This window comes from Kitasatospora sp. NPDC057936 (assembly GCF_042887525.1).
Lineage (GTDB): Bacteria > Actinomycetota > Actinomycetes > Streptomycetales > Streptomycetaceae > Kitasatospora.
In genome coordinates this window covers 52,994-106,101 of the sequence record NZ_JBHVPD010000017.1, presented here as the reverse complement: position 1 = coordinate 106,101, position 53,108 = coordinate 52,994, and the positions used below count along the sequence as shown (strand labels likewise).

The 53,108-nt window shown below is 73.4% G+C and carries 59 protein-coding genes (2 of these 59 running past the window's edge); 27 read left to right on the top strand and 32 right to left on the bottom strand.

From position 1 onward, the window contains the following. From ACFVU9_RS12270 to ACFVU9_RS12245, 6 genes are all read left to right on the top strand, one after another. Positions 1-1,054, top strand: the 3' portion of a protein-coding gene (locus ACFVU9_RS12270) for a hypothetical protein (RefSeq protein WP_387592684.1). It extends 56 nt beyond the left edge of the window; only the last 1,054 of its 1,110 coding nucleotides appear in the window; the start codon falls outside the window, past its left edge; the stop codon is at positions 1,052-1,054. 456 nt (positions 1,055-1,510) lie between these two features. Further along, complete coding sequence (locus ACFVU9_RS12265; protein ID WP_387592715.1) at positions 1,511-3,205, top strand: ATP-binding protein; 1,695 nt, start codon at positions 1,511-1,513, stop codon at positions 3,203-3,205. After that, positions 3,202-3,609, top strand: coding sequence for a roadblock/LC7 domain-containing protein (locus tag ACFVU9_RS12260; protein WP_329925671.1), 408 nt, complete (start codon positions 3,202-3,204; stop codon positions 3,607-3,609). Before ACFVU9_RS12265 ends, ACFVU9_RS12260 begins: the two co-directional genes overlap by 4 nt. Positions 3,610-3,628: 19 nt before the next feature. Next, a complete protein-coding gene (locus tag ACFVU9_RS12255) occupies positions 3,629-3,994 on the top strand; it encodes a DUF742 domain-containing protein (RefSeq protein ID WP_380435393.1) in 366 nt (121 codons plus the stop codon). After that, on the top strand, positions 3,975-4,589 hold the full coding sequence (locus ACFVU9_RS12250; protein WP_380435392.1) for an ATP/GTP-binding protein: 615 nt from the start codon (positions 3,975-3,977) through the stop codon (positions 4,587-4,589). The genes ACFVU9_RS12255 and ACFVU9_RS12250 overlap by 20 nt, the downstream gene beginning before the upstream one ends. Before the next feature lie 137 nt (positions 4,590-4,726). Next, complete coding sequence (locus ACFVU9_RS12245; protein WP_380490630.1) at positions 4,727-6,136, top strand: cytochrome P450; 1,410 nt, start codon at positions 4,727-4,729, stop codon at positions 6,134-6,136. 149 nt (positions 6,137-6,285) lie between these two features. Here the strand turns inward: ACFVU9_RS12245 and ACFVU9_RS12240 are convergent, their stop codons facing one another. Further along, positions 6,286-7,899, bottom strand: coding sequence for a purple acid phosphatase family protein (locus ACFVU9_RS12240; protein WP_387592678.1), 1,614 nt, complete (start codon positions 7,897-7,899; stop codon positions 6,286-6,288). Between the two features lie 167 nt (positions 7,900-8,066). Here ACFVU9_RS12240 and ACFVU9_RS12235 point away from each other — a divergent pair, with 167 nt between their 5' ends. Continuing rightward, positions 8,067-8,543 (top strand): Imm21 family immunity protein, encoded by a 477-nt coding sequence (locus ACFVU9_RS12235; protein WP_387592676.1) that lies wholly within the window; start codon positions 8,067-8,069, stop codon positions 8,541-8,543. A 127-nt stretch (positions 8,544-8,670) separates the two neighbouring features. Here the strand turns inward: ACFVU9_RS12235 and ACFVU9_RS12230 are convergent, their stop codons facing one another. Both ACFVU9_RS12230 and ACFVU9_RS12225 read right to left on the bottom strand, forming a co-directional pair. Further along, entirely contained in the window at positions 8,671-9,534 is an 864-nt protein-coding gene (locus ACFVU9_RS12230) for an SAM-dependent methyltransferase (RefSeq protein ID WP_387592674.1), read from the bottom strand. Between the two features lie 55 nt (positions 9,535-9,589). After that, on the bottom strand, positions 9,590-10,951 hold the full coding sequence (locus ACFVU9_RS12225; RefSeq protein ID WP_380490621.1) for an MFS transporter: 1,362 nt from the start codon (positions 10,949-10,951) through the stop codon (positions 9,590-9,592). Between the two features lie 193 nt (positions 10,952-11,144). Here ACFVU9_RS12225 and ACFVU9_RS12220 point away from each other — a divergent pair, with 193 nt between their 5' ends. The 3 genes from ACFVU9_RS12220 to ACFVU9_RS12210 all read left to right on the top strand — a co-directional run bounded on the left by ACFVU9_RS12220 (position 11,145) and on the right by ACFVU9_RS12210 (position 14,642). Next, positions 11,145-12,776 (top strand): alpha/beta hydrolase, encoded by a 1,632-nt coding sequence (locus ACFVU9_RS12220; RefSeq protein WP_387592671.1) that lies wholly within the window; start codon positions 11,145-11,147, stop codon positions 12,774-12,776. A gap of 215 nt (positions 12,777-12,991) precedes the next feature. Further along, complete coding sequence (locus ACFVU9_RS12215) at positions 12,992-14,011, top strand: AraC family transcriptional regulator (RefSeq protein ID WP_380490616.1); 1,020 nt, start codon at positions 12,992-12,994, stop codon at positions 14,009-14,011. Between the two features lie 232 nt (positions 14,012-14,243). Further along, positions 14,244-14,642 carry a hypothetical protein gene (locus ACFVU9_RS12210; protein WP_380435384.1) on the top strand — a complete coding sequence of 133 codons (399 nt, stop codon included), beginning with the start codon at positions 14,244-14,246 and terminating at the stop codon, positions 14,640-14,642. Between the two features lie 81 nt (positions 14,643-14,723). Here the strand turns inward: ACFVU9_RS12210 and ACFVU9_RS12205 are convergent, their stop codons facing one another. Next, positions 14,724-15,404: a hypothetical protein gene (locus ACFVU9_RS12205; RefSeq protein WP_387592667.1), complete on the bottom strand. Its 681-nt coding sequence runs from the start codon at positions 15,402-15,404 to the stop codon at positions 14,724-14,726. Next, entirely contained in the window at positions 15,401-15,979 is a 579-nt protein-coding gene (locus tag ACFVU9_RS12200) for a sigma factor-like helix-turn-helix DNA-binding protein (RefSeq protein ID WP_380435382.1), read from the bottom strand. Before ACFVU9_RS12200 ends, ACFVU9_RS12205 begins: the two co-directional genes overlap by 4 nt. 217 nt (positions 15,980-16,196) lie before the next feature. Here ACFVU9_RS12200 and ACFVU9_RS12195 point away from each other — a divergent pair, with 217 nt between their 5' ends. Continuing rightward, on the top strand, positions 16,197-17,015 hold the full coding sequence (locus ACFVU9_RS12195) for an SAM-dependent methyltransferase (RefSeq protein ID WP_387592664.1): 819 nt from the start codon (positions 16,197-16,199) through the stop codon (positions 17,013-17,015). Positions 17,016-17,029: 14 nt separating this feature from the next. Here the strand turns inward: ACFVU9_RS12195 and ACFVU9_RS12190 are convergent, their stop codons facing one another. The 3 genes from ACFVU9_RS12190 to ACFVU9_RS12180 form a co-directional block, all read right to left on the bottom strand. After that, entirely contained in the window at positions 17,030-18,148 is a 1,119-nt protein-coding gene (locus ACFVU9_RS12190) for an alpha/beta hydrolase (RefSeq protein WP_387592661.1), read from the bottom strand. Positions 18,149-18,249: 101 nt separating this feature from the next. Next, positions 18,250-18,975 (bottom strand): response regulator, encoded by a 726-nt coding sequence (locus ACFVU9_RS12185; RefSeq protein ID WP_387592658.1) that lies wholly within the window; start codon positions 18,973-18,975, stop codon positions 18,250-18,252. After that, a complete protein-coding gene (locus ACFVU9_RS12180; RefSeq protein WP_387592655.1) occupies positions 18,972-20,243 on the bottom strand; it encodes a sensor histidine kinase in 1,272 nt (423 codons plus the stop codon). Before ACFVU9_RS12180 ends, ACFVU9_RS12185 begins: the two co-directional genes overlap by 4 nt. A gap of 122 nt (positions 20,244-20,365) precedes the next feature. On the opposite strand from ACFVU9_RS12180, the gene ACFVU9_RS12175 reads away from it, so the two are divergent. The 3 genes from ACFVU9_RS12175 to ACFVU9_RS12165 all read left to right on the top strand — a co-directional run bounded on the left by ACFVU9_RS12175 (position 20,366) and on the right by ACFVU9_RS12165 (position 21,932). Then, complete coding sequence (locus tag ACFVU9_RS12175) at positions 20,366-20,749, top strand: DUF4190 domain-containing protein (protein WP_387592652.1); 384 nt, start codon at positions 20,366-20,368, stop codon at positions 20,747-20,749. A gap of 100 nt (positions 20,750-20,849) precedes the next feature. Beyond that, on the top strand, positions 20,850-21,293 hold the full coding sequence (locus ACFVU9_RS12170; RefSeq protein ID WP_387592649.1) for an SSI family serine proteinase inhibitor: 444 nt from the start codon (positions 20,850-20,852) through the stop codon (positions 21,291-21,293). Between the two features lie 45 nt (positions 21,294-21,338). Continuing rightward, positions 21,339-21,932, top strand: a complete 594-nt coding sequence (locus ACFVU9_RS12165; protein ID WP_387592713.1) for a DUF4291 domain-containing protein — start codon at positions 21,339-21,341, stop codon at positions 21,930-21,932. Here the strand turns inward: ACFVU9_RS12165 and ACFVU9_RS12160 are convergent, their stop codons facing one another. The 5 genes from ACFVU9_RS12160 to ACFVU9_RS12140 all read right to left on the bottom strand — a co-directional run bounded on the left by ACFVU9_RS12160 (position 21,933) and on the right by ACFVU9_RS12140 (position 28,199). Next, positions 21,933-22,751 carry an MBL fold metallo-hydrolase gene (locus ACFVU9_RS12160; RefSeq protein WP_387592646.1) on the bottom strand — a complete coding sequence of 273 codons (819 nt, stop codon included), beginning with the start codon at positions 22,749-22,751 and terminating at the stop codon, positions 21,933-21,935. A 151-nt stretch (positions 22,752-22,902) separates the two neighbouring features. Next, positions 22,903-23,358 (bottom strand): hypothetical protein, encoded by a 456-nt coding sequence (locus ACFVU9_RS12155; RefSeq protein WP_380490598.1) that lies wholly within the window; start codon positions 23,356-23,358, stop codon positions 22,903-22,905. A gap of 178 nt (positions 23,359-23,536) precedes the next feature. Then, positions 23,537-25,438: a putative Ig domain-containing protein gene (locus ACFVU9_RS12150; protein ID WP_380490596.1), complete on the bottom strand. Its 1,902-nt coding sequence runs from the start codon at positions 25,436-25,438 to the stop codon at positions 23,537-23,539. 474 nt (positions 25,439-25,912) lie between these two features. Next, entirely contained in the window at positions 25,913-26,794 is an 882-nt protein-coding gene (locus ACFVU9_RS12145) for a geranyl diphosphate 2-C-methyltransferase (RefSeq protein WP_387592643.1), read from the bottom strand. Between the two features lie 121 nt (positions 26,795-26,915). Then, a complete protein-coding gene (locus tag ACFVU9_RS12140) occupies positions 26,916-28,199 on the bottom strand; it encodes a family 2 encapsulin nanocompartment cargo protein terpene cyclase (RefSeq protein WP_387592641.1) in 1,284 nt (427 codons plus the stop codon). A 481-nt stretch (positions 28,200-28,680) separates the two neighbouring features. On the opposite strand from ACFVU9_RS12140, the gene ACFVU9_RS12135 reads away from it, so the two are divergent. Together ACFVU9_RS12135 and ACFVU9_RS12130 are read left to right on the top strand one after the other, a co-directional pair. Next, the gene (locus ACFVU9_RS12135) at positions 28,681-29,376 is read left to right on the top strand and encodes a hypothetical protein (protein WP_387592638.1); all 696 of its coding nucleotides are present in this window, start codon (positions 28,681-28,683) and stop codon (positions 29,374-29,376) included. 125 nt (positions 29,377-29,501) lie between these two features. After that, complete coding sequence (locus ACFVU9_RS12130; protein WP_387592635.1) at positions 29,502-29,822, top strand: hypothetical protein; 321 nt, start codon at positions 29,502-29,504, stop codon at positions 29,820-29,822. Between the two features lie 43 nt (positions 29,823-29,865). Here the strand turns inward: ACFVU9_RS12130 and ACFVU9_RS12125 are convergent, their stop codons facing one another. The 3 genes from ACFVU9_RS12125 to ACFVU9_RS12115 form a co-directional block, all read right to left on the bottom strand. Continuing rightward, the gene (locus ACFVU9_RS12125) at positions 29,866-31,380 is read right to left on the bottom strand and encodes a carboxylesterase/lipase family protein (protein ID WP_387592632.1); all 1,515 of its coding nucleotides are present in this window, start codon (positions 31,378-31,380) and stop codon (positions 29,866-29,868) included. Between the two features lie 99 nt (positions 31,381-31,479). Then, positions 31,480-31,839, bottom strand: a complete 360-nt coding sequence (locus ACFVU9_RS12120) for a hypothetical protein (RefSeq protein ID WP_387592629.1) — start codon at positions 31,837-31,839, stop codon at positions 31,480-31,482. A 129-nt stretch (positions 31,840-31,968) separates the two neighbouring features. Continuing rightward, positions 31,969-32,418, bottom strand: a complete 450-nt coding sequence (locus tag ACFVU9_RS12115) for an Lrp/AsnC family transcriptional regulator (RefSeq protein ID WP_380435367.1) — start codon at positions 32,416-32,418, stop codon at positions 31,969-31,971. 121 nt (positions 32,419-32,539) lie between these two features. Here ACFVU9_RS12115 and ACFVU9_RS12110 point away from each other — a divergent pair, with 121 nt between their 5' ends. Both ACFVU9_RS12110 and ACFVU9_RS12105 read left to right on the top strand, forming a co-directional pair. Further along, complete coding sequence (locus ACFVU9_RS12110) at positions 32,540-33,337, top strand: hypothetical protein (protein ID WP_387592626.1); 798 nt, start codon at positions 32,540-32,542, stop codon at positions 33,335-33,337. A gap of 147 nt (positions 33,338-33,484) precedes the next feature. Further along, entirely contained in the window at positions 33,485-33,976 is a 492-nt protein-coding gene (locus ACFVU9_RS12105; RefSeq protein ID WP_387592623.1) for a flavodoxin family protein, read from the top strand. Here ACFVU9_RS12105 and ACFVU9_RS12100 read toward each other — a convergent pair. Further along, positions 33,946-34,689: a DUF4241 domain-containing protein gene (locus tag ACFVU9_RS12100; RefSeq protein ID WP_387592621.1), complete on the bottom strand. Its 744-nt coding sequence runs from the start codon at positions 34,687-34,689 to the stop codon at positions 33,946-33,948. The genes ACFVU9_RS12105 and ACFVU9_RS12100 overlap by 31 nt on opposite strands. A 93-nt stretch (positions 34,690-34,782) precedes the next feature. On the opposite strand from ACFVU9_RS12100, the gene ACFVU9_RS12095 reads away from it, so the two are divergent. Next, positions 34,783-35,898: an ABC transporter substrate-binding protein gene (locus ACFVU9_RS12095; protein ID WP_387592618.1), complete on the top strand. Its 1,116-nt coding sequence runs from the start codon at positions 34,783-34,785 to the stop codon at positions 35,896-35,898. Positions 35,899-36,063: 165 nt separating this feature from the next. Here ACFVU9_RS12095 and ACFVU9_RS12090 read toward each other — a convergent pair whose 3' ends face one another. Together ACFVU9_RS12090 and ACFVU9_RS12085 are read right to left on the bottom strand one after the other, a co-directional pair. Then, positions 36,064-36,660, bottom strand: a complete 597-nt coding sequence (locus ACFVU9_RS12090) for an HD domain-containing protein (RefSeq protein WP_387592615.1) — start codon at positions 36,658-36,660, stop codon at positions 36,064-36,066. A gap of 21 nt (positions 36,661-36,681) precedes the next feature. Continuing rightward, on the bottom strand, positions 36,682-38,088 hold the full coding sequence (locus ACFVU9_RS12085) for an MFS transporter (protein ID WP_387592612.1): 1,407 nt from the start codon (positions 38,086-38,088) through the stop codon (positions 36,682-36,684). 107 nt (positions 38,089-38,195) lie between these two features. Between ACFVU9_RS12085 and ACFVU9_RS12080 the strand changes: the two genes are divergently transcribed. Beyond that, positions 38,196-38,780 (top strand): helix-turn-helix domain-containing protein, encoded by a 585-nt coding sequence (locus ACFVU9_RS12080; protein ID WP_387592609.1) that lies wholly within the window; start codon positions 38,196-38,198, stop codon positions 38,778-38,780. 16 nt (positions 38,781-38,796) lie between these two features. Here ACFVU9_RS12080 and ACFVU9_RS12075 read toward each other — a convergent pair whose 3' ends face one another. Both ACFVU9_RS12075 and ACFVU9_RS12070 read right to left on the bottom strand, forming a co-directional pair. After that, positions 38,797-40,152, bottom strand: coding sequence for an NB-ARC domain-containing protein (locus tag ACFVU9_RS12075; RefSeq protein WP_387592606.1), 1,356 nt, complete (start codon positions 40,150-40,152; stop codon positions 38,797-38,799). Between the two features lie 179 nt (positions 40,153-40,331). Beyond that, entirely contained in the window at positions 40,332-40,931 is a 600-nt protein-coding gene (locus tag ACFVU9_RS12070; RefSeq protein WP_387592604.1) for a TetR/AcrR family transcriptional regulator, read from the bottom strand. Between the two features lie 134 nt (positions 40,932-41,065). Between ACFVU9_RS12070 and ACFVU9_RS12065 the strand changes: the two genes are divergently transcribed. Continuing rightward, positions 41,066-41,212 carry a hypothetical protein gene (locus ACFVU9_RS12065; RefSeq protein ID WP_380435357.1) on the top strand — a complete coding sequence of 49 codons (147 nt, stop codon included), beginning with the start codon at positions 41,066-41,068 and terminating at the stop codon, positions 41,210-41,212. Here the strand turns inward: ACFVU9_RS12065 and ACFVU9_RS12060 are convergent. Further along, positions 41,199-42,068 carry a phosphotransferase gene (locus ACFVU9_RS12060; RefSeq protein WP_387592710.1) on the bottom strand — a complete coding sequence of 290 codons (870 nt, stop codon included), beginning with the start codon at positions 42,066-42,068 and terminating at the stop codon, positions 41,199-41,201. The genes ACFVU9_RS12065 and ACFVU9_RS12060 overlap by 14 nt on opposite strands. A gap of 128 nt (positions 42,069-42,196) precedes the next feature. Then, positions 42,197-42,478 (bottom strand): hypothetical protein, encoded by a 282-nt coding sequence (locus ACFVU9_RS12055; RefSeq protein ID WP_387592707.1) that lies wholly within the window; start codon positions 42,476-42,478, stop codon positions 42,197-42,199. A gap of 67 nt (positions 42,479-42,545) precedes the next feature. Here ACFVU9_RS12055 and ACFVU9_RS12050 point away from each other — a divergent pair, with 67 nt between their 5' ends. Then, entirely contained in the window at positions 42,546-42,887 is a 342-nt protein-coding gene (locus ACFVU9_RS12050) for a hypothetical protein (RefSeq protein WP_387592601.1), read from the top strand. Between the two features lie 19 nt (positions 42,888-42,906). On the opposite strand, the gene ACFVU9_RS12045 is transcribed toward ACFVU9_RS12050, so the two are convergent. Next, positions 42,907-43,104, bottom strand: a complete 198-nt coding sequence (locus tag ACFVU9_RS12045; protein ID WP_387592598.1) for a hypothetical protein — start codon at positions 43,102-43,104, stop codon at positions 42,907-42,909. 211 nt (positions 43,105-43,315) lie between these two features. On the opposite strand from ACFVU9_RS12045, the gene ACFVU9_RS12040 reads away from it, so the two are divergent. The 4 genes from ACFVU9_RS12040 (at position 43,316) to ACFVU9_RS12025 (ending at position 46,234) form a co-directional block, all read left to right on the top strand. Then, positions 43,316-44,206 carry an SDR family NAD(P)-dependent oxidoreductase gene (locus ACFVU9_RS12040; protein WP_387592595.1) on the top strand — a complete coding sequence of 297 codons (891 nt, stop codon included), beginning with the start codon at positions 43,316-43,318 and terminating at the stop codon, positions 44,204-44,206. A gap of 44 nt (positions 44,207-44,250) precedes the next feature. Continuing rightward, the gene (locus ACFVU9_RS12035) at positions 44,251-44,871 is read left to right on the top strand and encodes a TetR/AcrR family transcriptional regulator (protein ID WP_387592592.1); all 621 of its coding nucleotides are present in this window, start codon (positions 44,251-44,253) and stop codon (positions 44,869-44,871) included. Between the two features lie 135 nt (positions 44,872-45,006). Continuing rightward, positions 45,007-45,474 (top strand): GreA/GreB family elongation factor, encoded by a 468-nt coding sequence (locus ACFVU9_RS12030; RefSeq protein WP_380435352.1) that lies wholly within the window; start codon positions 45,007-45,009, stop codon positions 45,472-45,474. A 34-nt stretch (positions 45,475-45,508) separates the two neighbouring features. Further along, a complete protein-coding gene (locus ACFVU9_RS12025; RefSeq protein WP_387592589.1) occupies positions 45,509-46,234 on the top strand; it encodes a class I SAM-dependent methyltransferase in 726 nt (241 codons plus the stop codon). A 36-nt stretch (positions 46,235-46,270) separates the two neighbouring features. Here the strand turns inward: ACFVU9_RS12025 and ACFVU9_RS12020 are convergent, their stop codons facing one another. Both ACFVU9_RS12020 and ACFVU9_RS12015 read right to left on the bottom strand, forming a co-directional pair. Next, positions 46,271-47,146: an SGNH/GDSL hydrolase family protein gene (locus tag ACFVU9_RS12020; protein WP_387592586.1), complete on the bottom strand. Its 876-nt coding sequence runs from the start codon at positions 47,144-47,146 to the stop codon at positions 46,271-46,273. Positions 47,147-47,393: 247 nt separating this feature from the next. After that, entirely contained in the window at positions 47,394-48,239 is an 846-nt protein-coding gene (locus tag ACFVU9_RS12015) for a polysaccharide deacetylase family protein (RefSeq protein ID WP_380435349.1), read from the bottom strand. Between the two features lie 216 nt (positions 48,240-48,455). Between ACFVU9_RS12015 and ACFVU9_RS12010 the strand changes: the two genes are divergently transcribed. Further along, complete coding sequence (locus ACFVU9_RS12010) at positions 48,456-48,842, top strand: hypothetical protein (protein ID WP_387592583.1); 387 nt, start codon at positions 48,456-48,458, stop codon at positions 48,840-48,842. Positions 48,843-49,160: 318 nt separating this feature from the next. On the opposite strand, the gene ACFVU9_RS12005 is transcribed toward ACFVU9_RS12010, so the two are convergent. The 6 genes from ACFVU9_RS12005 to ACFVU9_RS11980 all read right to left on the bottom strand — a co-directional run. After that, entirely contained in the window at positions 49,161-49,628 is a 468-nt protein-coding gene (locus tag ACFVU9_RS12005) for a phosphodiester glycosidase family protein (protein ID WP_387592580.1), read from the bottom strand. A gap of 15 nt (positions 49,629-49,643) precedes the next feature. Continuing rightward, the gene (locus ACFVU9_RS12000) at positions 49,644-50,363 is read right to left on the bottom strand and encodes a hypothetical protein (RefSeq protein WP_387592577.1); all 720 of its coding nucleotides are present in this window, start codon (positions 50,361-50,363) and stop codon (positions 49,644-49,646) included. Positions 50,364-50,436: 73 nt separating this feature from the next. After that, entirely contained in the window at positions 50,437-51,162 is a 726-nt protein-coding gene (locus ACFVU9_RS11995) for a hypothetical protein (RefSeq protein WP_387592574.1), read from the bottom strand. A gap of 49 nt (positions 51,163-51,211) precedes the next feature. Beyond that, positions 51,212-52,309: a hypothetical protein gene (locus ACFVU9_RS11990; protein WP_387592571.1), complete on the bottom strand. Its 1,098-nt coding sequence runs from the start codon at positions 52,307-52,309 to the stop codon at positions 51,212-51,214. A 138-nt stretch (positions 52,310-52,447) separates the two neighbouring features. Further along, a complete protein-coding gene (locus ACFVU9_RS11985) occupies positions 52,448-52,927 on the bottom strand; it encodes a hypothetical protein (RefSeq protein ID WP_380511573.1) in 480 nt (159 codons plus the stop codon). 99 nt (positions 52,928-53,026) lie between these two features. Further along, positions 53,027-53,108 carry the end of an ATP-binding protein gene (locus ACFVU9_RS11980; RefSeq protein ID WP_387592568.1) on the bottom strand. The gene runs 1,289 nt beyond the window's last position, so the window shows 82 of its 1,371 coding nt (coding positions 1,290-1,371); its start codon lies off the right edge, out of view; it ends in the stop codon at positions 53,027-53,029.

Here is a 53,108-nt window from a genome sequence, read left to right as displayed (position 1 = left end):
GCTCCTGGCCGGCGGCGCCGGCACCGCGCTCGCGGACGGGACGGCCACGACCCCGGTGACCACCGTCCCCGTCGGCACGGTGGTGACCGGCGTCGTGGTCAGCCCGGACGGCAGCAGGGCGTACGTCACGGCCGACGGCAAGCTCAAGGTGGTCGACACCGCGGCCGGCGCCGTCACCGCCGAGATCCCCCTGGGCGGCCTCGACTACACCTCCGACAAATCGGCGATCAGCCCCGACGGCACCCGGGTGTACGCGGTCAGCGGCCTCGTCCTGTACGTCGTCGACACCACGACGAACACCGTCGTCACCACCGTCCCCCTGCCCCCGGAGATCCGGCCGGACACCTGGAAGGACGGCGGCGCCTACCAGGTCGCCATCGGCACGGACGGCGGCACGGTCCTCGTCGCCCAGGACGGGCCGAGCGGGTACCTGCGGCCGGGGCAGCCGCCGACCCGGACGCCCGGCCGGGTGCTCACCTTCGCCACCGCGCAGGGCGCGTTCACCGGCGAGGTGCCGATGCCCGACGGCTACGTGCGCCGGATCGCCGTCCGGCCCGGCGGCACCGACGCCTACGTCAGCTCCGGCACCGGCCTCGTGCACCTGGACCTCTCGACCGGCACCCCGACCGCCGTCGGCACCGTGGCGAACCTCCCGGCCCAGGTGATCTACGCGACCTACACCAAGGACGGCACCCACCTGATCGTCACCGACAGCGACCCCGGCGACCCCCGCCTGGCCCACCCCGTCGACACCGACAGCGACACCGCGACGGCCCCGGTCACGCTCACGCCCGACTTCTCCACCGGCGGCGCGCCGTCCACCGCCCCGGCCGGCGGCCTCCTGCGCCGCGCCGCGTACGACCAGACCACGAAGCGGCTCTCCCTGGTGGCCTTCGACTCCACCGCCGACTACGCCGCCGTGCCCGGCGAGACGGTCCCCACCGACGCCGACTTCAGCTACGGAATGACCGTCAGCTCCGATAACCACACCGTCTACCTGCTGGCCCACCGCCCCGGAGTGCAGGGCGTCTTCCTGGAGGTCCTCCCCCGCTGAACAACCCTCAGCCGAGAACCCGCACCACATCCGGCCGGACGCCGTCGCGAGGCACCTCCTCGCGGCGGCGTCTTCGCGTGCGCACGCGACACCTCACTCTTTCGAGTGGGACCGCTCCGGCACTTTTGACCCTCGATAGCACGAACTCCGGTCCCCCGGAAGCCACTTCGCGCAGAAACCCTCCGCATGGGCGAATCCCGGGCGGGTTGCCGGTGCGAGCGCCCCGGGGCGAGAAACCTGGTGCGGGCGCCGGCCCCGGCGGGACGGGGGCCGGACCGGGCACCAGCGGTCGCGCACCCGTGCGACATGTCTGACATGTCCGGCAAGATCGCACAAGTCAGCACTGCCACAGTAATTTTGAGTTTCATTCAGAAATGTCGAGACCCGGCTATGCTGCCTCGGACCACCGCCCCCGACCCCCTTCCGATGTCCCCTTCCGACCGTTTGAGGATGCTGATGCTTCGACCCGGATCGTCCCCCGGCAGACGGCCCACCGCGCCCCCGCCCGGGTGGCTGCTGCCCATGGCCGTGCTCGCCGCCGCCGCGGTGGCCGCCGTGGCGATCGCGGTCTCCGGCGCCCGCCCCGAGGTGATCTGGAGCGGCATCGCCGCCACGGCCGCGGTGGCCCTGGTGGCCGCCGAGGCGGGCCGCCGGGGCCGGGCGCTGTCCCTCCTGCGCCGCGAACACGCCCGCCAGACGGACGAGTTGCGCCAGAAGATGCTCCGGCAGGACGCCACCATGGTCGCCCTCTCCCGGCAGGAGCTGCCCGCCGCGCTGGCCCGCCTCCAGGCGACCAACTCGGTCGACACGGCGATGCACGCCTACGAGTCCAGGGACCCGATGCTCAGCCCCGAGTACCGGGCCGCCCGGGACGAGCTGCTGCACCGCGTCCTGCGGGCCGTCGACGAGGAGACCGCCCAGCGCGAGGCCTCCCAGCGCGCCTTCGTGAACATCGCCCGACGCGTCCAGGCGATCATCCACCGCCAGGCCCGCGACCTGCGCGAGATGGAGGACCGGCACGGCAACGACCCGGCCGTCTTCGACGACCTGCTGCGCCTGGACCACGGCAACGCCCTGACCGGCCGCCTCGCCGACTCCATCGCCGTCCTCGCCGGCGCCCGCCCCGGCCGCCAGTGGAGCCGCCCGGTCGCGCTCTACAGCGTGCTGCGCGGCGGCATGTCGCGCATCCTGGAGTACCAGCGCGTCTCGCTGCACCCCACCCCCGAGGTCGCCGTCATCGGCCCCGGCGTCGAACCGCTCATCCACGCGGTCGCCGAGCTCCTCGACAACGCGACCCGCTACTCCCCGCCGCACACCCACGTGCACCTCACCGCCTCCGAGGTGCAGACCGGGATAGCGGTCGAGATCGAGGACGGCGGCCTCGGCCTCAGCGAGGACGGCTACGCCCGCGCCGAGGAGGTCCTGCGGCACGCGCAGGGCGAGTTCGACCTCAACGACCTCGGCGAGACCCCGCGCCTCGGCCTGGCCGTCGTCGGGCGGCTGTGCCGCGCGTACGGCTTCCAGGTCACGCTGCGCCCGTCCGCGTACGGCGGCATCCGCGCGGTGCTGGTCGTGCCGCGCGAGCTGATCACCACCGCGCCGGCCACCGGTCGCGCGCACGGCATCGGCTCCATCTCCGGCCCGCGCCCGCTGCCGGCCAACCAGCCGCGGTCCAAGTCCTCGTCGCGGCCGTGGGGTCCGCCGCCGCTGTCGGTCAACAGCCCGGCCTTCGCCAACTCCCCGTGGGCCGGCACCGGTCCGATGCCCAACGGCCCGGTCCCGTCCGGTCCGGTGTCCTCCGCCCCGATGACATCGGGCCACGTGCCGGCCGGACCGATACGGGCGAACGGGCACGGGCCCGGACCGATGGCCGACCTGCCGGTGGTGACCGAACGCGGCGCCAACGGGCTGCCCCAGCGCCGGCGCCACCGCCAGACGCTCGGCCGCACCGGCTACCCGGCGCCCGCGCGGGACACCGCGGGACCGGCCCCGCAGCCCAAGGAGACGGCCAAGGAGCCGGTGCAGCCCGGCATCTGGCTCACCGCCTTCCTGGAGGGCATCAACGGCGAGGCGTCGCCCCCCGGTTCGGGCGAGCGCCCCGGCGGAGCCGACCAGACCAGAGACAACACGGCAGGGAAAGGCGAGCAGTGATTCAGCAGCGCACCAACATGGACTGGATGCTCAAGGACCTGGCGCTGAGCGTCCCGTACGCCCGGCACGTGATCGTCCTGTCCTCGGACGGCCTGCGGATGGCCCAGTACGGCACCGACCCGGACGCCGCCGACCGTCTCGCGGCGGCCTGCGCCGGCCTGCAGAGCCTGGCGACGGCGGTGGCGCACGAGTTCCCGCACGGGGACGGCGGGATGCGGATGGTCGTGATCGAGGTGAGCGGCGGCTTCTTCTACATGATGGCGGCGGGCTCGCGCGCGTACCTCGCCGTGCTCGCCGACGAGGGCGTCGACGCCGGGCTGGTGAGCTCGCAGATGCGCGACCTCGTCGCCCGGATCGGCGAGCACCTGACCACGCCGCCGCGCAAGGGCGAGCAGGTCGCATGAGCGAGCGAAAGGTGGACTCATGACTGACCCCGGCCCCGGCGGGCGCCGGGACGACGACGACCCGGAGCGCCTGTACGTCATCACGGGCGGGCGCAGCGGGCCGGCCGGGCCGACCCCGTTCGACCTGGTCACCCTGATCGTCACCCGCAGGGACCCGCGGCCCGGCATGCAGCCCGAGCACGCGGCGATCCTGCGGCTGTGCACCTCACCCCTGTCCGTCGCCGAGATCTCCGCCTACCTGCGGCTGCCGACGAGCGTGGTGACCGTGCTGCTGGCGGACCTGCTCGACGACGAGCTGATCGAGGCCCGCGCCGCCGTACCCCCGGCGGACTTCCCCGACCGTGCCCTCCTGGAGGCGGTGATCCATGGACTACAGCGACTCTGACACGCTGGTCGGGCCGGCGGCCTCGGACCTGCTGCCGGCCTCCGCGACCTCGGCGGTCAAGGTCGTGATCGTCGGAGGTTTCGGGGTCGGCAAGACGACCCTGGTCGGTTCGGTGAGCGAGATCCGTCCGCTCACCACCGAGGAGACGATGACCCAGGAGGGCGAGGGCGTCGACGACGTCGCCGGGGTCGAGCGCAAGACCGAGACGACCGTCGCGATGGACTTCGGCCGGATCAGCATCAGCGACGAACTGGTGCTGTACGTGTTCGGCACCCCCGGGCAGGAGCGGTTCTGGTTCCTGTGGAACGGCCTGTTCGAGGGCGCGCTCGGCGCGGTGGTGCTGGTCGACACCCGTCGGCTGGAGGTCAGCTTCGAGGTGATCGGGCGGCTGGAGGACCGGGGCGTGCCGTTCGTCGTCGCGATCAACGGCTTCCCGGACTCGCCCGCGCACCCGGTCGAGGAGCTGCGGGCCGCCCTCGACCTGCCGCGGGACGTGCCGATCGTCACCTGCGACGCCCGGCGGCGCGAATCCTGCCGGGACGTCCTCATGGCCCTGATGCGCTACCTGTACGACTGCGCCGCGAAGCGGGCGTGAGCCGCCGCCCCGTCCGGTCCGGCCCCTCCCCCGCCCGCCCGGCCGTTCCACCTTCCCTGTCCGTTCCGATCCCGTCCGATCCCGGAGACCCTGTGACAACTCCGCACTCCGACAGTGCACTTCCCGACGATCTCGCGGTGGCCCCGCCGCCCGGCTGCCCCGCGCACGGCCGCCCCGAGATCGGCCCGATCGGCCCGAACGGCGTGCGACGCCTGTACGGGCCCGAGGCCGAGGCCGACCCGTGGGCGGTGTACGAGAAGCTCCGCGCCGAGCACGGCGACGTGGCGCCGGTGCTGCTGTACGGCGACGTGCCGGCCTGGCTGATCCTCGGCCACGCGGCGAACCTCACGGCGATGCGCACGCCCTCGCTCTTCTCGCGCGACTCACGGCTGTGGACGAAGTTCAAGGACGGGACGGTCGGCGCGGACTCGCCGCTCATGCCGGTCGTCGCGTGGCAGCCGCTGTGCGTGTTCGCGGACGGCGAGGAGCACCGGCGCCTGCGCGGTGCCCTCAACGACGGGCTCGGCGGCTTCGACCACCGGGGCATCCGCCGGCACGTCATCGGCTTCGTCGACGCCATGGTGCGGGACTTCGGGCGCACCGGGCACGCCGAGCTGGTCAGCCAGTTCGCCGAACACCTGCCGATGCTGGTCCTGACGCAGCTGCTCGGCATGCCCCGCGAGTACGGTCCGCGCCTGGTCGACGCGGCGCGCGACCTCATGCGGGGCACCGCGACGGCGATCGAGAGCAACGAGTACGTCGTCGCGAGCCTGCGCCGGGCCATCGAGCGCAAGCGCGTCGAGCCGGGCGACGACCTGGTCACCTCGCTCATGCGGCACCCGGCCGGGCTCACCGACGACGAGGTCCTGGAGCACCTGCGGGTCGTGCTGCTGGCGGCCAACGAGACCACCGTCAACCTGATCGCCGACACGCTGAAGATGGTCCTCACCGACCCGCGCTTCCGCGCCAGCCTGTCCGGCGGACACATGACCCTCGCGGAGGCGCTCGACCAGGTGCTGTGGGACTCCCCGCCGATGATCCTGGTGGCCGGCCGGTGGGCCACCGGGGACACCGAGCTCGGCGGGCAGCAGATCGAGGCGGGCGACCTGCTCCTCCTCGGGCTCGCGGCGGGCAACTTCGACCCGGTCGTCCGGCCCGACCGGAACGCGCCGCTGCACGGCAACCGCTCCCACCTGTCCTTCGGCAGCGGCCCGCACGAGTGCCCCGGCCAGGACATCGGCCGCGCCATCGCCGAGACCAGCATCGACCACCTGCTCACCCGGCTGCCGGACCTGCGGCTCGCCGAGGAGGAGAAGGACCTGGACTACACGTCGGCGTGGCTGGCCCGCCACCTCGTCGAACTCCCGGTCGAGTTCACGCCGGTGATCCTGGAGGAGGCGCCGGCTCCCGAGCCGGAGCCGACGCCCGAGGTGGAGGTCGAGGCCCTCGCCCCTGAGCCGCCCGTCGCAGCGGAACCGGTGGCCGTCACCATCCCGCACCAGCGCGGCGGTTGGTGGAGCAGGCTGACGGCGTTCATCCGCCGCTGACCTCCGCCGCCGATGCCTCTGCCCCCGGCCCGCCACCGGGGGCAGAGGCATCGGCGGCGTCTCCCCCCACGGGCGACTTCGCGCCTGCGTGCCTGCGACCCCGACCGCGTGACGGGCCGGGGCGCGGACCGGGCGACCGGACAGCGCCCTCAGTCGTCCCAGGCGTCCGCGCGGGAGCGTTCCAGGGTGAACGTGTCGACCGGGGTGAGGTCGCCGTGCGGGCCGTCGAAGGTGTAGTAGGTGACCTTCATCCGGGTGCGGCCGCCGCGGCGGTCGCCCGGGTCGACGTCGAAGGCCGCGAAGCCGTGGGTGTGTTCGCGGTCCTGGACGGCGGCCCACGGGGCGTCCTCCGTCACCCAGACCGACTCGCGGTACGGGGCGCCCGGGGCCGGTTTGGGCTCCAGTGCGACGACGACGCGGCCCTGCTTCGTCTCGAACAGGTCGTCCTGGGTGGTCGCGGCGTTCCCGCCGGCGCCGATGACCATGTGGACGGTGCCGTGGTCGGTGTCGGCGAAGTCGGGGTCCGTCCCGGACGGGACCGGTGTGCGGACGTCGTTGGGGAGCGTCCCGCGGACGGGGTGGGAGCGCTCGTAGTAGTGCTCGTGGCCGCTCACCACCAGGTCCACGCCGTACTCGTCGAACAGCGGGCCCCAGGCCTCGCGGATGCCGAGGTCGCTGCCGCTGCCGTGCTTGGACGTCGAGATCATCGGGTGGTGCATGCAGACGACGATCCAGTCGATCGCCCGGCTGTTCCTGGCGGCCCGCAACTCGCGTTCCAGCCAGCGCTCCTGGGCGCCGCCCGAGTAGCCGCGCAGGTAGATCTCGCTGCTGTTCTGGATGGCGACGTCCTCGTTGGCGAGGCTGATGAAGCGCACCGCGCCGACCGTGAACGCGTACCACATGCCGGCCGTCTCCTCGTCGGCGGAGGCGGCGGACTCGGGCAGGTCGAAGTACGTCTGGTAGCCGAGGGCGCCGATCGGGCCGTTCCCGCTCTCCGTCTCGTGGTTCCCGGCGCACGGCATCCACGGGCGCAGCCGGGTGGAGCGGCTGTTGGAGATGAACCAGTCCGCCCACGTCCCGGTGCGGCTCTGGCCGTGCCGGCCGCTGTAGGAGGCGTAGCAGAGGTCGCCGTTGACGAGGTTGAACAGCGGGCCGACGCGTTCGACGGCGGCGACGATGTCGGCGGAGGCCGGGGATCCGATCTGGCTGCTGGTGTACACCGGGTACTTGCCGAGCGGGGAGGGGACGCCGTCGGGGAACTCGACCTTGCGGCGGAGGTTGGGCGTGCCCTGGTCGCCGAAGCTGGTGAAGGTGAAGGCGGCCCGGCCGCGCGGCGCGGTCGTGAAGGACCCCGTCTCGGGGTTGGCGCCGTCGTGTCCGGCGGCGTACAGGTACGTGGTCGCGGCCCGCAGCCCGGTGAGGCGGGCGTGGTGGACGTACACCTCGTCCTTGGAGAGCGCGTCCCGGTAGGTGCGCGTCTCGGCCTCGACGACGCGTCCGAGTCCGCCGTCCGGCGAGCCGACCCGCACGTGGGGGCGGCGGACGGACTGCGGGGTGATCCAGGAGACGGTCATCTCGCCGGAGGGGTCGTTGCCGAACTGGAGGTGGATCCCGCTCACGCTCGGCGCCCCGAGCCGGTGCGGGGTGGACTGCAGGAGCGGCGTGGGCGCCGCCGTGGCGGACGTCGGCGCGGCGAGGCCCGCGACGAGTGCGGCCCCGGCCGCCGACGATCCCTTGAGTAACTGTCTGCGTGCGATGCTCACGGACTCCCCCTGTGTCACCCGGGCCATTGGTGTCGCAGAACTTTACTCGCATGTTCATGTCATGGCGATGGTGTGAGCCCGCCCGATTCACGGCGGCCGGCCGGAGGGCCCCGCGGATCCGCCGGTAGCCTTGATCGCCTCATCAGGCACGGAGAGCGGGAGAACGAGTGGTCAGGTCGGCGCTGAAGTGGATCGACGGGACCGATTTCGGCTACTACGCCCTGTGCCCGGAGCCGTACGTCGCCTCGTGGGACGGCACCGAGGCCGTGAACGCTTTCGGCGACTACGTCTCGCGGGTCGACCTGCCGGGCCACGGCGACGTGTTGGTCCTGGGCGGGGAGCCGCTCCCCGCGACCTACTTCGCCGAGCACCTGACGTTCGCCCGCTGGTACACGGCCGAGGACGACCTCGGGCTGGCGCGCGCGGTGGAGCGGGCGATGGACTCGGACGGCTGGGAGGACGCCTGCGAGGTTTCGCTCGACGGGGACTACCGGCTCGTGGACTGCCTGGTGGCCGGCGAGGACGTCACCGAGGCCGACTCGATCCGGGTGCACCTTCCCGAGGGCCGCTACGTGGTCCGGTCGCTGTTCCTCGACGTCTCGCCCGAGGAGCAGTTCATGCTGGAGCGGCTGGTCAGGCTCTGACCCCGGCTCCGCCGGCGGCCTCCGCCAGGGCCTCGCGCAGCTGTAGGACCGTCGGGGCGCCGGTGACTCCGCCCTCCGGCGTGCGGTAGAGCCGGCCGGCGACGGACACCGGGGCGCCCGGCCGGCGTCACGGCTTGCGGGCCACGCCCGCGTAGGCCGACACCTCGTGGTCCGCGAGGGCGGGCTCGTCGTCGAGCTCGGGGCGCCAGCGGTTGATCAGGGTCACGCCGGGGTCGTCGAGCTCCAGGCCGTCGAAGAAGCGCTCCACGCCGGCGCGCGTGCGCAGGTGGTTCTCTATGCCGGCCTCGGAGTACCGCTTCGAACCGATGGCCACCAGCTCGGGGATCGTGTCGGCGGTGCCGGCGGTGAGGGCGAGGAAGCTGCCGGACGGGAGGGCGTCGAGGAGCTTGCGGACGGGCGGGTGCGCCGCCTCGTCGGAGAGGAAGTGCACGAGGTTGACGAGCATCAGGGCGATCGGCCGGTCGAAGTCGAGCGTGCCGGCGACCGCCGGGTCGGCCAGGAAGTGCTCCGGGTCGCGGAAGTCGCCCTCGACGTAGGCGGTGCGGCCCTCGGGCGCGCTGGTGAGCAGGGCCCGGGAGTGGGCGAGCACGATCGGGTCGTTGTCGACGTAGACGATGCGGCTGGTCGGGTCGACGGACTGGGCGACCTCGTGCAGGTTGGGCCCGGTGGGGATGCCGGTGCCGACGTCGAGGAACTGGCGCACGCCGTGGGTTTCGGCGAGGTGGCGGGTCATCCGGTGCATGACGGCCCGGGCCGCGCGGGTGGCGGTGCGCGAACCGGGCCACTCGGTGAGGATGCGGTCGCCGACCTCGCGGTCCACCGGGAAGTTGGTCTTGCCGCCGAGCAGGTAGTCGTAGACCCGGGCGGGGTGGGCGCGGTCGGTGCGCAGGTCCAACGAGGGCAGCGGCTCCGCCGGCTGCTCCGACGCCCGCAGGCCGAGCCAGTCGCCGGATTCGTCGCGCTGTGCCATGGTTCCTCCCGGGATGACCTCTTCGGCCGTTTCGGTTGCGGAAGATGACCGAACGTCAGCCGGCTTCGGACTGTACACGACCACCTGCGGTGCGGGGGCGGGAGTTCCGGATCGCGGCGGTGAACGCGGGAACGCGCAGGACGGTGAAGGTCGCGAGCAGCGGCCCGAGCGAGCAGAGCGTGACGTAGAAGGGGATCACGCCGAGGCGGTGGTGGCCGTTGAGCCACTCGGCGAGCAGCGGGAAGGTGCCGCCGAACGCCGCGATGGTGGCCGCGTTGACGACGCCGACGCCGACGGCCCGCACGGCGGTCGGGAACAGCATGCCGGTGAAGACGTTGAGCGTGCCGAGCTGGGTGGCGACGAGCATCCCCAGGACGACGGCCACGAGTTGGAAGGACAGCCAGCCGTGCCGCATGGCGGCGAGCAGCGGCAGCACGAGCACGACGGTGAGGGCGAAGGCGGTCCGCATGACCGGCAACAGGCCCACCCGGTCGGCGAGTACGCCCCCGAGCAGCATGGTGGCGAGGACGACGGCGAGGACGACCGTCATGAAGGAGGCCGCCTCCTCCTTGCCGATGACGCCGTAGGCCGCGGCGTACTGCGGCAGGTAGACCAGCGCGAAGTAGTAGCCGATCGTGCCGCCGAGGGTGTGCAGGAAGACGGTGAGCACGGCCCAACGGTGGCGGCTCACCGTGTCGAGGAACCCGGGGCGTCCGCTCTCCCCGCCGGCCCGGCCGCGGTGGAACTCCTCGCTCTCCGGCGCGGCCCGCCGCACCCACACGGCGGCGAGGCCGAGCACGGCCGCGACGACGAAGCCCCAGCGCCAACCGCCGTGCTTCAGCCCCTCCTTGCCGAGGGTGTGGAGCAGCACGGCCAGGACGCCGTACGAGATCAGCGAGCCGATGATGATGCCGCCGTACGACACCGAGCTGAACGCGAACCGGTGGCGCGGCGGCGCGGTCTCCGTCACGTACGCGGCGACGGTGGGCGTCTCGCCGCCGAAGGCGAGCCCCTGGACGACGCGCGCGGCGACGGCGAGGACGGCCGCCCATACACCGATGGTCTGCTGTCCGGGCAGGAGCGCGATCCCGAGGCTGGCGGCGGCGATCACCGACATGCTGAGCGTGAGGCCGAAGCGCCGCCCGCGGCCGTCGCTCAGCCGGCCGATGAGGAACGAGCCGACCGGCCGCGCCACGAAGCCGACCGCGAAACCGACGTACGCCGCGAGCAGCCCGCTCACGCCGCCCTTGCCGTGGCCGAAGAGGTCCGCCGCGAAGTACGGCGCGAGGACGGCGTACACGTTCCAGTCGAAGGACTCGACCACCGATCCGACGGTGGCGGCGGCCAGTTGACGCCGCCGTCCGCCCGCGGCCGGTGCGGGGTCGCGCAGCGGCAGGGCTGCGGTCTGATCTGTCATGGCCACAGCGTCCCACTGATCGACAAGGCTGTGAATGGAGTTCGCGACAACCGGCGCGGCGCCCTCCCGGCCGCATGCGAACGGTGGCGGGCCGCACTTCGTCGCCCTTTGTCCGGCTTCTGCCGCGGACCCGGGGGCGGGAAGGACCCTCCCCGTACGATCGATGTCGCAGGCGAATGATATGTGTGTGCGCGTGAAGAACCTCCGTCCCTCGCGACGCGCCACCCTGCCCGTGGCCGTCACCGCCGCCCTCGGTGCGGCACTCCTCGCCGGCTGCACGAGCTCGGGCGGCGGCACCACCGCCGCCTCCGGCACGCCCTCACCCAGCGCCACCACCGCGGCGACGCCGACCGCCACGCCGACCCCGACGCCCAGGCCCACCGGCGCCGCCGACCCGGCGCTCAAGGCGTTCTACGGCCAGCAACTCGCCTGGGCGGCCTGCCCGCCGGACCCGAAAACCGGCACGACGGACGACTCCGCCCTGCAGTGCACCACCCTCAAGGTGCCGCTCGACTACGCCAACCCGGCCACCGGCACGCTCGACGTCGCCGTCGTCCGCGACCCCGCCGGCAAGCCCGACCAGCGCGTCGGCTCGCTGCTCCTCAACCCCGGCGGCCCGGGCGGCTCCGGGGTGAACATGGTCAAGGCCGGTGCCAAGCAGTCCAAGGGCACCACGCTGCACGACCGCTTCGACATGGTCGGCTTCGACCCCCGCGGCGCCGGCGCCACCAGCCCGATCAACTGCCTGGACGACCACGCCCGCGACGGCTGGCTCACCACCGACCAGCCCGGCGACGACCACGGCAAGGCGCTCGCCGACGCCTGCCAGGCGAAGTACGCGAGCGTCCTGCCGTACGTCGGCACCCGCAACACCGCCCGCGACATGGACGTCCTGCGCGCGGCCCTCGGCGACCAGAAGCTCAACTACCTGGGCATGTCCTACGGCACCTACCTCGGCTCGCTCTACGCCGAGGAGTTCCCGGACCGCGTCGGCCACCTGGTGCTCGACGGCGCCACCTCGCCGTCCACCAGCCTCGTGCAGCACAACGTCGAGCAGCAGGCCGGCTTCGAGCGCGCCCTCAAGGCCTTCGCCGCCGACTGCGCCGGCAAGGACGGCTGCCCGCTCGGCCAGGACCCCGACCGGGCCCCGCAGAAGCTCGCCGACTTCCTCGACGGCCTCAAGGACAAGCCGCTCACCACCTCCGACGGCCGCACCCTCACCGCCACGGCCGCCTGGAACGGCGTGCTCGACAACCTGTACGGCGGCGAGCGGGACTGGAAGCCGCTGCGCGAGATCATCAAGGCCGCGATGCGCGGCAAGGGCGACTACCTCTACCAGCTCGCCGACGGCGCCTCCGGCCGCGACAAGGACGGGCACTACAAGGCCTCGGCCGACGCGTACACCGCGATCCACTGCGCCGACGGCGCGACGAACACCCCGCCCGCCGACCAGCTCCAGGCCGCGCTCGCCGACCTCGCGACCAAGGCGCCGCTGGTCAGCAAGCACAACCCGGCGGCCGCCCTGTTCGACCCGGACTGCCGCACCTGGCCGGCCGCCTCCGCCGAGAAGCCGCACGCGGTCAAGTCGGCCGCCACCAACCCGATCGTCGTCGTCGGCTCCACCGGCGACCCGGCCACGCCGTACGCGTGGGCGGAGAAGCTCACCTCCGAGCTGGGCAACGCCGTCCTGCTGACCCGCGAGGGCGAGGGGCACACCGGGTACGGCGCGAGCAGCTGCATCCGGACCGCCGTCGACGCCTTCCTGGTGGACGGCACCGTCCCGGCCGCCGGGACGCGCTGCCCGACGTACGCATCGGCCGGCTGACCGGCCGGCCGACCGGCTGACGGACTGACGGGTTGACCGGCTGACGGACTGACACCCCACGACCTGGGAGGTGCCGCGCATCGCGGCACCTCCCAGGCTTTTCTCATCCCCGCCCCCGGGAACGATCTGTCATGTGCACGCTATTGTGGGCCGATCCAACAACTTTCAACGACCCAGGTGACACCTGATATTCCACCAGAGAAGGCCGGGGGGCCATGCCAGCTGACTTCGATCCCGGCCCGCACGCCGACGACGCCCGTGCGGGCCTGCTCTACCAGGGCGGAGACGTCGAAGAACTCCACGCCCTGGTCAGCGCCCACTTCTCGCCCCACCGCCTGCGCGTCGTCGACCACGACCGGCGCGCCGACGGCCAGTTCCGCCGGATCTGGGCCGGGCCCGTCTCGGTCTACGACCTCGGGTACGGCACCGCCGTGGAGATCGACCCGGGCGAACTGGCCAGGTTCTACAACGTCCACATCCCGCTCGCCGGCCACGGCACCGTCACCGTCGACGGCACCGAACTGCCCACGACGCTCAGCATCGCCGGGCCCGGCCAGCGGCTCGCCATGGCCTGGAACGGCGACAGCCTCAACCGCGTCGTCCTGATCACCCGCCAGGCCCTCGACGACGCCCTGGCCGTCCGGCTCGGCGACACGCCATCGGGCATCACCCGCTTCGACCCGGTGCTCGACACCGGCTCGGGCACCGTCGCCGCGTGGCTGAGCACCGTGCAGAGCTTCACCCGCTCCGCCGAGTCCGGCCTGCTCGACGCCTCACCGCTCGCGCGCGGACACTTCGAACAGCTGCTGGTCCACGGCCTCCTGGACGCCCAGCCGCACCGGATCAGCCCCTGGTCGGGCCCGGACCGCGCGGCACCCGCCGGAGCCGTCGGCCGCGCCCTCGCCTACTGCAGCGACCACGCGCACGAACCGATCTCGGTCGCCGACATGGCCGTGGCCGCCCGGGTCAGCGTGCGCAGCCTGCGGGCCGGCTTCCGCAGCCGGCTCGGCACGACCCCGCTCGCCCACCTGCGGAACGTCCGGCTGGAGGCGGCCCACCGCGACCTGCTCGCGATGGCCCGTGGGGAGGCCACCGCGAGCACCGTGACCGAGGTCGCCCTGCGCTGGGGCTTCACACACCTGGGCCGCTTCGCCGAGACGTACCGCAAGACGTACGGACGGACGCCGTCGGCGGTCCTGCGCGAGAACCGGCCCCCGCGAGAACGCATCCATTAGACCGTCCGCGCCCGGCGGGGCACTATCCATCCACGGCAGCGGCGGAGCGGCCGCGGATGGATAGCCCGCCCGGACCCGGCCAGGTAAGCCTTGCCTCACGGGAAAGGCCGCAGTGCGCCGTCGGTCGTTCGTGCGCAACTCCTCGGCGCGGCACGGCCCGTCGTCCGGCACGACCCGTCGTCCGGCACAGCCCGTTGTCCAGCAAGGCCCGCTGTCCAGAAAGGGATGCCCCATGCCGATGAGTCGTAAGGTCCCCGGCGCTCTCGCCGTCCTCGTCCTCACCGCCGGCCTCGTCGCCACCGCCCCGAGCGCCGGCGCGGCGCCCGGCATGCGGGAGGCCTCCGCCAGGCCGGCCGTCACCGCCGACTGCAGCGTGCACGGCGACGGCAGGCTGTGGTGCGGCAACAACGCCGGCGCCCGGGCCTTCGCCGACCGCTCCTACCGCTCCGCGACCCGCGGCACCCTGGTGGGCGGCTACAACTGGTTCGACTGCTGGGGCCACGGCGACACCCACCCCGGCGGAAACGACATCTGGTACTGGACCCAGACCGACCAGGGCCCGTGGGGCAACGTCCCCGCCGTCGACGTCTTCACCTCCTCCGACCCGGCGCCGGGCCTGCGCCAGTGCTGACCCGCTGACGGATGCTCGCCCGGCCCGTGCCGCCCCTCCCGTCGCGGGGGGGCGGCACGGGCTCTCACTACTGCCCCGGCGCTACGCCCGTTCCGGGGCGGCCAGTTCCGAGACGAGGGCCGAGCGGGGCTGCGGGATCTCGCCGTAGTCCTCGTCGTCGGAGGTGACGGTGAGGCGGTTGATCGCCGCCTCCAGGGCGGTCGGCAGCTTCGGGTGGAGTCCCTCGTGGCAGCGGGCGAGGATGTCGTGGCGCACGTCGTCCGGGAACAGCGGCTCGGTGGCCCGGAGAGGACGGTGCTTGCGGCGCGGGGCGGCCGCGAGGCGCTCCGCCTGGTCCCGCCAGTAGGCGGCGTCCCGGGGCTCCCCCAGCCGCAGGTGGTGCAGGTGCAGCAGGTACGCGGCGGTGGAGCTGCCCGAGCCGGCGGCGAACTGCCACCAGAACTGGGCCGGGTCGTCCCGGCCGGTGACGGCCAGCAGGCACCCGAAGACCAGCGCGCCCTCGGGGTGGATGCGGTGACTGTTCACCAGCAGGTCCAGCGAGCGGCCGGCCTGCGGCGCGCCGAGCACCAGCGCGGTGGCCAGGTCCAGCTCGTGGGCGGCCTGTTCGTGCTCGGACGGGAACGGCGCGGGCGCGGCCGTCACGCGGTCCGACAGGGACGGCGAGGCGGCCAGCGCGCACGGGACGACCGTGACGTGCCGGGCCCCTTCGTGCCTGCCCCCGTCCACCCAGCCCAGTAGTCGTCCGTACGCCGCCCCCGTCATCGTTCCTCCCCTTGACATGCTTCCAGTACCACGAGCCGCCCCGACGCGAAGTCCGGCCGCCCCACCGCCCGCGCGATGCGGCGGTGGGCCTGGCGGCGGTGCGCGCGCAGCGTCGCGGGCGGGATGCCGAGGTAGGCGGCGGCCTCCTCGTCCGCCAGGCCGAGGCAGTAGGCGAGGACGACGGCGTCCCGCTGGCGCTCGGGCAGGGCCAGGACCGCGCCGAGCAGTGCGAGCTGTTCGGCGAGGGTCTCCGGGCGCAGGCCGGCCCGGTGGCAGAAGCGGCCGATCGCGGCGTCCATCGCGGCCGTCTGGACGGCGGCCGGTTCGCCCTGCGCGGCGAGCCAGGCGGCGAGGTGCTCCTTGAGCAGGCGCCAGGCGTAGGCGGCCGGGACCTCCTGGCGCAGCGCGAGCGCCCAGTTGCGGTGCAGGTGCTCCCGGGTGCGGCGGACCACGAGGGCGGCCGCGTCGCCCTGCGGGCCGACCTGGGTGCGGGCGAACGCGATCCAGGCGGGCTCGTGGGTGCCGCAGAAGGCGTCGAAGGTGAGTCTCAAGCGGGCGCCCCGGTTGATGGTCATGCCGTGGACCTTCCCGTGTGGTCGAAGGGGAACGTGCGCGCCCCCGTGACACATGCAAGCGCATCGGGGGGCTCGTCGTGCAATGGCGGCGCGCGGATCCGGCGGAGCGGACGGAAAAGTAGGACTACGGACGGAACTGACGGTTCCTCACCTATTCTTGGGCCCCGGGCGTCGTGGCGAAGGGGGAGCCGTGGGGACGGGCAGTGACGGTGCCGAGGTGGATCTGCAGCTGTACCGGGCGCATTCGGCCCGGATGTACGACTACTTCCTCGGCGGCACCACCAACTTCGCGCCCGACCGCGAGGCGGCCGGGCGGGCGATGGCCGTCTTCCCGTGGGCCCGCACCGCCGCCCGCGCCAACCGGGCGTTCATGCACCGCTCGACCCGGCTGCTCGCGGACCGCGGCATCGACCAGTTCCTCGACGTCGGCACCGGCATCCCGACCTCGCCCAACCTGCACGAAGTAGCCCAACGAGTGAATCCGCGGGCACTCGTCGTCTACGCCGACAACGACCCGATCGTGTACGCGCACGCGCAGGCGCTGCTGCACTCGACCCCGCAGGGCCGCACCGCCTACGTCCAGGCGGACGTCCGCGAACCGGAGGCCATACTGCGCTCGGCCGAACTGCGCGACACCCTCGACCTCGGCCGCCCGGTGGCGCTCAGCCTGGTCGCGCTGCTGCACTTCGTGCCGGGCGAGGACGACGCCCACGCGATCGTCGAGCGGCTCAAGCGGGCCATGCCCGCCGGCAGCGCGCTCGTGCTCAGCCACGGCACTCCGGACTTCGCCCCCGCCGAGACCGAGCGCGCCGCGCAGGTCTACCAGGCCGCCGGGACCGCGGTACGGATGCGCACCCGGGAGGAGATCGCCGGCTTCTTCGACGGCTGGCAGCTGCTCGACCCGGGCCTCGTCGCCAGCCACCGCTGGCGCCCGGACGCCGGCGAGGACGGCGGGGGCGGCGAGGACGGCGCCGGCCCGGGCGGGGCGACGGACGCGCAGGTCTCCGCCTACGCGGCCGTCGCCGTCAAGCCCTGAGCCCGGGCCGGTGATCAGCCCGTCTTCCCGACGGCCTGGGTCAGCCACGCGAACACCGACGGCACCATCGGCTCCCACGTGGACGTCAGGTGCGGCCCGTTGACCTCGACCGGGGTGACGGCGGTCGGTGCCTTCGCGGCCTTCTGCAGCGCGACCGCGTCCTCGTAGCCGTCGCCCTTCTTGCCCGTCACGTACAGCGCGACGTCCGGCGGGGTCTGCGCGTGCTGCAGCATGTAGAGCGGGTTGGAGACCTCCCGCAGGTGCGCGTCCTTGGCGGTCAGCGAGTCGTTCTCGCCCATCGGGTCGTTGTAGCCGGACATGCTCACGGCCGCGTGGAAGCGGTTCGAGTGCGCGATGCCGAGCCGAGCCGCGCAGTGCGCGCCCGCCGAGTAGCCGGCCACGGCCCAGTTCTCCGGGCCGGGCTCGGCGCGGAAGTTGTCGAGGACCATCTGCGGCACGTCACGCGCCAGCCAGGTCTCGGCGTTGACCTTGCCGGGCACGTCGGCGCAGCCGGTGTCGACGTGCCCGGGGAGCAGCACGACGCGCGGCGAGACCAGGATGAACGGCGCGACCTGACCGGACTTCATCAGCGGCGCCAGCTGCTTGGAGACGTTCATGCTGCCGAACCAGGCGCTCGACGAGCCGGGGAAGCCGGCGAGCAGTTCGACGACCGGGAACTTCTTGTCCTTGTAGGCCGGGTCGTCGTACTGCGGCGGCGTCCAGACCAGGACCTCGCCGTCCACGCCGGAGACGCGGCCCTTCAGGTCGGTCGTCTTCACGTCCTTCGGCACGGCCTTGTCGTCCACCGGCCCGAACTGCTGGATCACCCGGGGCTGTCCGGGCGCGTTCGCGGCCGCCGTCGCGTCCCCCGCGGGCGGCACGGGCACGGCCCGGACGTGGTTGCCGGTGCCGAGCAGGTCGTCCCAGCCGCCGTAGAGGTGGTTGTCGTTGTTCACCATCACGAACACCAGGGTCACGGCGGTGACCTGGGCGAACACCACCATCCCGAACCGCGCCCCGAACCGGAGCGGCTGCGGCCCGCGCACCCGGTTCCAGAAGTACATCAGAAGGCCTATGGAGAGCGGGACGAGGACGAGCGAGAGGACGAAGAAGGGCGTGCCTGTCAGTTTCACACCCTTGTTGACGGTGAGAACGCGCGTCCGGTTGCCTCTCGTGGATCAAGCCTTGGAAGACCTTCGGCGGCGAGAGACGGACCGGTCGCCATCAGGCCGTCTCAGCCGGGGAATCCCGGCACCACCAGGCCCGATTCGTACGCGATCACCACCGCGTGGGTCCGGTTCTGCGCACCGAGCTTGGTCAGCACGTTCCCGACGTGCGTCTTCACCGTCTCCAGGCCCACCCCGAACGACTCCGCGATCTCCGGGTTGGACAGACCCGTGGCCATGAGGCGCAGCACCTCCTCCTCCCGGTCCGTCAGAGCCGCCCGGGGCAGCGCCTCGGCGGAGTTCAGCGGGCGGGCGGTGACCATCTGCCGCAGGGCCGCCGGGAAGACGATCGCCTCGCCGGCCGCGACCACCCGCACCGCCTCCGCGATCTCGGGCACCGGGAACCGCTTGAGCACGAAGCCGCAGGCCCCGGCACTGAGCGCGGCGGTGACGTACCCGTCGTTCTCGAAGGTGGTGATCACCACGACCTTCGGCGCTGCCTCCGGACCGGCCAGCAGGCGCCTGGTCGCCTCGATGCCGTTGAGGCGCGGCATCCGCACGTCCATCAGGACCACGTCCGGCCGCAGCCGCTGCGCCTCCTCGACCGCTTCGACACCGTCGGCGGCCTCCCCGACGACCGCGATCCCCTGCTGGGCCGAGAGGAGCACGCGCAGACCGCTGCGAGTCACCGCGTCGTCGTCCGCGATCAGGACGGCGACGGGGGCGACGGCGGGGGCGGGGGCGCTCACATCGGCGCTGGTCAGGGCAGGCGTGCCGGTGTCCGAAGCGATCATGACGACGAGCGTACCGGCAGCCGGACGGCGAGCCGCCAGTGCTGCGGTCCGGCCGGCCCGGACTCCATCTCGCCGTGCAGCAGCCGCACGCGCTCCGCGAGTCCGGGCAAGCCGTGCCCGGAGGTCGGGAAGGCCCGGCGGCCCGCCCCGCCCCTGGGCCCGGGACCGACCCGGTTGACCACCCCGAGCTCCAGTACGCCCGGCGCCGCCGCCACGCGGACCCGGACCGGACCGCCGGCCCCGTGCCGCAGCGCGTTGGTCAGACCCTCCTGCAGGATCCGGTACGCCGCCCGGGACAGCGTCCCGTTCACCTGCGCCCACTCGCCGGAGAGCTCCGGCTCCACCACCGCGCCCGCGTGCCGCAGCCGTTCGAGCAGCTCGGGCAGGTCGGCCAGGGTCCGTGTCGGGGCGGTCGGCGCGGCCTCCTCGCGCAGCGCGCCCAGCACGTAGTCCAGGTCCTCCAGCGCCGACCGGGCCGACTCCTCGATGCCGCGCAGCGCGGCCCGCGCCGCCACCGGGTCGGTGGCGAGCACCTCGCCCGCCACCGCCGCCTGGATCGTCGCCGCCGTCAGGGTGTGCCCGATCGAGTCGTGCAGCTCGTGGGCGAGCCGGTTGCGTTCGGCCAGCCGCCGTTCCCGCTCGGCCGCCAGCGCGAGCCGTTCCGCCGGTGACGGCCCGAGCAGCCTCGGCGCGAGCCACCGCAGCGCCTGCGTCACCGTCACGCAGCCCACCGCCGCCAGCAGCAGGCACACGAGCGCCGCCACCCCGCGCGACCAGGCGCCGTCCGCCCGCACCGTCCGGCCGAAGAGGCTCAGCCCCGCGTCGGCGCCGAGCGGGAGGGTGAGGGCGGCGAGGAGCAGGAGACCGCTCACCATCGTCCCCATCCATCCGAGGGCCACGTGCAGCAGCAGCCAGAGCGGAGTCCGGAGGCGATCGGCGGGGACGGGCACGGGAGGATTCGTCCCCGTGCCGGGTGGGGCCGCGCGCCGACGGATGACCACCGGATCCGGCAACGGCACCTTCAGCGCCCACCGGGCGCACGCGACCAGTACCCGCCGCGTCGTGCGTGCCAGCCCGACCGTGCCCACGAGCGCGGCCCAGGCCACCAGGGTCACGACGACCTGCGCCGCGTAGGGAGCGGACCGCCACGCCAGCGCCGGGAGCATCGCGAGGGGCAGCAGCGGAAGGCTCACCACCGCACCGCAGATGGCGAACAGCGCACCCGAGTACGTGGAGCCGCTCAGGAGCGGCCGGATTCCCTTGATCATGATCTGACCAGTATCGCGGTCGTGATCCACCGGGGGCCTCCCCCGATCGGGGGAGCGCCCTTTCCCGCTCTCCCGGGATGTGCTCCGGGAGGTCCGCGGACCAGGATCGTCCCATCCACCTGATGGGAGAACCCCTGTTGAACGCGCACGACACCCGGGCCGCCGGGACGCCCCTGCACCACACCCCGCCCGCCAGGAACGGCCTGGCCGTGGCGGCCGTGGTGCTGGGCACGGCGAGCCTGCTCACCTCGGTCGCCTTCATCGGCGGCCCGCTCGGCGTGATCGGCCTGGTCCTGGGCATCGCAGCGCTGCCGAAGGCCCGGCGGACCGGCACCGGCCGGGGCGCGGCCGTCACGGCCGTGGTGACGTCGTCCCTCGCGATCGTGGTGTCCGGCCTCGTCGCAGTCTTCTTCGTCTGGTACGCCAACCGGACGCAGGCGTGCTATCAGCCCGACAGCTTCCACCAGTACACGGAGTGCGTACGCCAACACCTCTCCGGGAACTGACCGGCCGCCGACCTGGTGCCGTGGCCCCCGGGGCCGTGTCCCCGGGGGCGGGCGAGTCGTTGTCCGTCCGGCCGGTCGCCGTCCCCGAGGGAGCACTCCCATGCCCAAGCCCCGCACCACCGCTGCTGCCGCCGCCGCGACCCTCGCGCTGCTCGCCCTCGCCGCGCCGGCCACGGCGGCGCAGGCCCGGACGACGACGGCGAACTGGCTGAACGTCGCGGTCTTCGCCGGCTCGGACGACAAGCAGCTGATCGGCCGCGACAGCACCACCCTGCACTGCGCCGACGACGGCTCGGCGACCGGCCACCCCCACGCCGCCCAGGCCTGCCGGGACCTCGCGGCGGCCGACGGCGACATCGACCGGATCGCCCACCGGAACGGCCTGTGCCCGATGGTCTACAGCGCCGTCACCGCGAAGGCGTACGGCACGTGGAACGGGCGGCACGTGGAGTACAGCAAGACCTTCGGCAACGACTGCGTGATGAAGGCCCAGACGGGCGCGGTCTTCGACCTCTCGGCCCCCATCGCCGAGTGGGTCCCGTAAAACCGCTGGTGGAACGGGCCGAAGGGCGGCATGCTCGGGCCCGTGATGGAAGTACCACTGCACCAGATCCGCGCCCGCCACACGCTGGAGACGATCACCGTCCACCAGGCGTACCCGCCGGAGATCGGCCCGCCCGCCGCCCGTGACGGCCGCTTCCCCGCAGCGTGGAAGCGGGACCGGATGACGTGGATCAAGCCGTCGTTCCTGTGGATGATGTACCGCTGCGGATGGGGCACCAAGGCGGGCCAGGAGACCGTCCTCGCCGTCGAGATCACGCGCGAGGGCTTCGAGTGGGCCCTGCGCAACGCGTGCCTCTCGACCTACGCCCCGGGCCTGCACCCCGACCGGGCCACCTGGCAGCGCACGTTGAAGACCGCGCCCGCCCGCGTCCAGTGGGATCCGGAGCGGGACCTCCACCTCCGGGCGCTCCCCCACCGGGCCTTGCAGCTCGGACTCTCCGGCGAGGCCGCGCACCGGTACGCGGACGAGTGGATCGTGGGCATCACCGACGTGACGGCCCTCGCCCACGAGGCCCACGCCCTCGTCCGCGCCGGCGACCTGACGGCCGCCCACGCACTGCTCCCCGAGGAGCGCCCGTACCCGGTGGACGACGGCCTCCTCGCCCACCTGCGCGGCTGATCAGCCGATCCGCGGCGCGAGGTACTCCAGCGCGTAGCCGTCGCCGGCCGGGGCCACCCGGGCGATTCCGGGTGAGTCGAGGTGGGCGCCGGCCACGAACCGCCGTGGCTGGGCGAGTTGCTCCAGGAGAGCCGCCCGCGCGGCGCGGGCCCGGGGCTGGTCGCCGTCGTACTCCCAGGCCACGTTCGGCCGGTCGAACTGCAGCGTGGGCACGTGCACGGTGTCGCCCCAGACGAGGAGGCGGCCGGTGCCGCTCCTGATGTCGTAGACGGTGTGACCGGGCGTGTGACCCGGCGCCGGGACCGCGGTCGTCCAGTCGTTGATCACGGCCTTCTCCGACACGGGGACGACCCGGTCGCGGAGCGGCTCCAGCCGTCCCGTGAACACCGGGGCGTCGCCCGCGCCGATCCACACGCGTTCGAGCTTGGCGAACGCCTCCGAACCGTCCGGCGCGATCAGGCCGCTCACGTGGTCCACGTGCCGATGGGTGATGGCCACGTCGGTGATCTGCGCGCGGTCGATCCCCGCTTCGTCGAGCGCGTCGTGGAGCAGCCCCATGGTGGGGTCGTGCCAGGCGTCGGACGCGCCGGTGTCGACGAGGACCGACCGCGTTCCGTCGGTGATGAAGAAGGCGTTGACCGACAGCCGCAGATTGCCGCCGACCAGCGGGACGGCGCCCGGCAGCACGTCGAACGCGCAGCCGTGCTCGTCGCGGAGCAGCGTCGGCGACATGTCGATGTACCCGTCCCGCAGCGAGACCACCCGCAGGTCGCCGAACTCGAACGCGGCATGGTGGCGGCCGCTCGACGTCAAACGCATGGAATCTCCGTCGGGTTGGGGTGCATCACGCATCTCGGGTGGAAGATCTCCATCCTCGGCCACCCGGGCGGCGCTGTCCAAGGCCGAGGCGGTCCGGCCCGGGACCGGAACCGGAACCGGAACCGGGCCGCCCGGACCGGAACCGCATCGCTCAGCCCGTGACCTCCACCGTGACGTCGTAGGTGCGCTGGTCCGGCCCGCACGCGAGGGCCTCGCCGCAGACCGTGCGGGTGGCGGTGAGGTGGACGGTGCCGGCCGCGTGGGCGGTGAACGCCGTCGTCACGGTGCCGCAGCCGGCGCCGGGGCGGCAGGACGGGGACGGGGCGGTCGTCGGGGTGCCGCTCGGCGCGGCGATGTCGGCGGCCGAGCTGGCGGGGGCGGACCAGTACGTGCTGTGGAGCTGGACGGTGACGGTCGAACCGACCGGGACCTTGACCGTGGTGCGGTCGGCGTGTTCGTCCACCGTGACCGCCGCGGGACTCGGGGTCGGAGAGGCCGGTGCGCCCGCCCCGGTGGACGCTCCGGTGGAGGCCCCGGTGGAGGCGCAGCCGGTCAGGGCGAGGAGGGCGGCGGCCAGGGCCAGGGTGGCGGGTCGTCTCAGGTTCACGGTGGGGTTCCCTCGTGCTGGTGGGGGCTGCTGTGGTGCCGGTTGGACGCGGCCGGGGCGCGATCGGATCCCTCCTGAGCAGGAAAGAAGCGGTAAAGCCGCAGGAAAAAGCGCCGCACCGGGGCGGGCCGTGTGGCCCACCCCGGTGCGGTCGGTCGAGCTGAGGATCAGACGGGCGTCAGGAGACGGTCACGTCGTCGTAGTAGGTGTAGGTCGGGTCACCCGCGTAGTTGTCGTCGTGGTTCGACAGGGTGAGGGTGTAGCTGTGGCCCGGGGTCACGGTCGCCGTCTTGTTGGCCCACGCCGCGGTGGCGGAGCAGGTCTTGGCGAGGACCGTGGTGGTGGTGCCGGTGGTGTTGTCCTTCAGGGTGGCGGTGGCCCAGTCGTAGGTCACGGTGTCCGGGCAGGTGTTGCTGTACCAGAAGGAGACCTTGCTGGAGCCGGCCGGGGCGGTGAACGTCTGGGCGAGGCTGGAGTCACCGGTCGGGTTGGTCGAGCCGACCATCGCGCCGTAGCTGCCCGAGTGGGCGGCGGCGGCCGGGGCGGAGGTGGAGCCCGCCGCGGTCCAGCCGGAGGTGTTGCCGGCCTCGAAGCCGCCGTTGGTGATGGCGCTGCCGCCGCCACCGGTGCCGTTCTCGGTCCAGCTGAAGGAGGTGCTGCCCGCGGCGCCGGTGGTGTCGGTCGCGGTGACCGTCACGCTGGAGGTGCCGGCGGCGGTCGGGGTGCCGGAGATCAGGCCGGTCGAGGAGTTGATCGACAGGCCGGCCGGCAGGCCGGTGGCCGCGTAGGTCAGGGTCTGGCCGGAGGCCGAGTCACTGGCGCTGATCTGCAGGCTGCCCGCGGTGCCGACGGTGCCGGTCTGGCCGCCCGGGTTGGTGACGGTGACCGTGTTGCCGTGGGTCAGGATGGCGTGCGAGATCGCGCAGGAGTTGGTGTCGTTGGACCAGCTGGCCTGCTCGGCGAAGGAGCCGAAGGAGCCGAACGAGACGTTCGCGGCGCCGCCGGTGGTGCCGGGCTTGAGCCAGGCGCACTCGTCGGAGTTCTCCTGGCCGTTGTAGCTGCTGCCGGTGACGTGGTTGGTCCAGCCGCCGGCCGGGTTCTGGTCGGACATCATCTCGTGCCACTCGTGGCCGAGCGTCATCGTCCAGCCGTCCAGCGTGCCGGGCGAGTTGACGAAGCCGACGCCGCAGTTGGTGCCCGCGTCGATGTTGTACGGCTGGTTGGAGAACGCGATGTCGCCGTAGGGCGAGGAGGCCGCGCCGCCGTTCAGCGTCGTGTCGCCGTTCCAGTCGTGCCAGGCGCAGTACCCGGTGGTCGGGTTCTGGTAGTCGTCCGGGTTGGTGCCGTGCGGCGACAGGATGATGTAGTACGCGTCGCGGTTGGCCGCGCCCGTCGTGTTGCCGAAGTGCCCGGCGGCCTTGACGGCCTCCTGGGCCAGCTGGTTGCCGGTCGACTGCTGCGGCGAGGCGCCCGCGTTGTCGTACCAGACGCCGGACAGGACGCCGCCGCTCTGGTACGGCACGAAGTTGGCGTTCGACGGGCAGCTGGTGGCGCCGGTGGCGACGTTGGGGCCGTCGCACCACTGGGTCAGGTCGGCCGACCAGGTCTCGCCGTTGGTGCCGATGCCCTTGAACATCTGCTGGGTGGCACCGGCGGCGCCGGCCGAGTCGCCGGAGAAGGCCGCGTTGCCGTTGGAGTCGGTGCTCTGGGTGCCCCACTGGTTCCCGTAGAAGACCAGGTAGACCTTCGAGTGGCCGCTCTGGACGCCGATGCCGTCGACGCCGCCGCCGTAGGACAGGGTCTGCTGGCCGGTGGCGGCCGCCTGCTGCTGCGCGGCGACGAACTTCTTGTAGTTCTCGTGCTGCTTCATGCCCGGCACCGCGCCGTGGCGGTACTCGTGGCCACCGTTCTGCGGGCTCCAGGGGTTGAACTCGTTGCCGGTGTCGGCCTTCGCCCCGGAGATGTCCTGCGCGGTGGCGGTGCCGGCCGCGCCGGCCAGACCGGCGGCGGCGAGCGCCAGGGACGCTATGCCGGTGAGGGCCGCGTACTTGGCGCGACGAATTGTGCGGGAGTGACCCATGGGGTGAGGGTGCCTCTCTCGTTCCGATCGCCCGGCACGGCCGAGGGCCGCGGGCGATCCCTTGTGGGGAAGGGACCGACGGCGAATTCGCCCATGCCAATTCATCGGGTTCGCTACACCCTCGGAATTTGACTGCGCGTCGGTTCCGCCGTCTGCTGGGCATGAAGGAAAGCAGAGCTGATGAACGCGGGTCAACGGGCAAGGGTAAGGAACGATTAAGAGCGGTGTTCGCGCAGGTGAAGTGCCATGTCACGGCGCGGCCGAGCCGGCCGGACCCGAAGTTTACGCGTGTAGCCATTCACTGAATGCGGCTCGGAATACTGTTCCGGATTCAGCGATGGAGGGCACCCAACCCACTTTTCCGCCAACAGGTTTGGACCACCTCGGAGACACCGTCAAGCCCCCCCTCCGCACAAACGGCGACGGCCGCCCCGCGGGTGCGGGGCGGCCGTCGGCGGCGTCGGTGGCGGGTGGTCAGACCCGGTCGGCGGCGATCAGGACGTACTGGAACGAGCCGTCCTTGTAGGAGTTGATGAACGCCTCCTCGATGCCCGTGACGAGCGAGGTGGTGGCGCGCAGCTCCCAGTACGGCAGGGTGTCCGGGGTCAGGTCGATGACGGCCTGGGGCACGAGACGGTTGTCCGCCATGGCGCGCAGGTACTCGCGGCGGGAGTGGATGTTGCACTCGAAGTGCGCGTTGATCTGCGAGACGTACTTGGACGGCTGGCCGTAACGCGGGTTCCAGCAGCCGGTGATGGTGACGTACCGGCCGCCGACCGACAGGATGCGGGAGTGCTCGGCGAACAGGTCGTGCAGGTCGACGTACATGCTCGACTCGTTGTTCCACGAGCCCGCGACCGACCCGGTCTCGAACGGCATGTCCAGCATGTTGTGGACGTGCGAGCGGACGGAGTCGCCGATGCCCAGCTCACGGGCGCGGTTGTTGCCGAACTCGGCCTGCTGGGCGGAGAGCGTCAGGCCCTGGACCTTGCAGCCGAAGCGCTGGTGGGCCATCACCATGGAGCCGCCGCGCCCGCAGCCGGCGTCGACGAGCGTGTGGTCCGCGGTGATCGCGCCGAGGTTGTCGAGCAGCACGTCGGTCTGGGCGGACTCCAGGCGGTGGAGCTCGGTGATGACCTTCTTCTCGCGCTCGCTGTCCTCGGGGTCGCCGATGGCGGCCTCGTCGATCGCGCCGATGCCGTAGTGGTGGTGGTAGAGACCGTCGACGTCACCCAGGCGAAGATTCACGGGCCGGGCCTCATGGTCCCAGTAGCGCGCGATGTCGCCCTGGTAGGGAGTCGCCGGGCCGGGGATCGCGGCGCCGGTCTGGGTGGCGAGGTCGTCGGTGAGGGACATGCGTCGAAGCTCCTTGCATGACAGGTGAAAAGAGGTGATCAGATGTGTTCGGAAAGTGGTCTTGGACGGTCACCGGGGACGGGGACGGAAGCCGGGACCGGGTACGGGGGAACGTCGGGCGTCACCAGAAGTCCGGCAGCGTGTACCGGAAGGTGTTCGTCTGGTGCCAGTAATGGTTGCCGTCGAGCCACGCCGCCACGCCGCGCAGGAACCGCAGCAGGGTCGGGACGGGGCAGCTCGCCGCGAGCGCGGCCGCCTCCGCCTCGAAGGCGTGCATGAGCTCGTTGTGGACCTCGACGGCCTTGAGGTAGCCCTCGCGCTCGGACAGCTCCTCGCGCTCGGCGAGCACCACCGGCAGGTTCAGGTGCCGGCCGGGGCTGGCGAGCTCCTTGGTGTACGAGTACAGGTCGTTGACGATCGTGGTGGCGTTGCCGGCGAGGGCGATCACGCGCTGCATCGCGGGGAGCGCGTGCAGGTCGGACGGCAGCTCGTAGGCGCCGACCGAGTCGGTGAGCGTCGGGCAGGGACGGAAGTTGTTGAACTGGCGCATCGCCAGGTACTCCCACACCTCCGGCACGTGGTCCGTCTCGGCCCACGACGCCTCGGCCAGGTACCCGAGGTGCAGGCGCGCCATGTCGTGCCGGAAGCGGTCCGACTGCGAGGGCGTGGCGGCGGCGACGAAGTAGTCCATCGCCGACTTGTACGCCCGGCGCGGCGCGTCCGAGGACAGCGACTGCTCCCACGGCCCGTGGTACTCGGCCGTGGTGTGCAGCGCGTCGAGCGCGGTGTGCGCCAACAGCAGGCGGCCGCCGAGGCCGACGGGCGAACCGCCGTGGTCCTCGCAGTAGATGTCGTCCACGGCGTTCTCGGCGACCATCAGCCGGGCCGCGAGCATCAGGTGGTCCACGCTGGGCGCGTCCGGGTGGCAGGCGACCATGTAGCGGCCGGTGGAGAAGCCGTCGAACTGGTCCTCCCACTCCGCCGGGTAGAGCTCGATCTCGTCGATCGCCCAGGCCTTGATCCTGAGGCTCAGCTCCTCGACCCGGACGGGATCGGGCTCGACGATCGGGTGGTGGTACAGGCCCGGGATCGGATCGCCCACCTTCGGCTTGCCGCCCCCGGCCGGGGCCTCGGCGGCCTGGGCGAGCGTGCTCGGGGACGGCGCGCCCGCGGGGTCGAGCAGCGGGACGTCCAGGACCGGCACGCCGGGGACCGGGGCGGACGGGATCGCGGCGGCCGGAGCGGGGGCGGACGGCGCCTCGACGGCCGGGAGTTCGGCGACCGGGGGCTCGACGATCGGGGCCTCGACGGCCGGGCGGGTCGGATAGAGGCTCGCCGTCCCGAGGCCGGTCGGGCCGCGCAGGATCCGGTCGATGGCGGATTCGGTCGTGGCCGCGGCGCTCATGGTCGCACCACCGCGAGGGTGGCTCCGGTCCGGCGCCGCTGCGCCGGCGGTGACTCCGGTGTGGTGCCCAGGGGCATGGAGGGGCCTCCCGCTGAGAAGGGTTGCGAAGGACGTGACGGGCCGTCATTTCGCCCGGGGAGAGAGGGAACAGGCCACTCCGGACGGATCCATCCGGAGCCCGCCCTCTCGCTCGCCCCCAACCGTAGGCGGACGGGCAGGTTCAACAACGCTTCGGACGATCTTCTACACCCGAATAGGTGAACGTTCGTGTCTACGACGTTTGAAAACCCCCTCTCCCGGGCTATCGGGTCCGCGCGCCCCGCGCTCACTCCGCCCCCACGCCGAGCGACCCCCACGCCGCGGTCCTCCCGGTACGAAATATCCCCTCGTGCGGGTGGTGTTCGGCGTATCGCTCCAGGCGCACCCGGGCCCGCGCCTCTATAAAGGGCCGGTCACGTTGATCAACTGATGGGCCCTCACCATGCTGCAAGCCGCTCTGCGGGTGCTCGCCGCCCTGTCCCTCGCCTCCGCCGTCTCCACCGTCGCGGTTGCCCCGGCCGCCGCCGCGCCGGCCGTACGCGCCCCGCGTGCGGCCGCCGACGACTTGACACTCCCCTGCGGGCCCGTCCGCGACTACCGCGCCTCGGACTGGTGGCAGACGACGACCGAGCCGCAGATCGCCCAGCCGGTCGCGACCGCTGCGACCAACGAGCGCTGGCAGTGGCGCAACGACGTCAACACGCTCTGGCGCGGCGACACCCGCGAGAACGTGGACGACATCTTCCGCACCGGCTTCACCCCGCGCGGCGAGCAGGTCACCCCGCTCGCCGAGTACATCGTCAAGGGCGGCGGCCAGAGCAGCGCGCACCTCAGCACCAGTTGCGAGCTGTGGGTGGCCCAGAAGTTCGCCACCTACGGAACCGCCAAGACCGGCTGGGTCTACGAGATCTACGCCCCGGGCGGCATCGACGTCAACGCCACCGCCCGCGTCGACGACTACCAGTCCCCCTACCTCTGGAACCGGGAGATCGACTTCCCCGGCGGGGTCGACGGCCGCTACCTCAAGAGCGCCTGCAAGTACCACCTGACGTACACCGACCCGAACACGAAGATCAGCACCTTCGAGAACCTCGGCTGCAAGTCCAACACCGCCTTCGCGCCCTACCCCGCCCCCTGACGGACCGCGCGGAGCGGTGGTCCGGGAGCCCTCCGACCACCGCTCCGCGGTCAGGGCCACTCCCCCTCCGTTCCGCCGCCCGAATCCGTTCGCCTCGCCGTCGCCACTACCGGCACACTCGCCTGATGCACCTTCCCCCGCTGCTGGCCGCCATCGAGCGCGGCGACGACGACGCGGCGTTCGACCTCCTGAGCGACGTCCCGCTGGACGAGATGGCCGGCGACGACGCCGTGGACCTGCTGGCCGCTGCCGCGCACGCCGGACGGCACGAGGTGGTCCGGTGGCTCGTCGAGGACGGCGTCGACGTGGCCCTGCGCGGCGACGAACGCGGCCTGCCCGTGGTCGACGGCATCCGCCGCGGCATCAAGAACCGCTGGAGCCCGGGCGCGGGACGGCTCGCCGACATCGACTCCATGCTGCGCGCCCGCGCCCGGTCGGCCGGTTGAGCGCGCAGTGCTCCAGCGAAGGGCGCGCTCCCCGGCGGGGAGGCTAGCCGAGGAGCGGGAGGGCGGCGAAGGTGTGGTCCTGCCAGATCCGGCGGGACGTCTCCTCCGGGTACGGGACGACGGCCGGGGTCGTGTCGAACTGCCGGGCGAGGCGCTGCTCGGCGTCGTAGGGCGGCCAGCCCGGGTCTCCGTGCGTGGCGAAGGACGTCCACGCGGCACGCAGTCCGGCCGACACGGCCTCCGCCTCCGGGGACGCGGTCTCGCCGAGCAGGAGGGCCGGCTGGCCGCGGTCGAGGTTGCCGAAGACCAGTGGCACATCCAGGCCGTGGCACGCCCCGAGGATGCCGCCCATGCCCGGGGCGGGCCAGGTCAGCTCGTAGACGTGGGCCGAGCCGCCGGCGGCGGTCCGGGCTTCGGCGAGGTGGAGGCTCGGCATGCGGAACAGCCAGTCGGACAGCACCAGTTCGTGCAGTTCGTCCGGGCCGGCCGCCGGGAATCCGTCCCGGTAGCGCCGGGCGGCGTCCGGGCCCGGGCCGAAGGTCTCCAGCGCAGCGGCGGCCTGTTCGGGCGTCACCTGGCCGAGGAGGCCGTCGAGCGCGCTGAGCAGCCGCTGCTCGTTGCGCGTGTGGCCGACGAGGAGTTCGACGTCCGTGCGGGCACCGGCGGCCAGGGCCTGCCAGGGGGTCGTGGGCAGGGAGTCGCCGTCGACGACCGGCGAGTACGGGACCGACCGGTGTGCGATCGGGCCCCAGCGGTCCGCCCGTCGGGCCATCGCCGAACCGACCGCGTCACCGGCGGCGGCCAGTTCGGCGGGCGCCACCTCCGCGAGGTCGGCCGCCGTGGGCCGCAGCCCCAGCTCGGCCGCGCAGACGGTCGCGATGTCGGCGGCGAGCTCGGGCGTGAAGAACGTGCCCTGTGCGCTCTGGGCGACGGCCCGCCGGAAGAGCCCGGCCGCGCGCGGCATCGCGAGCAGGGCCGCCGCCGAACCGCCCCCGGCGGACTGGCCGAAGACCGTCACGCGATCCGGATCTCCGCCGAAGGCCCGGATGTTGTCCTGCACCCACGCCAGCGCGGCGATCTGGTCGAGCAGCCCCCGGTTGTCGGGCGCCCCTTCGAAGTGCCCGAACCCTTCCAGCCCCACCCGGTAGTTGAGCGTCACCACGACGACCCCGCCCTCGCGCGCGAGGCGTCCGCCGTCGTACTCGGGGAGCGCGGCCGTGCCGACCGTGTAGCCGCCGCCCTGGATCCACACCATCACCGGCAGCCCGGCACCCGGACCGGGCTCGGGCGTCCAGACGTTCACCGTCAGCCAGTCGTCGCCGGACTTGTCCCGCGACAGCACGCCCATGCCCAGCGCACCGCCCTGCGGCGGAGGCGGGCCGAACGCCGTCGCGTCCCGCACTCCGCTCCACCGCCCGACGCGTGCCGGCGCACCGAAGCGGCGGACACCGACGGGCGGCTCGGCGAACGGAATGCCGCGGAAGACCGCCACCCCGCCCTCCCGGGCACCCCGCACCACCCCGGCCGGCGCATCGACGACGGGCGCACCTGCGGTCATGGCGACTCCTCCGGTGGACGGCTCGGCACTCCCCCGGAGCATCTCGCCCTCGCGGGCCGCCCGCCAGTCAATTTCGCGTTCGCCGCCTGCATTCGCCGCCTACAGGAGGAGCCAGCGCACACCGCGGCGGTGGCGGACGGGCGGGATGTCCGCGCCGTCGACGTCGTGGCCCGCGCGGTGGAGTCCGCGGATCCGCTGGGCGTCCGATCGGCCCTGACGGCGGGCGCGGGCCTCGGCTGTGGCGATCCAGGTCGGGAACGAGCCCATCCGGTAGTCGAGCGCGAGGTACTCCCAGGTGGTGATCCGGCGACGCGTCGTCGTCGGAGAGGGCCTGCGGCCTTCGCGGGCAGCGGCGGCCAGTTCGGCGTTCGGGTAGCGCAGGTCGCGCAGGGACACGGACTCCGACGGGCCCTCGCGGACGCGGAGGTATCGGGGAGTGGTGCGGGCTGTGCGGGACATCGAGAGCCTCCGTAAGGCCCTCCGGACTCTCCGGAGGTACCTACGGCGGGTGGGTTGTGGTCAGCACTGTCATCGGTGGGGACGATAGCCGCGTGGACGCGCGCGGGCCGCCGAATTTCGGGGAGCCGGTCAGGTCTCCAGGGCGCGGTCCTGACCCAGCGGGACCTCGTGCAGGACGAGCCGGCTGCGGAGCTCCCGCACGCCCAGGTCGGCCTTGAGCCGGTCGATGACGGCCTCGAACTCGCGGGCGTCCGTCACCGCCATGCGCAGCTGGAAGTCGTAGTCCCCGGTGAGGCGCATCGCGCCGATCACCTGTGGCACGCCGGCGAGTTGCTCCTCGAAGCCCCGGCGGTCGACGCCCTCGCCGAGGCGGATGTCGCTGATCATCTGCATGCCGCGCCCGAACGCCTCCAGGTTCAGCTCGGCGCGGTAGCCCCGGATGACCCCCTCCGCCTGGAGCCGCCGGACGCGGTCGGCGACGGTGTTCGCCGAGAGCCGGACCTGGCGGCCGAGCTCCTGGTAGGTCGCGCGGCCGTCCTGGAGGAGGAGGGCGAGGAGCTGGCGGTCGATGCGGTCCATGGTGGCCATGCTACAAACTCTCGGCAAGATGGCGATCCTGCCGAGTTTCCCGCGCCAGGATATGCCCCTCCGCCTCGATGTCCGACACAAAATCGGACCAATCGGCGCAAGGATCGCAGTCATGGAAACGCTGCTGCTCCGGGCCGCTCTCGCCCCGTCCCTCGTCCTGCTCGCCTCGATCGTCGCGCGGCGGTTGGGCCCGCGCCGCGGCGGGCAACTGCTCGGCGCGCCGACGAGCACCGGCCCGTTCCTGGCCCTGACCTGGCTCGCCGCCGGCCCCGCCAAGGTGGCGGACGCCGCGCACGGCACCGTCACGGGGACGCTGGTGGTGGCGTGCTTCTGCCTCGCCTACGCGCGCTTCGCCCCGGCCCGCCGCCCGGCCTGGACGCTCGCACGCGCGCTGCTGTGCACGGCAGCGGCCGGGCTGGTCGGGACGTTGTGCGGGACCGTCTGGCTCACGGCCGGCCTGACGTCGGCGGTGATCGTCACCGGGCTCCTGACCTGGCCGGAGGCCGACCCCGACGAAAGGCGGACGAGCCCGGCGCGGGCGTGGGAGATCCCGGTCCGGATGCTGCTGTCCGGCGTGACGGTGGCGGGCGCCCTCGCCGCCGGGGCGGCGCTGGGCCCGTTCGTGGGCGGGGTCCTGTCGTCGGTGCCGGTGCTGCTGTCGGTGATGGGGACATCGGTGCACCGCACAGCCGGCGCAGCCGCCGCCGTCGAGATGATGCGCGGCGCCCTCACCTCCGCCGCGGGCACGCTCGTCTTCCTGCTGGTCCTCTGCACGGCCCCCACTCGGCTCGACCCGGTGACCGCCTTCGTCCTCGCCCTCGTCGCCTTGGCGGCAGCCGACTCGCTCCTGCGACTCGGCATCGCCAGGGCCGCCCGGCGCTCCCGGGAACTTCCCGGCCTGCTCACCTGATCCAGGCCTCTTCGACCGACGGTTCTGGGTTCCTCCCCCGCGATGTCACGTCCCTCGGCGCTACCCGGTCTACCCGTTGGGTGTGGCCGTTGCGCGAGGCGGCGGCCGCAGCCGGACGGAACTTCGGTAGTGGAAGGGGAATCACCAATGAGGGCCATCATCGTGTGCACGTCCGTGTCCCACGGGAACACCCAGCGGGTCGCCGACGTCATGGGGCAGGTTCTGGCGGCCCCGGTCGTCGCGCCCGAGGACGTGGCGGCGGCCGACCTCTCCGCCTACGACCTCGTGGGCTTCGGGTCGGGGATCTTCTCGGGGCGGTACCACCCGCGGCTGCGCCGGCTCGTCGAGGCGCTGCCCGGGGGCGGGCGGTCGCAGGCGTTCGTGTTCGCCACCAGTGGGCTTCCCGAGCCGGGGTTCGGGCCCTTCACCCGGCCCCTCGTGCGGCGGCTCGCACGGAAGGGATTCGCGGTGTCCGACACCTTCTCGTGCCGCGGCTTCGACACCTGGCTCCCCTTCAAGCTCGTCGGCGGCATCAGCAAGGCCCGCCCCGACGCGGGCGACCTCGCCGCCGCGCACGCCTTCGCCGAAGGCCTGCGCGCCCGGTCCGCTCAGAACGGGGGTTTCCGGGAGAACAGGTGATACCCGGAGGCCACCGCGACCGAGACGACGGCACCGGACTCCGCACGCCCCAGCCACACCACGTCGTCTCCTTCGGCACTGAAGGTCACGAGGTCGGCCCCGCGTTCCTCGTCCTTCACGAGCTCGAAGGCACCGCCGAAGAGGTTCTCCGTCCGCCGGGGCTGCCGGACGCCGGGCCGGGCGTCCCGCCAGAACTCCAGGAACGGAGCCGTCAGCGCCGGCCAGGCCACGGCGTCGCCGAAGCTGCCCGTGTTCGTCTCGGTCCGGAAGCCGGTCCGCCGGCCCCCGGGGCGGATCCGCTCGATGTCGTCGCCGACTCCGAGCGCCATCTCCCAACGGGCCACGGGCGCTTCGGCGACCAGGAGGCGGACGGCGGCGACCTGCCGACCGTCGTGGCGCTCGCCCATGAAGTCGTACGGCGCCTCCGTCCAGGCCGCTTCCACCCGGTGGGTGCCGGGCGGGATCCGCTCCGCGAGCTCCCGGCCTGGCCGGGCGCGCAGGTCGGACTCGTCCTCGTCCGGCCACGGCGCGTCGACGACGAGGCGGCCGCTGGGTATGCGGATCGTGGTCACCTCCCGTACCTCGACGACGCGGACGGGCGTCGACGGGTCGTCGTAACGCGCGCCGAGCGTGACCCCTGGTGTGAAGGCCGTGTCCAGGTACCAGCTCTCCTCGGGCCCGGCCGCCACCCGGGCGTCTGCTGCAAGATCCATGCCGTGCACGCTATTCGATCGCACCGACACTCCCCACCGGCCGGGCGGGAAGATCGCTTGCGCGGCCACGGCGCCACGGGGAGACTCCGACGCATGACTACGCCGCCATCGTCACCCACGCCTCTGCACACTGACGGGTCGTCGTCCATCCGCATCGGCGCCCTCGCCCCGCTGACGAGGCCCGGCTGGGTCGAGGCGGGCCGGCACCTGATCGCCGGGCTGGAACTGGCCGTTCGCGAAGTCAATGACGCCGGCGGGATCGACGGCCGGCCGCTCGAACTGCTGGTCCGGGACACCGCCGCCGATCCGCAGCGAGCGGAGGCGGCGGTGGACGAGCTGGCGGGTCTGGGTGTGGTGGCGCTGGCCGGGGAGTACCACAGCGTCGTCGCCCGCGCCGCCGCCACCAGGGCCGACGCCCTCGGGCTGCCGTTCCTCTGCTCGTCGGCCGTCCTCGACGCGCTCACCGAGGAGCCGACGGAACGGGTCGCCCGGATCTGCCCGGCGCAGTCCCACAGTTGGCGGGTCTACGCGGACTTCCTCCTCGGCGCGGGCCACCGCCGGATCGCCGTGGCGATCCAGCCGAGTGTGTACTGGGCGTCCGGGACCCGCATCCTGCGGGAGTACCTCGCTCCGCGCGGCGGCACCGTCATCGAGCTCGACATGGGCGAGCTGTCCCCCGACGTCGTGTGCGACCGACTCGCCCACGACGGCGCGACGGCGCTCCTCCTGCTGACCGGCGCCCCGGAGCCGGCCGTGTCGGTGGTCAAGGCCGTGCGGTGCGACCAGCGCCTCGCCGAGGTCCTCATCGGTGCTCCGGCGGGGCAGCCGGAGTTCGCCGAGTGGGCGGCGCTGCTGGGCGACGACGGCGCGGCCGTCCCGTTCCCGCGCTACCTGCCGGAGCGTCTCGGCCCGATCGGCGCAAGGGTCGAGACGGCCCTGCGTGAACAACTCGGCCAGGAGCCGTCCTTCGTCGCGTTCGAGGGCCACGACACGATCACCGTCCTCGCCGACGTCCTGCGGTCGCACGGCACAGATCCGACGCGCGTCACCGAAGCCTGGCCGAGCGTCGACGTCGAGGGCACCCGCGGGCGGATCCGCTTCTCCCGCACCCCGGGCGTCGGCGTCCGGCAGTGGGCCTGGCCCCCGGTCCAGGTCGTCGACCGGGACCCGGCGGACGCCGGGCGCTTCCGGGTCCTCCACTCCGGCTGAAGGGGCGCCGCCCGCACGGTGGCTACCAGCCGGCCGGGAAAAGTAGCCATGGACATAGTGGCCATCGCCCCACGGACACGGCCCACGGGGTGATGGCCGCGGGCCGCGTCCTCGCCCTGGTCCTCCGGCGCGCCGACGCCGAACTCGCGGCGCTGACCGCCTGAGCTACCCCGGGGTGTCCAGGTACGCGAACTCGCGGGCCCAGGCGGCGTACCACGCGTGGAACCACGGGTGCGTCCGGGCCAGCGGGACGATGGTGGTCAGCGTCTCCCGGTAGTACGCGCGGCGCTTCTCCGGGCGCGGGTGGGTGTCCAGGCGCTGCACGTTGCTCAGGCGGTCGGCGAGCTTCACCACCAGCGCGTCCTCGGGCGCGTGCCGCAGCCGGTCCAGGTACGCCGCCCGGGCCTCCGCCTTCGACCGACCCCCGGCCGGCTCGTCCTTCGTCACCCACCCGACCAGTTCCGCGACCCGCGGCCCGAACCGCTCGCGCACCTCGGCCGCCGTGCACCCGGTGTCCTCGACGACGTCGTGCAGGACCGCCGCCCGCAGCACGTCCACGTCGGTCACTCCGGCGCCCTCGACCAGGACACGCACGGCCTCCAACAGGTGCTCCAGGTACGGCTCCCCGGCCGGGCGGCGCTGCGCGCCGTGCCACCGCACCGCGAACTCGACCGCCTCGTCCAGTTCGGCGAGCCCGGCCGCCAGCTCCCGGACCTCGGGCCATCCGCCCGCCGCCTCGAACGTCCGCAACGCCGTGCCCATCACGTCCCCCTCGCCTCGCGCTCAGCTTCCGAGGATCCTACGACGCTCCTCGGAGCGCGGTGCCCTGGCCGTGAGGAGCAGCAGGAGTCCGCAGCCGGCCACCAGGATCCAGCCCGGACGTGAGGCGTGCGCGAGCTCCGCCGGGCCGGCGTGCGCCACGAGGGCGCCGGCGAGCGCGATGCCGAGCGCGGAGCCGACCTGGCGTGCGGTGGACGTGATCGCGCCGGCCACCCCGGCCCGCGCGGGCGGCAGTCCGCCGACCGCCGTGTTGGTGATCGGCGCGTTGGCGAAGCCGAAGCCGACGCCGATGAGCAGGTAGGCGCCCAGCAGCAGGGCCACGCTCGTGTTCCGGTCGAGCCCGACCAGGCAGAGGCCGCCGGCCAGGATGAAGGCGCCGGCCACGGCCAGCGGGAGCCACGGTCCGCGCCGGCCGACCAGTCGGCCGGACCAGGGCGCGCACACCGTCGCGCCGATCGCCATCGGCAGGGTCGCGGCCCCGGCGGCCAGGGGCGAGAAGCCCCGGGCGTGCTGCAGATACAGGGTGTTGAGCAGCAGGGTGACGTTCAGGGCGACGAAGACGGCCACCGCGCCCAGCACGGCACCACTGAACACCGGACTGCGGAAGAGCCGCAGATCCATCAGCGGTTCGGCTCGACGGGACTCGACCCGCACGAAGGCGGCCGTCGCGCCGGCCGCCAGCGCGTAGGCCGCCAGCGCGGCCGGTGAGGTCCAGCCGATGCGCGGGCCCTCGATCAGGACGCCGACGCCGGCCGCGATGACGACGGCCAGCAGCGCCTGCCCCGGGAGGTCGAGCCGCCGCGCCCGCGCTCCCCGGGACTCGGGCACGAACACCGCGCTGAGCACGAGGGCGATCAGCACGACCGGGGCATTGATCCAGAACAGCGACCGCCAGCCCAGCCCGGCCAGGAGCGCGCCGCCGGTGACCGGGCCCACGGCCGTGCTCAGCCCGAAGACCGACGCCCAGACGCCGATCGCCCGTGCCCGCTCGCGCGGGTCCGGCATCGCGTTCACCACGATCGCGAGCGCCACCGGGCTGAGCATCGAGGCGCCGACGCCCTGCACGGCGCGGGCGGCCACCAGCCAGCCCACCGAAGGCGCCGCCGCGCAGGCCAGCGAGGCCGCGCCGAACACCGCCAGCCCGGTCCGGAACACCCGTCGGCGTCCGAAGCGGTCCGCCAGCGCGCCGGAGGAGATCAGCAGGCCGGCCAGGACGACCGTGTAGGCGTCCACCGTCCACTCCAGGCTGCGGACGCCGACCCCCAGGCCGCGTCCGATGGCGGGCAGGCCCACGTTGACGACGGTGGTGTCCAGGCCCACCAGGAACATGCTCAGGCAGCAGACCGCCAGCACCGTCCAGCGGTTGCGCGCGCCCAGGACGGGCTCGGGGTGGGTGATCGTCGCGGTCATGGTCCGCCTCTCGGGTCCGGGAGTACCAACCCGGTCAGGCTCGGCCAGGCCGACCGCCACCGACCAGCCTTTTTGCGAAGACCGCAAAAGAGTGGAGACTGGACGGCGTGGACGAAGAGTTGGAGCAGATCCTCGACGCCATCGGGCCGCGGCTGCGCACGCTGCGCCGCGACAGGGGCCTCACGCTGGAGGCGCTCGCCGCCGCGACCGGGCTCTCGGTGAGCACGCTGTCCCGCCTCGAATCGGGTCTGCGGCGCCCGACCCTGGACCTGCTCATCCCCCTCGCACGCGCGCACCGCGTCCCGCTCGACCAGCTCGTGGCCGCACCGGCCACCGGCGACCCCCGGGTGCACCTCACACCGCTGCGCAAGGACGACGGCAGCGTCCTCGTGCCGCTGACCCAGTACCCGGGCCGGGTCCAGGTGTTCAAGCACGTCCTCGCGCCCCGCGAGCCGAAGCTCGTCACCCACGAGGGCTACGAGTGGCTGTACGTCCTCGCGGGCGAGCTGCGCCTCGTCCTCGGCGACCGCGAACACACGCTCCGGCCGGGCGAGGTGGCCGAGTTCGACACCGCGGAACCGCATTGGTTCGGTCCGACGGGGGCCGGCGCCGTGGAGATCCTGCACCTGTTCGGACCGCGCGGCGACCAGGCCGTCGTCCGCACGAGCCCTCGGCGACCGACGTCTCCCTGACGGGACGGCAACGGGGTCAGACGGCGACCGCGACCGTGCTGTAGTGATGCACGAACACGCGCTCCACGGCACGGCGGACGCAGCTGGCCGGTTCGTCGATGCCGATCCGCTCCCGGGCGTACGCGTGGACCAGGTTGGGCAGGTGGTAGCCCGCCGCACTCTCCTCGACCAGATGGGAGCGGACGAGGGCCGTGAGGAGTGCCCGCGTCTCGGTGTCGGGGCGGCCGGCGAGGACGGCGGCGGTCCGCGCGGTGAACGGGCGCCGCGGGTGCAGGGCCAGGAGCCTGAGCAGGCGGCGTGATTCGCCGGGCAGCTTGGCGTCGGTGGCGGCGAGGGCGGCTCGCACGCCGCCTTCGAGGGCCAGGGCGGTGAGGGGCTCGGGCGAGTAGTCGGCGAGTTCCCAGTCGGGGTGCTCGCGCAGGTGACGGCCGATGACGGACAGCGCCAGGGGGTGATGGCCGAGGAGTTCCGCCATCCGCCCGGCCGTCTGCTCGTCCTCCTCGATCCGGCTCGATCCCGCGGTCGCGCGCAGGACCGCCAGCGCCTCCTTCGGTTCCAGCGCCGGGACGGACATGCGCCGCACACCGTCCAGTTCGGCCCGGCGGGTGCGGGACGTGACGAGGGTGGTACCCGTCGGCCCGGCAGGCAGGAGGGGCCGCACCTGGTCCGCGTCGGCGGCGTCGTCCAGGACCACCAACGGCGCCGACGCGCCGAGCAGTTGGCGGTAGAGGCGGACGCGGGCGTCCAGGCCGTGCGGAATCCGCTCGCCCGCGACGCCGAGGATCCGGAGGAAGGATTCGAGGACCGCCCGGGGATCGGCGGGCGGCGCGCCGCCGACGGCGGATCCCCTCAGGTCGGCGAAGAGCACCGGACGGGCCGTCCGGGTGCGGCGGGCAAGGTCGACGGCGAGGCTGGTTTTGCCGATGCCGGCCTGCCCTTCCAGGACGAGCGCACCGTCGTCGAGCACGTGTGACGCCCGCTCCACGAGTCCCTCCCGGACGACGTGCCCGGCGGGCAGGTCCGGAAGGCGGCCCGCCGCGGCGACCCGGCCGGCCGCCTCGGCCTCACCGAGGACCGTGCGCAGGGCCTGCCGCCAGGCGGAGACCGCGGCGGCGTCGCCGTCGACCAGGGCGTGCACGACGGCGAGCAGCAGGTCCGCGTTGGGACGGCGGCGGCCGAACCGGAAGCAGTTGCCGACGGTCGACCGCGCCGGCCACTCGCCGCAGGGCCGGCCGGCCCGCTGCCAGGCGAGATGCACGCGCCGGGTGATCTGTGTGATGGACGGGTTCCCGGCCCGGGCCTTCAACTTCCTGAGCTCCGCGACGAAGTCGTCCATCGTGCGGACCTCGCCCGGCTCCCATTCCCGCAGCACCGACGCCCTCCCCCGCTGACACCCGCCGAACCGATCCAGGAACGTACGTTCCAAGTTAGCGGCGGCCGGTGTCGCCCTGTCAAGCCGCCCCTGTCGGAGCGTGCAGGCAACTGCGCTTTTCGGAAGGGGACATGAGTAGGCATCAAGGACCGCGTCGGCACGTTCACCCGCCGGACGTGCTACCCCCCGGCACGGCTCCCGAGCGTCGTGAGCGTCGCGGCCACCGTCGCCCCGAGCGACTCCGCGTCCGCGCCGGCCCGGGACCGCAGGTTCACCCCGTACGCGAGCAGCACCAGCAGATCCGCGGAGGCCGCCGGATCGACGCCCGGTGCGAGCTCGCCCGCCTCCCGCGCGTCCAGCAGCGCCCCGTACAGCGCCTCCCTTAGCTGCCCGTGGTGCCGGTCCAGGATCTCCCGGACGTCCGGGTCGCCATTCTCCGTCCCGGCGTGCGCGTTCACGACCATGCAGCCCCGCCGGGCGTGCTCGCCCGAACACCGCGTGGCGATCAGCCGGGTGAAGTAGTCGGCGACCGCCGCCAGCCCGCGCCCGTCCTCGGCCAGCCGGTCGATCATCGGCAGGGAGCGCCGCTCCCGGTAGCGCCGCAGGGCCGCCAGGTAGAGCTCGCGCTTGCCCCCGAACGTGGCGTACAGGCTCGACCGGCTGAGCCCGGTCGCGGTCACGATGTCCTGGATCCCGGTCGCGGCCAGGCCCCGCTCCCAGAACAGCCGCTCGACGGTCGCCAGCGCCGCGTCCGGATCGAAGTGCTTGATGTCCGGCACGTCGCCACCTCGCTCACCTGGAATGCGGGTTCCAAGATAACCGCCACCGGCATCCGCGCGAAGGGCCCATGCTCCCGCATCCAGGATCGTCCACGATCGCCTACGGCCCGGTCCGCCGAACCCATCCTGAGCGCATGCAGCGAATCCCCTCCCTCTGGCCGGCCGCCTACGGCACCGGCCGTTCGCCCCTGCGGCGCCTGCCCGCGAGGCTCCTCGTCCGCGCCGCCGCGTTCATCCGCCGACTGGCGCTGGCCGACCACCGGCCGTTCACCACTCTGTGAGCGTCCGCACCAGGTTGTGCTCGGCGATCGCCGCCATGGCCTCACGCGCGGGGAAGTCCCCGTCGAGCAGGCGCAACGGCCCGGCCGTCAGGGAGAGGCGCTGCGCCAAGGCGTAAAGGGCCAGCCGGTCCTCGTCCAGCCCCGGTGCCGCCAGCGGGCCGTAGGCGTCGTGCAGGCGGATCCGCAGGAAGACGTGCTCCCACTCGACGTCGAAGTACACCGCGCCCTCGATGTCGATCAGCACGGGCTGCCCGGCCGCGTCCACCAGCACGTGGTCGGGCCCCAGTTCACCGTGCACGACCGCGTACTCCGCACGGGGGCGCACCGCCGCCGCCAGGCTCAGCAAGCGCTCGTCCAGCCGGCCGGCGGCCCCCGCGATCCGGGGATCCCGCGACGCCGCCTCGGCGAGGTCCCGCCGCGCCCGCTCCAGCACGACGGCCTCGCACGACGTCCCGCGCGACGTCCCTCCGCCGTCGACGACGGCCACCTTGCCGTACTCGGCCGCGCGGTGACGTCCCATCTCCTCCAGCGCCTCCCCGAGCCGGGCCATGACCGGTGCGGCGGCGCGCGGGTCGCGCGCGAGCAGCGCCTCCAGGCTCTCGCCGCCGAGGTCCTCGACGATCGCCAGGTCGGCCGGGGAGTGAACGCGGTCGCGGTCGACGAACCGGACGGCCGGCAGGCGGACGCCGAGACCGTCCAGCCGCGCGTGCGCCGCCTCGAACAGGCCGAGCCCCAGGCCGGGCGAGAACGGGTCGGTGAGGTCGTCGTCGCCCTCGGCGGCGGGCCAGCAGTTCTCGTCGGCCTCCCACACGTAGGCGATCGCCGTCGAATCGTCGTCCATGAACAGGCGGTACACGCCCTTCTTGCTGCCGCCCGCGACCCGCTCGACCGCCGCCAACCGCCGCCCGCCGCCCAGCGCGGCCCGCGCCGCACCGGCCAACCGCTCGCGCGCCCCTGCCTTGGGTGTCACGTCGCCTCTCCCGGTCAGTCGCCGAGGAACCACAGGTACAGGTGCGTCCCCCGCTCGACGACCCGGCACAGCTCACGGGCCTGGTCCACCCAGTCGCCGCCGCAGACAGCGGGCAACCGGTCGAACTCCGCCAGCAGCAACGGCACCTGCCGCTGGTTGAACACCGCGTCCCCGTAGGGGGTCAGGGCCCAGAGCATGGGGAATTCGGCCGGGTCCAGTTCCGCGAAGGCGGGGGTCCACTCCACGCCGCCCGCCGCCCGCGCCACGGCCTTGCGGCTATCGCCAAGCACCGCCATATTGATCATTCGCCGACCATAGCGACGCCGGTCCACGGCGGGCGAAGGGTTTTCCGGAGGAGGAACGTTGACGGAGCCGGGTGCCGGGGCCGGCCTTCCGGCTGCCCTGGTGGAGCTGTGGCGCGTGGCCGACGGCCTCATGACGGACAGCGGGGTGACCGTGTACTCGGCCGGGTGCATCGGCGAGCGCAACGCCACGTACGAAGTCGCCCGGTACGCGCCGGGGTTCGTCCTGATCGGCGACGACAGCGGCGGCCGCGGCTTCCTCGTGCGCGCCGGCGATCCGGCCTCCGCCGTGTTCTCGTCGGACCTCGGCGATCTCGGTCCCGAGGACTTCGAGGTCGAGTCCCCGGACTTCACGTCCTGGATCGAGTCGCTCCGCCCGGACGGGTCCGGCCCTTCCCGCTGACGGCCCTTCCCGCGGACCGTCATTCCTCCTCGCTCCGGTTGCGCATCCGGTAGCGCCAGAGGGCGTCCGGCCTGTGATCGTGCTCGACGTACGGGCCGGGGCCGACGCGTTCGTACGCCTCCTCCGTGCGCGGGTGGTCGCGGACGGCGAGGCCGTAGGCGGCCTCCAGGCGCAGGTCCCGGTCCTCCTCGTCCAGCAGTGCGGGGAGGGCGTCCATGACGGCGGGTGCACAGTCCTCGGATCCGGCGAGGGACGCGGCGGCGCGGTTGCGGACGACGACGTAGTCGGCCCTGCGGCGGCAGCCCGATTTCCCGCCGGTTGCGCACTGAAGCCGACAAGCGGATAGGCAATCCACTTGTGCTACCGTCGGGCCCACGAAACGGATGGACTATCCACATGACTATCCGAACGGCTCGCGGAGGGGCACCATGAGGAAGACGGCGGTCGTCACGGCCGGAACGGGCGGGATCGGCCTGGAGACGGCACTCGGCCTGGCCTCGGCCGGCTACGCGGTCACCGTGGTCGGGCGCAGCGCCGACCGCGGGGTCCGGGCGGTCGAGCGGATCGACGCGACGGGCCCGGAGCACCCCGCCCGCTTCATCGCCGCCGACCTCGCCTCGCTCGCCCAGGTGCGGGCGCTCGCCGAGCGGATCGCCGCCGAGCACGCCGCCTCGGGCGAGCCGCTCACCGTACTGGTCAACAACATCGGGGCGATGTTCCCCGAACGCCGCCTCCTGGACGGCGTCGAGGCGTCCTTCGTCGTCAACCACCTCTCGCCGTACCTGCTGACGGAGCTCCTCCTGCCCACGCTCACGGCCGGCGCGCCGAGCCGGATCGTCAACGTGACGTCGGCCGCGGTCGGGGTCGCCAAGCGCACGTTCGAGGCCGCCGAACCGCCGGGCGGGTACTACGGGTTCCACTGGTACGGCCGGGCCAAGCTCGCCAACCTCGCGTACACGCTCGACCTGGCCGCGCGGCTGGACGGCACGGGCGTGTCCGTCCTCGCCGCCGACCCCGGGGGCGCGGCGACGGACATGACGGACGGCACGCTCACCGATCCGCGGATCGTCTCGCCCGCGCTCCGGCTGCTCTGGCCGCTGGTGCGGCGGAAGTTCGAGCGCTCGACGTCCGGGCCCGCGTCCGCCGCCGCGCGACCGTCGATCGTCGCCGCCACGGCTGAAGGACCGGCCGGCCGGACCGGGGTCGTCATCGGTGCCGGCGGCCGTCCGGTGACAGCCTTCCGCGCCGCGACCGACCCGCGCGTCGCGGCCGCCGTGCGCCGGCTCAGTGAGCTGCACGCCCCGCTCGAGCAGCCCTGACCACCCGGGGCGTTCCGGATCACCCATCCGGTTAGGATGGCCGGATGCCGACCCCGCGCCCAACTCCGACGACGCCGCCGCCGCTGCTGCGCAAGGACGCCGCCCGCAACTGGGAGCAGATCGTCGCCGTCGCCCGCGGCCTCGTCGACCGGGGCGAGCCGCTCCACCTCAACGACATCGCGCGCAGGGCCGGGCTCGGCGTCGGCACCGTCTACCGGCACTTCGCCACCCCCGAGGCGCTGCTGGAGACCGTCGCCGCGCCGTGCTTGGAGGGCCTGGTCGCCCACGGCGAGCAGGCCCTTGCGGCTGCGGACACGGATGCGGACGCCTGGTCGGCACTGGAAGGCTTCCTGTACCGCACCGTCGAGGCCCAGGTCACCGATGCCTCCCTCACCCCGGTCACCGCCGCCGCCACGGACGCCCTGCCGCGCACGACCGAGCTCAAGGCGGCGCTGTTCGCGGCCGGCACCGCGCTCCTGCACCGCGCCCACGAGGCCGGGGTCGTCCGCCGCGACGTGACCGCCGCCGACCTCGTTCCGCTCATGTGCGGCGTCGCCCACGCGGTCGACGTCCACCACGCGACCGCCCCCGCCTCCCCACGCTCCAACCGCCTCGGCACCGCCCACCGTTACCTCGCCGCGCTCCTCGGCGGCCTGCACGCGTAACCACAGCGCCACCCACACCGCGCGGCGGAACGCAAGCGGAGTTGCCCCCGTCGGTGCCCGATGAGCTAATGGAAGCGTGCGCGTACGTCCCGTCCCGTCCGACCAGCACCCACCCAGCACCCACGGGAGCACGTCATGACCGACGGACCCGAGCCCATCAGCGCCGACGCCCTCCGCGCCCTCCACCGCGAACTCACCGAGCTGCGCGTCACCCGGGACGCCGTCGCCGGGACCCTCCGCGAGGGCGAGCCGACCGGGGACCGCGCCGACGAGGCCGACGAACTGCAGCGGGCCGACGACGTCACCCGCATCGACCGCCGGATCGCCGAGATCGAGGCCCGCATCCGCGAGGCCGCCGTGGCCGGCCCGCCGTCCACCGACGCCGTCGGGGTCGGCAGCACGGTGACCGTGCGGTTCTCGGACGGCGAGGAGGCGACCTTCCACCTCGGCGAACTGGCCGAGGACCTGGACGAGGCCCTGATCACCGCCGACAGCCCGCTCGGCCGCGCCCTCCTCGGCTGCCACGCCGGCGAGACCGTCACCTACGACACCCCCGACGGCACGACCCGCACGAAGCTCCTCTCCCTCGGCCCCCGCGCCTGAACGCCCCGCCGTCCGCAACGGAAGGTTCCCCTGCATGAGCGTCACGACCCGGTACCGGAACGCCTGGGAGGGCTTCTGGCAGGAGGCACCCGACGAGCCGGGCGGCGTCATCTGGGACGCGGACGCCTCCCGCACGGCCGCCCGCCACGTCGCACTGTTCGAACCGCACGTCGAGGACCGGCAGTTGCCGGTCCTCGACCTCGGCTGCGGCAACGGCACCCAGACCCGCTACCTCGCCGGGCACTTCCCTCGCGCCCTCGGGCTCGACCTCTCCCCCGCCGCCGTCGGCCTCGCCCGGCGCCAGGACCCGGACGGGCGCGCCGAGTACGCCCAGCTGGACGCGACGGACGGCGCTGCGGTCCAGGACCTGCACGAGCGCCTCGGCGATGCCAACGTCTACGTGCGCGGCGTGATCCACCAGAGCGAGCCGGCCGACCGCCGACCGGTCGCCGAGGCCGTCGCGACGCTGGCCGGGCGGCGCGGCCGGGCCTTCGTCGTCGAGCTGTCCGAGGCGGCGAAGCCCGTCCTCATGGGCCTCGCCCAGCGCCCGGAGGGGCCGCCGCCGAAGTTGCGGCCCGTCTTCGCGCACGGGCTCGCGCCCGCCGAGGTCGCCGACGGGACCTTCGCCGAACTCTTCCGCGCCGCCGGGCTCGCCGTCCTCGCATCCGGGGAGATGCCGCTGTCCCTCACGGAGTCCGCCGCGGACGGCAGCCCGATCGAGCTGCCGGCGCGGTGGCTGGTGGTGGGCGCTCACTCGTAGGCGCCCGGCGGTAAAGGCGCCCGGCGGTAGAGGCGCTCAGCCCAGGTGGAGGGCGGCCATCGCCTGGTCCGCCATCTTCGACTCGCCCAGTGGGTTGGGGTGGACGAGCGCGAGGCTCGTGCTGAAGAACAGCGGCTCGATCCACCGCGTGCCGACCGGCGCGCAGGCGTCGTGGCCGTTCGACACGGCGCTCATGTCGACGTAGGTGGCCCCGGTCGCGGCGGCCGCCTTCTTGACGGCCTGGTTCAGGTGGGTCTGGAGGTCGCGCAGGTACGGGACGTCGCCCGAGGCGAGCGGCATCTTCGGGTAGCAGGACGGGTCCGCCGTGGCCGGGACGATCCAGGGGTAGCCGAGGATCGCGACGCGCGCGTGCGGCGCCTTGTTCTTCACGGCGCGCAGCGCGGCCTCGACGGCCGGGCCCGTCTTGGTGTCGATCGTCCGGTTGAAGCTGTCGCCGTACGCGTCCTTGCACGGGCTGCCGAAGCCGGCGGTGAGCACGCCGAGGCTGCCGCAGGCGAGGATCGAGCTGATGAAGGTGCTGTTGTCGTTGCCGCCGATCGTCAGCGTGACGACGTCGGTGTTCGCGCCGACGGCGGCGAGCTGGGGCGCGACGCCCGGGTACTGGCCCCCGGCGAAGTCCTTCGTCTGGGCGCCGCCGCAGCTGACGTCCGTGAGGCGGGCGCCGGTGCGCGCGGCGATGAGGTGCGCGTAGTTCCTCGTCGAACGGGCGCACAGCAGCGGGGCGGTGGGGTCGAGCGGGAAGTTGCCGGAGGCGGCGCTGTAACTGTCGCCGAGGGCTATGTAGCTCACCGGGCCCTCGGCGGCCGCCGGACTGGCCGCGACGAGGGCGAACCCTGCGGCGGCGGCAACGGCGACGGCGGACACGCGGGACGCGGCAGCACGGAGCGGCATGGGGGTGCTCCTTCGGTGGGGGGTGTCGTGCCGCACCCCGGGGGGTGGCGTGGGGACGGCACGAACTGCGGCTCGCTCAACTCCCCCGGTGGGACGGGGTTTCGTTGGCATGTCCTCGAAGTTACCGACGGGTTAGACGGGGCGTCAATAAGAAGGACGCACCCCTTTCGTCCCGTCGCCCCCGCCCGGTGTTCCCCTCCGCCCGCTACCCCCGGTGGCCGTCAGCCGCTCCCCGCCGGACGGCGCGTCACGGAGTGGTCCGGACCGGGAAGCCGGTCGCGCGGCCCTGGGCCTTCAGCCAGGTGAGCACCTGGTCGAGGGCCTCGACGGTCTGCTGGCGGTCGCCGCCGCCGTCGTGGAACAGGAGGGTCGGACCGTTGCCGATCTCCTTCTTGACCGTGCCGACGATGGCGGCGGTGCCGGGCTTGTCGAAGTCCTTGGAGTCGATGTTCCAGCCGAGCGGACGCATGCCGTTCGCGGCGGCGATGCGCCGGCTGTCGGGAGTGAACGCACCGCCGGGGGCCCGGTAGTACAGCACCTGGGCACCGCCGCCGGCAGCGTCCTCGATCATCTTCTTCGCGTCCAGGATCTCCTTCTGCTGGTACGCGACGGGCTTCTTGTCCATGGAGGTGTCGTGGTCCACGGTGTGGTCGCACAGCCGGTGGCCTGCCGCGACCACCTCCTTGACCAGGTCGGGGTGGGCCTTGGCCTGCGGTCCGATCATGCAGAACGTCGCCTTCACGCCGTGCCGCTTGAGCACGTCGAGGACCTTCGGGGTCCACACGGGGTCGGGGCCGTCGTCGATGGTGATGTTGACGGCGTTGCCGCCCGCCTCGGAGGCGTGGGCTATGCCGTCGGATATCCCGCTCTGCTGCTGCGTACCGCCGTCGCCGCCCTGGGCGCTGCCGTCACTGTTGTGGCCGTCGGTGGTGGCGCCGCCGCCCTGCTCCCGGGCGACGTTCTGCTGAGGGGAGTGGAGCGACCCGGTCACCGTCGGAACCGCCCAGGCCGCCGCCACCACGGCGACGGCCCCTACCGCGAGGGTCACCCGCGACCGGTTGCCCATACTCCCCACGCGCGCCTTGATGTCCATCAACGACCACTCCCCCCGACTGCCGGTTGCAAGCTCTCCGATGACCATGACGTGAACCGGACCGGAAGAGGTTCCCGCAGTTCGACGCGCGTAGTGGGAATACGGACGGACAGGACGCGCAGGTCGCGGGCACCGGCAATCCGTTGGCCCCTGGCCGACCGGCCCGACTAGCCTGACCGGAACGGTGGACGGACGGTGGACGAACGGAGGCCGGTCATGGAGCGCAAGTCGCCTCAGCAGAAGAAGCTGCTGAGCTACCTCAAGGACGGACGCAACAACTACGGCGAGAACGACAAGAGTTCACGCAGGAACATCCGCAGGAACAAGCGGGCGGTCAACAGCGCCAACCGACGCCGTGAACACCTGGCCCTGGCCGCGTCCACCGGGGCCGACGCGACCGACGAAGCGGGTACGGACACGATCGATCGTGACCTGCACCGCCACCGCCCCAAGAGGTGGAGGAAGTCGCCCGACCTCCCCCTCGGCAAGGACGTGATCGGCGTACTGGAGTGGCGCGTCCACAAGGGCACCGACGCCGAGGAGCGCGCCCGGGCCCGCATCCGTCGAGTACGCGAACGCCTCGGCGAGGCCGAGCCCTCCTGAACGGACGCCGGCCCGGTCGACGGTCACGTCGGGCCCGGCGGTCCGTTGCTTGTGTGGGGGGATGCGAACGGACCGCCGGGGCGTGCGGGTCGGAAGGGGAGAACCGTCCGCACGGTGGGACCGGACGCGTTCGGGGCAGCCCCATCTTGCAAATCCCCGCACCCCCGCCGCAGACCCTCCAGCCGCGACGCGGGCCGCGTTCGGTCCCACGCCTCGGAGACCCCGTGCAGCCCGGCGGATAACACTTTTTTCTTCTACGACCTTTCTCGCCGCCGCCTACGTGTGTACCTCCTGCCCACGGCGGAGTGACCGGCCCGTTCACCGCACGAAGACTCCGATGCCGTTCGGGATCGGGCGCTCGCCGCCGTCCAACTGGTTGCGCACCGCGGGACGGCCGGTGGACGGGTCGCGGGTGACCATCGTGGCGGAGCTGCCGCCGTCCAGCTGGACCGCCGTGGTGGCGCCCAAGGCCTGGAGGGTGTCGGCCAGTTCGCGCATCGTCAGGCCCGGGGCGTCGTCGCTGCGGCCGTCCGTGGCGACCAGTAGCAGGGTGTGGCCGCCTCCGGTCAGGGCGGCTGCGGCGCGTGGTTCGCGCTGGCTCGCGTCCTGTCCGGTGAGCGGTCGGCCGTCGAGCAGGATCGGCGAGGCGCCGAGGGCCCAGCGCGGCGGGAGGCCGTCCTGGCCGGCCAGGCGGTAGTCGACCCGGACCCGGTCGCCCTCCCGCAGGCCGCGCAGGTGGCGGGCGCCGGCCTCGCGGCCGAGCAGGACCACCGCGTCGTCGGGCACCCGGCCGCTGCCCGGCTACGGCTGCTCGGAGACCACCCGGCCGTGCCGCACGGTCACCTCGAACGTCTCGCTGCTGCACGGCGCGGCGCGGTGGAGGTCCGTGCCGCAGACGGCGCGGGCGCGGGAGGTGTCACCCCACTCGGGGGTGAAGGCGCCGATGCCGTCCTCCGCGATGGCGTACTGGTTCAGGCCGCGCAGCGGGACCGTCCCCCGCGGGCTGTCCACCGTGCCGCGCAGGTGGAGACGCCCGAGCCGGAGGCGGCCGTCGAAGCCGCCCGCCAGGACGTCCTCGACCGTCCCGCCCGGCGGCAGCATCCAGCCGAAGCGCTGCGCGGTGGGTACGGCCCCCTTCAGCGGCCGGCCCTGCGCCACCTCCGGGCCGACCGGCGCGCCGGTGGCCGGGACGCCTGGGTGCTGTTCCTCGCTGATGTTGAAGAAGTCGCCGTTCACGGCCGCCACCGCGCCGCGCTCCCCGGCCAGCCGGGTGAGCGGCTCCCGCGCGGCCACCGCGCTTGGGTGCAGCAGGCCGACCGACACCCCCGGCCGGTCGAGGTCGACGGTCACCACGTGCAGCCAGGCGGGCCCACGGCCCGTCGGCACCTCCAGCAGGCGGTACGTCACGCCGCGCGCCACCCGGGACCCGTCGGGCGTCGCGGTGGCCGGACCGGCCGGCCCGATCACCAGCAGTGCGGCCAAGGCGAACGCCGGGGACCGCCCTCTCGTGCTTCGCTGCATGCCGGGCATGTCTACCTACCCGACGTTCGGATGCAGACCGGCACCGGCGGACTTTCGCCCGAAACGCGGAAGATCACCAACCGAGCGCGGCCGCCAGGGCCTTGGCCTGCTCCGCCGTGATGCCGAGGGCCAGCGGGACCCGGCGCGGGCTGTGGTCGGACGAGCAGACCGGGATCGGGCTGCCCTCGCGGACGCTCCACGTCGGCTGGTGGGCGCTTCCCGGGTCGCCCAGCAGGTGGCCGGCCAGTCCGTCCACCGCGTCGGCCGGGAACCCCACGTCGGCGAGTGCGTTCGCCACGACGCCCCGCGCCCCGGCCGGAGTGTCCGCGGCGCCGAGGGCCGGGAGCAGGAGCAGGAGGCGGCGGGCCGGGTCGGCCAGGCCGTCGGCGCCGTCCTGCGCGCTGCCGGCCAGCTTCACCAGCTCCGGCCAGGACAGGCCGGGGCCGGAGCCGTGCGGGCCGTCCTGGGCGAGGAAGCCGAGCCGGCCCCACGCGGGGTGGTGGACGAGGTAGTCGACGGTGCTCTCGTCCTCCCAGTTCTGCCAGACGACGTACGCCGAGTGCCCGCCGTCGAAGGGCACGCGCAGCGCGGTGCCGGGTGCCTCGGCGTCGCCGAGGCGCGCGATCATCGCCTCGTGGGCGTCCGCGTCGACGCCGTACTCCTCGGCCGTCTCGTCCTCCACGCCGAAGGAGATCACGAAGTGGGTGAACCAGAAGGCGAGGTCGCCGGCGAGGTGCTCCCCCGCGACGACCTCGTCCCCGTCGAGGAACTCGGCGATGGGCATGTGAGCGGCTGTCATGCGACGCAACATAGCGCGACCGGCCGACAGCCCCGCACCTGGGCGAGCCCTACTGCAGCGCGACGATCTGCAGGCTCGCCGTCGAGGCGACCGTCCCGCCGGCGTACAGCGTGTGCCCGTCCGGGCCGACCGCGAAGCCGTTGACGCGTTCCTCGTTGAGCGCCTGGGCCTCGCCCTGGGCGACCGTGTCGGTCGTCGTGTCGAGGACGTACACCGACGGGCCGGCGCCCTCGATGGTGTCGTCGACGACGTAGAGCCGCGTGCCGTCCGGACTCACCTGCGGGTAGCGGAAGTCGACGCTGGTGGTGGTGAGCGTGAAGCGGGCGGTGACGGTGTCCGTGGCCGGGTCGATCTCGTCGCCCGCGCCGCCGTTGGCGCCGTTGACGGCGAACAGGCGGGTGCCGTCCGGGCTGAAGGCCAGCTGCGAGTCGTGCCCCGCGGCGGTGCCCGGGACGACGCGCGTCACGGCGGGCGAGGCGCCGGTGAGGTCGAGGTGGACGACGCCCGCCTCGCTGCCGACGTACAGGTCGTGTCCGCCGGGGCGGACGACCACGTTGCCGGGGATCGAGGCGGGGTACTCGACGGCCGACGTGAACGCCCGCTGCGCGGTGGCGAAGGAGAGCACGCGGCCGTTCCCGAGGTGGCCGACCGTCTGCGCGCCGGACTGCGACACGTACAGGGCGGCCCCGTCCGGGCTCAGCGCGATCCCGGCGGGCCAGCCGACACTCCCGCCGGACGGGCGCGGCTGGTCGGGGAGCACGGTCGTGCCGAGCAGGGACATCGACCGGACGTCGATCACGCTCAGGGTGAGGTAGTCGAGCACGTACAGCCTGGACCCGTCCGCGCTGAGCGCGGTGAACACCATCCAGCGGTTTGGCCCGAGCGCGAGCCCGCCGGCGGTGGCGCCGGTGCGGGTGTCGACGGTCTTCAGGACGAGGCCGCCCTGCGCGGTCGCGGTCACGACGTACGCGGTGGCGCCGTCCGGGCTCACCACCGGGGCGGCCACCTCGTTGCCGACCGCGATCACCGCCTCCGCTCCGGACACCGGCCCGGCCGCCTCCGCGGCGCCGCTCGTCAGCGCCAGGACCGCTCCGGCGGCGGCCAGTGCGACGCAGGTGCGCGCCACGGCCAAGGCCTTGATGGACATGGGTCCCCCCTCCTCGGCACCGCACGGTGCGGTGCGGTGCGGTGGGCAGACTAACGGGGGCGGCTGACCAGGGCATGACCGCACGCGCCTGCGGCCCGGAGTGCCGACGACTTTCGGACAGACGGAAGGGCTCGACGATCAGCCCCTGCACCGGTGGCACTGGTCCGAACGGTCGTGCGCCGCGGCCCACATGACGACCAGGCAGAACGCGCCGCCGGTGCCGAGGAGCCCGGGTACGAGCAGTTCCGCCCAGCCGAGGGTGTCGGTGCCCATCACCTGGCCGGGGTCGGCCGGGTCGTAGACCACGGCGACCGTGCCGCCGACCCCACCGCTGACGTTCCTCGTCCAGATGTCGGCCGGGGCACGCGGGGCCGGGGCGAAGTGGATCAGGTAGCCGGTGGAGCGCTTCTCCGTGCGCATCTCGGCGATGGTGGCGGTGGTGTGCACGCCGTGCCGTTCGAGGGAGACGTACTGCCGTTCCATCCGCACGACGGAGGCCAGCATGCCGACGCCCAGCACGGCCGTGAGGCCGATCGTCCACCACGTGCCGTGGCTCCGCCGCTGCCACCACCGCAGGCGTCGCCGGTGCACCCGCTGCCTCGGTGTCCTCCCCCGCATGCCGGTGATCATCCCACGTGGGCGCGGGGCGGCGGGAGGGCTCGGAGTGGGAAGTCGGCGTGATCGACTTCCCACTCCGAGGCCGTTCCGGCACCCGTATCAGCGGCCCCAGGAGCACCCTTCCCGCGAGGGTCGCGGCACCTTCACTCCGTACGGCTTCACTCCGTACGGCGGCAGCTCG

What these genes read in the sequence shown, in the direction of transcription:
- ACFVU9_RS12100 (WP_387592621.1), bottom strand. Translation starts at nt 34,689, where the DNA reads ATGGATCTTGCAGCAGACGCCCGGGTGGCGGCCGGGCCCGAGGAGAGC.
- ACFVU9_RS12180 (WP_387592655.1), bottom strand. Translation starts at nt 20,243, where the DNA reads ATGATCAAGGGAATCCGGCCGCTCCTGAGCGGCTCCACGTACTCGGGT.
- ACFVU9_RS12200 (WP_380435382.1), bottom strand. Translation starts at nt 15,979, where the DNA reads ATGACCATCAACCGGGGCGCCCGCTTGAGACTCACCTTCGACGCCTTC.
- ACFVU9_RS12015 (WP_380435349.1), bottom strand. Translation starts at nt 48,239, where the DNA reads ATGGACATCAAGGCGCGCGTGGGGAGTATGGGCAACCGGTCGCGGGTG.
- ACFVU9_RS12105 (WP_387592623.1), top strand. Translation starts at nt 33,485, where the DNA reads ATGAGGGCCATCATCGTGTGCACGTCCGTGTCCCACGGGAACACCCAG.
- ACFVU9_RS12140 (WP_387592641.1), bottom strand. Translation starts at nt 28,199, where the DNA reads ATGAGCGCCGCGGCCACGACCGAATCCGCCATCGACCGGATCCTGCGC.
- ACFVU9_RS12110 (WP_387592626.1), top strand. Translation starts at nt 32,540, where the DNA reads ATGGAAACGCTGCTGCTCCGGGCCGCTCTCGCCCCGTCCCTCGTCCTG.
- ACFVU9_RS12145 (WP_387592643.1), bottom strand. Translation starts at nt 26,794, where the DNA reads ATGTCCCTCACCGACGACCTCGCCACCCAGACCGGCGCCGCGATCCCC.
- ACFVU9_RS12085 (WP_387592612.1), bottom strand. Translation starts at nt 38,088, where the DNA reads ATGACCGCGACGATCACCCACCCCGAGCCCGTCCTGGGCGCGCGCAAC.
- ACFVU9_RS12210 (WP_380435384.1), top strand. Translation starts at nt 14,244, where the DNA reads ATGCCGATGAGTCGTAAGGTCCCCGGCGCTCTCGCCGTCCTCGTCCTC.
- ACFVU9_RS12255 (WP_380435393.1), top strand. Translation starts at nt 3,629, where the DNA reads ATGACTGACCCCGGCCCCGGCGGGCGCCGGGACGACGACGACCCGGAG.
- ACFVU9_RS12035 (WP_387592592.1), top strand. Translation starts at nt 44,251, where the DNA reads ATGCCGACCCCGCGCCCAACTCCGACGACGCCGCCGCCGCTGCTGCGC.
- ACFVU9_RS12010 (WP_387592583.1), top strand. Translation starts at nt 48,456, where the DNA reads ATGGAGCGCAAGTCGCCTCAGCAGAAGAAGCTGCTGAGCTACCTCAAG.
- ACFVU9_RS12120 (WP_387592629.1), bottom strand. Translation starts at nt 31,839, where the DNA reads ATGTCCCGCACAGCCCGCACCACTCCCCGATACCTCCGCGTCCGCGAG.
- ACFVU9_RS12045 (WP_387592598.1), bottom strand. Translation starts at nt 43,104, where the DNA reads ATGGACGCCCTCCCCGCACTGCTGGACGAGGAGGACCGGGACCTGCGC.
- ACFVU9_RS12095 (WP_387592618.1), top strand. Translation starts at nt 34,783, where the DNA reads ATGACTACGCCGCCATCGTCACCCACGCCTCTGCACACTGACGGGTCG.
- ACFVU9_RS12230 (WP_387592674.1), bottom strand. Translation starts at nt 9,534, where the DNA reads ATGGCACAGCGCGACGAATCCGGCGACTGGCTCGGCCTGCGGGCGTCG.
- ACFVU9_RS12115 (WP_380435367.1), bottom strand. Translation starts at nt 32,418, where the DNA reads ATGGACCGCATCGACCGCCAGCTCCTCGCCCTCCTCCTCCAGGACGGC.
- ACFVU9_RS12125 (WP_387592632.1), bottom strand. Translation starts at nt 31,380, where the DNA reads ATGACCGCAGGTGCGCCCGTCGTCGATGCGCCGGCCGGGGTGGTGCGG.
- ACFVU9_RS12040 (WP_387592595.1), top strand. Translation starts at nt 43,316, where the DNA reads ATGAGGAAGACGGCGGTCGTCACGGCCGGAACGGGCGGGATCGGCCTG.
- ACFVU9_RS12130 (WP_387592635.1), top strand. Translation starts at nt 29,502, where the DNA reads ATGCACCTTCCCCCGCTGCTGGCCGCCATCGAGCGCGGCGACGACGAC.
- ACFVU9_RS12165 (WP_387592713.1), top strand. Translation starts at nt 21,339, where the DNA reads ATGGAAGTACCACTGCACCAGATCCGCGCCCGCCACACGCTGGAGACG.
- ACFVU9_RS12250 (WP_380435392.1), top strand. Translation starts at nt 3,975, where the DNA reads ATGGACTACAGCGACTCTGACACGCTGGTCGGGCCGGCGGCCTCGGAC.
- ACFVU9_RS12170 (WP_387592649.1), top strand. Translation starts at nt 20,850, where the DNA reads ATGCCCAAGCCCCGCACCACCGCTGCTGCCGCCGCCGCGACCCTCGCG.
- ACFVU9_RS12055 (WP_387592707.1), bottom strand. Translation starts at nt 42,478, where the DNA reads ATGGCGGTGCTTGGCGATAGCCGCAAGGCCGTGGCGCGGGCGGCGGGC.
- ACFVU9_RS12025 (WP_387592589.1), top strand. Translation starts at nt 45,509, where the DNA reads ATGAGCGTCACGACCCGGTACCGGAACGCCTGGGAGGGCTTCTGGCAG.
- ACFVU9_RS12175 (WP_387592652.1), top strand. Translation starts at nt 20,366, where the DNA reads ATGGGAGAACCCCTGTTGAACGCGCACGACACCCGGGCCGCCGGGACG.
- ACFVU9_RS12030 (WP_380435352.1), top strand. Translation starts at nt 45,007, where the DNA reads ATGACCGACGGACCCGAGCCCATCAGCGCCGACGCCCTCCGCGCCCTC.
- ACFVU9_RS12135 (WP_387592638.1), top strand. Translation starts at nt 28,681, where the DNA reads ATGCTGCAAGCCGCTCTGCGGGTGCTCGCCGCCCTGTCCCTCGCCTCC.
- ACFVU9_RS12205 (WP_387592667.1), bottom strand. Translation starts at nt 15,404, where the DNA reads ATGACGGGGGCGGCGTACGGACGACTACTGGGCTGGGTGGACGGGGGC.
- ACFVU9_RS12215 (WP_380490616.1), top strand. Translation starts at nt 12,992, where the DNA reads ATGCCAGCTGACTTCGATCCCGGCCCGCACGCCGACGACGCCCGTGCG.
- ACFVU9_RS11985 (WP_380511573.1), bottom strand. Translation starts at nt 52,927, where the DNA reads ATGCGGGGGAGGACACCGAGGCAGCGGGTGCACCGGCGACGCCTGCGG.
- ACFVU9_RS12185 (WP_387592658.1), bottom strand. Translation starts at nt 18,975, where the DNA reads ATGATCGCTTCGGACACCGGCACGCCTGCCCTGACCAGCGCCGATGTG.
- ACFVU9_RS12150 (WP_380490596.1), bottom strand. Translation starts at nt 25,438, where the DNA reads ATGGGTCACTCCCGCACAATTCGTCGCGCCAAGTACGCGGCCCTCACC.
- ACFVU9_RS12065 (WP_380435357.1), top strand. Translation starts at nt 41,066, where the DNA reads ATGCAGCGAATCCCCTCCCTCTGGCCGGCCGCCTACGGCACCGGCCGT.
- ACFVU9_RS12090 (WP_387592615.1), bottom strand. Translation starts at nt 36,660, where the DNA reads ATGGGCACGGCGTTGCGGACGTTCGAGGCGGCGGGCGGATGGCCCGAG.
- ACFVU9_RS12265 (WP_387592715.1), top strand. Translation starts at nt 1,511, where the DNA reads ATGCTTCGACCCGGATCGTCCCCCGGCAGACGGCCCACCGCGCCCCCG.
- ACFVU9_RS11990 (WP_387592571.1), bottom strand. Translation starts at nt 52,309, where the DNA reads ATGTCCATCAAGGCCTTGGCCGTGGCGCGCACCTGCGTCGCACTGGCC.
- ACFVU9_RS11995 (WP_387592574.1), bottom strand. Translation starts at nt 51,162, where the DNA reads ATGACAGCCGCTCACATGCCCATCGCCGAGTTCCTCGACGGGGACGAG.
- ACFVU9_RS12225 (WP_380490621.1), bottom strand. Translation starts at nt 10,951, where the DNA reads ATGACAGATCAGACCGCAGCCCTGCCGCTGCGCGACCCCGCACCGGCC.
- ACFVU9_RS12000 (WP_387592577.1), bottom strand. Translation starts at nt 50,363, where the DNA reads ATGCAGCGAAGCACGAGAGGGCGGTCCCCGGCGTTCGCCTTGGCCGCA.
- ACFVU9_RS12020 (WP_387592586.1), bottom strand. Translation starts at nt 47,146, where the DNA reads ATGCCGCTCCGTGCTGCCGCGTCCCGCGTGTCCGCCGTCGCCGTTGCC.
- ACFVU9_RS12160 (WP_387592646.1), bottom strand. Translation starts at nt 22,751, where the DNA reads ATGCGTTTGACGTCGAGCGGCCGCCACCATGCCGCGTTCGAGTTCGGC.